Origin of the sequence: Acinetobacter sp. NEB 394, from assembly GCF_013374795.1 — a bacterium.
In the GTDB taxonomy this organism is placed as follows: Bacteria; Pseudomonadota; Gammaproteobacteria; order Pseudomonadales; family Moraxellaceae; genus Acinetobacter; species Acinetobacter johnsonii.
In genome coordinates this window covers 2,998,163-3,055,554 of record NZ_CP055277.1, presented here as the reverse complement: position 1 = coordinate 3,055,554, position 57,392 = coordinate 2,998,163, and the positions used below count along the sequence as shown (strand labels likewise).

The 57,392-nt window shown below is 41.6% G+C and carries 54 protein-coding genes and 3 pseudogenes (2 of these 57 running past the window's edge); 25 read left to right on the top strand and 32 right to left on the bottom strand.

What is annotated here, in order from left to right:
* The 5 genes from HUK62_RS14795 to HUK62_RS14775 form a co-directional block, all read right to left on the bottom strand.
* On the bottom strand, positions 1-15 hold the 5' end (the start) of the coding sequence (locus HUK62_RS14795; RefSeq protein WP_228723706.1) for a hypothetical protein. The gene continues 633 nt to the left of window position 1, outside the view; 15 of the gene's 648 nt are visible here — the first part of the coding sequence; it begins with the start codon at positions 13-15; its stop codon lies beyond the left edge, outside the window.
* Positions 16-97: 82 nt separating this feature from the next.
* Positions 98-448, bottom strand: a complete 351-nt coding sequence (locus tag HUK62_RS14790; protein WP_176538241.1) for a roadblock/LC7 domain-containing protein — start codon at positions 446-448, stop codon at positions 98-100.
* A 394-nt stretch (positions 449-842) separates the two neighbouring features.
* Positions 843-1,502, bottom strand: a complete 660-nt coding sequence (locus tag HUK62_RS14785) for a hypothetical protein (RefSeq protein ID WP_176538240.1) — start codon at positions 1,500-1,502, stop codon at positions 843-845.
* Positions 1,503-1,519: 17 nt separating this feature from the next.
* The gene (locus HUK62_RS14780) at positions 1,520-1,951 is read right to left on the bottom strand and encodes a ClpXP protease specificity-enhancing factor (protein ID WP_176538239.1); all 432 of its coding nucleotides are present in this window, start codon (positions 1,949-1,951) and stop codon (positions 1,520-1,522) included.
* Between the two features lie 8 nt (positions 1,952-1,959).
* Positions 1,960-2,613 carry a glutathione S-transferase N-terminal domain-containing protein gene (locus HUK62_RS14775; protein WP_004695093.1) on the bottom strand — a complete coding sequence of 218 codons (654 nt, stop codon included), beginning with the start codon at positions 2,611-2,613 and terminating at the stop codon, positions 1,960-1,962.
* A 171-nt stretch (positions 2,614-2,784) separates the two neighbouring features.
* Here HUK62_RS14775 and HUK62_RS14770 point away from each other — a divergent pair, with 171 nt between their 5' ends.
* A complete protein-coding gene (locus tag HUK62_RS14770) occupies positions 2,785-3,171 on the top strand; it encodes a hypothetical protein (protein ID WP_342755704.1) in 387 nt (128 codons plus the stop codon).
* Between the two features lie 123 nt (positions 3,172-3,294).
* Here HUK62_RS14770 and rpsI read toward each other — a convergent pair whose 3' ends face one another.
* Both rpsI and rplM read right to left on the bottom strand, forming a co-directional pair.
* Positions 3,295-3,681, bottom strand: a complete 387-nt coding sequence (rpsI, locus tag HUK62_RS14765; RefSeq protein ID WP_004695095.1) for a 30S ribosomal protein S9 — start codon at positions 3,679-3,681, stop codon at positions 3,295-3,297.
* 12 nt (positions 3,682-3,693) lie between these two features.
* Complete coding sequence (gene rplM, locus HUK62_RS14760; protein WP_004695096.1) at positions 3,694-4,122, bottom strand: 50S ribosomal protein L13; 429 nt, start codon at positions 4,120-4,122, stop codon at positions 3,694-3,696.
* Positions 4,123-4,613: 491 nt separating this feature from the next.
* On the opposite strand from rplM, the gene pdxA reads away from it, so the two are divergent.
* From pdxA to HUK62_RS14745, 3 genes are read left to right on the top strand one after another with little or no spacing between them, the layout of a single operon-like run.
* Positions 4,614-5,582, top strand: coding sequence for a 4-hydroxythreonine-4-phosphate dehydrogenase PdxA (gene pdxA, locus HUK62_RS14755; RefSeq protein ID WP_176538237.1), 969 nt, complete (start codon positions 4,614-4,616; stop codon positions 5,580-5,582).
* A 32-nt stretch (positions 5,583-5,614) separates the two neighbouring features.
* A complete protein-coding gene (rsmA, locus tag HUK62_RS14750; protein ID WP_004695098.1) occupies positions 5,615-6,427 on the top strand; it encodes a 16S rRNA (adenine(1518)-N(6)/adenine(1519)-N(6))-dimethyltransferase RsmA in 813 nt (270 codons plus the stop codon).
* A 1-nt stretch (position 6,428) separates the two neighbouring features.
* Positions 6,429-7,277, top strand: a complete 849-nt coding sequence (locus tag HUK62_RS14745; RefSeq protein WP_176538236.1) for a symmetrical bis(5'-nucleosyl)-tetraphosphatase — start codon at positions 6,429-6,431, stop codon at positions 7,275-7,277.
* 43 nt (positions 7,278-7,320) lie between these two features.
* Here HUK62_RS14745 and HUK62_RS14740 read toward each other — a convergent pair whose 3' ends face one another.
* From HUK62_RS14740 to hflX, 5 genes are all read right to left on the bottom strand, one after another.
* Positions 7,321-7,770, bottom strand: a complete 450-nt coding sequence (locus HUK62_RS14740) for a DUF2147 domain-containing protein (protein ID WP_004695101.1) — start codon at positions 7,768-7,770, stop codon at positions 7,321-7,323.
* 278 nt (positions 7,771-8,048) lie between these two features.
* Positions 8,049-8,492 carry a DUF2147 domain-containing protein gene (locus HUK62_RS14735; protein WP_010327459.1) on the bottom strand — a complete coding sequence of 148 codons (444 nt, stop codon included), beginning with the start codon at positions 8,490-8,492 and terminating at the stop codon, positions 8,049-8,051.
* A gap of 87 nt (positions 8,493-8,579) precedes the next feature.
* A complete protein-coding gene (locus HUK62_RS14730; protein ID WP_004695104.1) occupies positions 8,580-9,254 on the bottom strand; it encodes an LrgB family protein in 675 nt (224 codons plus the stop codon).
* A 10-nt stretch (positions 9,255-9,264) separates the two neighbouring features.
* Entirely contained in the window at positions 9,265-9,636 is a 372-nt protein-coding gene (locus tag HUK62_RS14725; protein ID WP_004695106.1) for a hypothetical protein, read from the bottom strand.
* A gap of 34 nt (positions 9,637-9,670) precedes the next feature.
* On the bottom strand, positions 9,671-11,011 hold the full coding sequence (hflX, locus tag HUK62_RS14720) for a ribosome rescue GTPase HflX (protein ID WP_176538505.1): 1,341 nt from the start codon (positions 11,009-11,011) through the stop codon (positions 9,671-9,673).
* Between the two features lie 387 nt (positions 11,012-11,398).
* Between hflX and HUK62_RS14715 the strand changes: the two genes are divergently transcribed.
* Positions 11,399-12,223, top strand: coding sequence for a lysophospholipid acyltransferase family protein (locus HUK62_RS14715; RefSeq protein WP_026056514.1), 825 nt, complete (start codon positions 11,399-11,401; stop codon positions 12,221-12,223).
* Positions 12,224-12,227: 4 nt separating this feature from the next.
* On the opposite strand, the gene HUK62_RS14710 is transcribed toward HUK62_RS14715, so the two are convergent.
* A complete protein-coding gene (locus HUK62_RS14710) occupies positions 12,228-13,856 on the bottom strand; it encodes a phospholipase D family protein (protein WP_176538235.1) in 1,629 nt (542 codons plus the stop codon).
* A gap of 101 nt (positions 13,857-13,957) precedes the next feature.
* Between HUK62_RS14710 and HUK62_RS14705 the strand changes: the two genes are divergently transcribed.
* Positions 13,958-14,968 carry a metallophosphoesterase gene (locus tag HUK62_RS14705; RefSeq protein WP_078389021.1) on the top strand — a complete coding sequence of 337 codons (1,011 nt, stop codon included), beginning with the start codon at positions 13,958-13,960 and terminating at the stop codon, positions 14,966-14,968.
* 7 nt (positions 14,969-14,975) lie between these two features.
* Here HUK62_RS14705 and HUK62_RS14700 read toward each other — a convergent pair whose 3' ends face one another.
* From HUK62_RS14700 to HUK62_RS14690, 3 genes are all read right to left on the bottom strand, one after another.
* Complete coding sequence (locus HUK62_RS14700; protein WP_176538234.1) at positions 14,976-15,398, bottom strand: hypothetical protein; 423 nt, start codon at positions 15,396-15,398, stop codon at positions 14,976-14,978.
* A 141-nt stretch (positions 15,399-15,539) separates the two neighbouring features.
* Positions 15,540-16,853 (bottom strand): MFS transporter, encoded by a 1,314-nt coding sequence (locus HUK62_RS14695; protein ID WP_094148217.1) that lies wholly within the window; start codon positions 16,851-16,853, stop codon positions 15,540-15,542.
* A gap of 143 nt (positions 16,854-16,996) precedes the next feature.
* On the bottom strand, positions 16,997-17,638 hold the full coding sequence (locus HUK62_RS14690) for a hemolysin III family protein (protein ID WP_058870232.1): 642 nt from the start codon (positions 17,636-17,638) through the stop codon (positions 16,997-16,999).
* A gap of 106 nt (positions 17,639-17,744) precedes the next feature.
* On the opposite strand from HUK62_RS14690, the gene HUK62_RS14685 reads away from it, so the two are divergent.
* Positions 17,745-18,959: an SAM-dependent methyltransferase gene (locus HUK62_RS14685; protein WP_176538233.1), complete on the top strand. Its 1,215-nt coding sequence runs from the start codon at positions 17,745-17,747 to the stop codon at positions 18,957-18,959.
* Between the two features lie 59 nt (positions 18,960-19,018).
* Positions 19,019-19,453: a GNAT family N-acetyltransferase gene (locus HUK62_RS14680; protein ID WP_176538232.1), complete on the top strand. Its 435-nt coding sequence runs from the start codon at positions 19,019-19,021 to the stop codon at positions 19,451-19,453.
* A 32-nt stretch (positions 19,454-19,485) separates the two neighbouring features.
* On the opposite strand, the gene HUK62_RS14675 is transcribed toward HUK62_RS14680, so the two are convergent.
* The 4 genes from HUK62_RS14675 to HUK62_RS14660 form a co-directional block, all read right to left on the bottom strand.
* Entirely contained in the window at positions 19,486-19,827 is a 342-nt protein-coding gene (locus HUK62_RS14675) for a hypothetical protein (RefSeq protein ID WP_005400239.1), read from the bottom strand.
* 188 nt (positions 19,828-20,015) lie between these two features.
* Positions 20,016-22,148, bottom strand: coding sequence for a 3-hydroxyacyl-CoA dehydrogenase NAD-binding domain-containing protein (locus tag HUK62_RS14670; RefSeq protein WP_176538231.1), 2,133 nt, complete (start codon positions 22,146-22,148; stop codon positions 20,016-20,018).
* A gap of 345 nt (positions 22,149-22,493) precedes the next feature.
* Complete coding sequence (locus tag HUK62_RS14665; RefSeq protein ID WP_176538230.1) at positions 22,494-23,699, bottom strand: acetyl-CoA C-acetyltransferase; 1,206 nt, start codon at positions 23,697-23,699, stop codon at positions 22,494-22,496.
* A gap of 191 nt (positions 23,700-23,890) precedes the next feature.
* A complete protein-coding gene (locus tag HUK62_RS14660) occupies positions 23,891-24,901 on the bottom strand; it encodes an AraC family transcriptional regulator (RefSeq protein WP_086208841.1) in 1,011 nt (336 codons plus the stop codon).
* A 209-nt stretch (positions 24,902-25,110) separates the two neighbouring features.
* Between HUK62_RS14660 and HUK62_RS14655 the strand changes: the two genes are divergently transcribed.
* From HUK62_RS14655 to HUK62_RS14630, 6 genes and pseudogenes are all read left to right on the top strand, one after another.
* Positions 25,111-26,229: a CaiB/BaiF CoA-transferase family protein gene (locus HUK62_RS14655; RefSeq protein WP_176538229.1), complete on the top strand. Its 1,119-nt coding sequence runs from the start codon at positions 25,111-25,113 to the stop codon at positions 26,227-26,229.
* 119 nt (positions 26,230-26,348) lie between these two features.
* Positions 26,349-27,623, top strand: a pseudogene (locus tag HUK62_RS14650) (carbohydrate porin).
* A gap of 184 nt (positions 27,624-27,807) precedes the next feature.
* Complete coding sequence (locus HUK62_RS14645; protein WP_176538228.1) at positions 27,808-30,210, top strand: glucose/quinate/shikimate family membrane-bound PQQ-dependent dehydrogenase; 2,403 nt, start codon at positions 27,808-27,810, stop codon at positions 30,208-30,210.
* Between the two features lie 380 nt (positions 30,211-30,590).
* Positions 30,591-32,234 carry a nitrite/sulfite reductase gene (locus HUK62_RS14640; RefSeq protein ID WP_004695142.1) on the top strand — a complete coding sequence of 548 codons (1,644 nt, stop codon included), beginning with the start codon at positions 30,591-30,593 and terminating at the stop codon, positions 32,232-32,234.
* Positions 32,227-32,712 (top strand): DUF934 domain-containing protein, encoded by a 486-nt coding sequence (locus tag HUK62_RS14635; protein ID WP_176538227.1) that lies wholly within the window; start codon positions 32,227-32,229, stop codon positions 32,710-32,712. The genes HUK62_RS14640 and HUK62_RS14635 overlap by 8 nt, the downstream gene beginning before the upstream one ends.
* 103 nt (positions 32,713-32,815) lie before the next feature.
* On the top strand, positions 32,816-33,169 hold the full coding sequence (locus HUK62_RS14630; protein ID WP_010327442.1) for an SMR family transporter: 354 nt from the start codon (positions 32,816-32,818) through the stop codon (positions 33,167-33,169).
* A 13-nt stretch (positions 33,170-33,182) separates the two neighbouring features.
* Here HUK62_RS14630 and HUK62_RS14625 read toward each other — a convergent pair whose 3' ends face one another.
* The 3 genes from HUK62_RS14625 to HUK62_RS14615 form a co-directional block, all read right to left on the bottom strand.
* Complete coding sequence (locus HUK62_RS14625) at positions 33,183-33,635, bottom strand: VOC family protein (protein ID WP_176538226.1); 453 nt, start codon at positions 33,633-33,635, stop codon at positions 33,183-33,185.
* Between the two features lie 183 nt (positions 33,636-33,818).
* Positions 33,819-34,994, bottom strand: coding sequence for an acetyl-CoA C-acyltransferase (locus tag HUK62_RS14620; protein ID WP_176538225.1), 1,176 nt, complete (start codon positions 34,992-34,994; stop codon positions 33,819-33,821).
* A 100-nt stretch (positions 34,995-35,094) separates the two neighbouring features.
* Positions 35,095-35,619, bottom strand: a complete 525-nt coding sequence (locus tag HUK62_RS14615; protein WP_176538224.1) for a GspH/FimT family protein — start codon at positions 35,617-35,619, stop codon at positions 35,095-35,097.
* Between the two features lie 373 nt (positions 35,620-35,992).
* Between HUK62_RS14615 and omp38 the strand changes: the two genes are divergently transcribed.
* On the top strand, positions 35,993-37,021 hold the full coding sequence (gene omp38 / locus HUK62_RS14610) for an outer membrane protein Omp38 (protein ID WP_176538223.1): 1,029 nt from the start codon (positions 35,993-35,995) through the stop codon (positions 37,019-37,021).
* A 693-nt stretch (positions 37,022-37,714) separates the two neighbouring features.
* Here omp38 and HUK62_RS14605 read toward each other — a convergent pair.
* From HUK62_RS14605 to HUK62_RS14595, 3 genes are all read right to left on the bottom strand, one after another.
* Entirely contained in the window at positions 37,715-39,178 is a 1,464-nt protein-coding gene (locus HUK62_RS14605) for an amino acid permease (RefSeq protein WP_176538222.1), read from the bottom strand.
* A gap of 9 nt (positions 39,179-39,187) precedes the next feature.
* A complete protein-coding gene (locus tag HUK62_RS14600; protein WP_004695165.1) occupies positions 39,188-40,213 on the bottom strand; it encodes a class I SAM-dependent methyltransferase in 1,026 nt (341 codons plus the stop codon).
* 67 nt (positions 40,214-40,280) lie between these two features.
* On the bottom strand, positions 40,281-41,651 hold the full coding sequence (locus tag HUK62_RS14595; protein WP_176538221.1) for a uracil-xanthine permease family protein: 1,371 nt from the start codon (positions 41,649-41,651) through the stop codon (positions 40,281-40,283).
* Between the two features lie 171 nt (positions 41,652-41,822).
* Between HUK62_RS14595 and typA the strand changes: the two genes are divergently transcribed.
* The 3 genes from typA (at position 41,823) to HUK62_RS14580 (ending at position 44,759) form a co-directional block, all read left to right on the top strand.
* Complete coding sequence (gene typA, locus HUK62_RS14590) at positions 41,823-43,661, top strand: translational GTPase TypA (RefSeq protein ID WP_005400256.1); 1,839 nt, start codon at positions 41,823-41,825, stop codon at positions 43,659-43,661.
* Positions 43,662-43,862: 201 nt separating this feature from the next.
* The gene (gene mscL, locus HUK62_RS14585) at positions 43,863-44,297 is read left to right on the top strand and encodes a large conductance mechanosensitive channel protein MscL (protein WP_004983115.1); all 435 of its coding nucleotides are present in this window, start codon (positions 43,863-43,865) and stop codon (positions 44,295-44,297) included.
* A gap of 126 nt (positions 44,298-44,423) precedes the next feature.
* Entirely contained in the window at positions 44,424-44,759 is a 336-nt protein-coding gene (locus HUK62_RS14580; protein WP_176538220.1) for a gamma-glutamylcyclotransferase family protein, read from the top strand.
* Position 44,760: 1 nt separating this feature from the next.
* On the opposite strand, the gene HUK62_RS14575 is transcribed toward HUK62_RS14580, so the two are convergent.
* Genes HUK62_RS14575 through mutM form a run of 3 tightly spaced genes read right to left on the bottom strand, consistent with a single transcriptional unit; the run spans position 44,761 to position 46,327 of the window.
* A complete protein-coding gene (locus HUK62_RS14575; RefSeq protein WP_176538219.1) occupies positions 44,761-45,189 on the bottom strand; it encodes a hypothetical protein in 429 nt (142 codons plus the stop codon).
* Entirely contained in the window at positions 45,186-45,476 is a 291-nt protein-coding gene (locus HUK62_RS14570; protein ID WP_176538218.1) for a peptidylprolyl isomerase, read from the bottom strand. The genes HUK62_RS14575 and HUK62_RS14570 overlap by 4 nt, the downstream gene beginning before the upstream one ends.
* The gene (mutM, locus tag HUK62_RS14565) at positions 45,473-46,327 is read right to left on the bottom strand and encodes a bifunctional DNA-formamidopyrimidine glycosylase/DNA-(apurinic or apyrimidinic site) lyase (RefSeq protein WP_176538217.1); all 855 of its coding nucleotides are present in this window, start codon (positions 46,325-46,327) and stop codon (positions 45,473-45,475) included. The genes HUK62_RS14570 and mutM overlap by 4 nt, the downstream gene beginning before the upstream one ends.
* A 353-nt stretch (positions 46,328-46,680) precedes the next feature.
* On the opposite strand from mutM, the pseudogene HUK62_RS14560 reads away from it, so the two are divergent.
* Positions 46,681-47,826: pseudogene (locus HUK62_RS14560) on the top strand (carbohydrate porin); the annotation flags it as partial.
* A gap of 28 nt (positions 47,827-47,854) precedes the next feature.
* Here the strand turns inward: HUK62_RS14560 and HUK62_RS14555 are convergent.
* Entirely contained in the window at positions 47,855-48,556 is a 702-nt protein-coding gene (locus tag HUK62_RS14555; protein WP_005005861.1) for an IS1 family transposase, read from the bottom strand.
* A gap of 60 nt (positions 48,557-48,616) precedes the next feature.
* Between HUK62_RS14555 and HUK62_RS14550 the strand changes: the two are divergent.
* The 3 genes and pseudogenes from HUK62_RS14550 to HUK62_RS14540 all read left to right on the top strand — a co-directional run.
* Positions 48,617-48,757, top strand: a pseudogene (locus HUK62_RS14550) (carbohydrate porin); the annotation flags it as partial.
* A gap of 108 nt (positions 48,758-48,865) precedes the next feature.
* Positions 48,866-49,981, top strand: a complete 1,116-nt coding sequence (locus tag HUK62_RS14545; RefSeq protein WP_176538216.1) for an NADH:flavin oxidoreductase/NADH oxidase — start codon at positions 48,866-48,868, stop codon at positions 49,979-49,981.
* A gap of 109 nt (positions 49,982-50,090) precedes the next feature.
* Positions 50,091-51,014: an AEC family transporter gene (locus HUK62_RS14540; RefSeq protein ID WP_078426446.1), complete on the top strand. Its 924-nt coding sequence runs from the start codon at positions 50,091-50,093 to the stop codon at positions 51,012-51,014.
* 40 nt (positions 51,015-51,054) lie between these two features.
* Here the strand turns inward: HUK62_RS14540 and HUK62_RS14535 are convergent, their stop codons facing one another.
* The gene (locus HUK62_RS14535; RefSeq protein ID WP_010327429.1) at positions 51,055-51,864 is read right to left on the bottom strand and encodes a tetratricopeptide repeat protein; all 810 of its coding nucleotides are present in this window, start codon (positions 51,862-51,864) and stop codon (positions 51,055-51,057) included.
* Between the two features lie 293 nt (positions 51,865-52,157).
* Between HUK62_RS14535 and HUK62_RS14530 the strand changes: the two genes are divergently transcribed.
* Together HUK62_RS14530 and HUK62_RS14525 are read left to right on the top strand one after the other, a co-directional pair.
* The gene (locus tag HUK62_RS14530) at positions 52,158-52,403 is read left to right on the top strand and encodes a hypothetical protein (protein WP_004695190.1); all 246 of its coding nucleotides are present in this window, start codon (positions 52,158-52,160) and stop codon (positions 52,401-52,403) included.
* A 338-nt stretch (positions 52,404-52,741) separates the two neighbouring features.
* Positions 52,742-53,932 (top strand): PQQ-dependent sugar dehydrogenase, encoded by a 1,191-nt coding sequence (locus HUK62_RS14525; protein ID WP_176538215.1) that lies wholly within the window; start codon positions 52,742-52,744, stop codon positions 53,930-53,932.
* Between the two features lie 74 nt (positions 53,933-54,006).
* Here HUK62_RS14525 and HUK62_RS14520 read toward each other — a convergent pair whose 3' ends face one another.
* Positions 54,007-54,729: a folate-binding Fe/S cluster repair protein gene (locus tag HUK62_RS14520; RefSeq protein ID WP_176538214.1), complete on the bottom strand. Its 723-nt coding sequence runs from the start codon at positions 54,727-54,729 to the stop codon at positions 54,007-54,009.
* A 261-nt stretch (positions 54,730-54,990) separates the two neighbouring features.
* Here HUK62_RS14520 and acnD point away from each other — a divergent pair, with 261 nt between their 5' ends.
* On the top strand, positions 54,991-57,392 hold the 5' portion of the coding sequence (gene acnD, locus HUK62_RS14515) for a Fe/S-dependent 2-methylisocitrate dehydratase AcnD (RefSeq protein WP_176538213.1). It continues 205 nt past the right edge of the window; the window shows 2,402 of its 2,607 coding nt (coding positions 1-2,402); it begins with the start codon at positions 54,991-54,993; its stop codon lies off the right edge, out of view.

Below are 57,392 nucleotides of genomic sequence, written 5' to 3'. Positions count from 1 at the left end.
ATATTGCTTATTCATAGTGTTTCTTTAATTTAATTAGGTTGAAGAGGACAACGCATACAACCCCTTTCCCAAAAGGATGAGAAAGGGGCAATTCAAATTAAGAAAAATCTAGGCCTTTTTCATATCCTTTGAGTTCATGGCGAGCCATGGCAAGATTTGCTTTAGAGCGTTCAAGGACAAGATATAGGAAAATTTTGTCATTGCCTTCTAAAAGGTGATACTGCTTACCCAGTGTAATTAAAATATCTTCAATTGAGTCATTTAAGTTTAATGCTTGTGCAACACGTCGTTTTGAGCGAACGACTTCAGTATTACCTGCCGCCGCGAGTTCTAAATCGATGCTTCCACCGCCTTGAGTTGCTAGGGCTAAACCGCTTTCCCCATCGACCAATGCTGCTGCATAGAATCCATCGATATTTGCTAATGCTTCCAATGACACTTTAGCCATAGTTTTTCTCTTCAATTTTATGAGTTTTAAAATCCTTTTAACTTGTTGTTTCACAATTCGATTTAATTATATGGACGGCGTGAAAAAATTATCAATATAAATAAATGTAATAAAAAAAGGATGAATAAATGTACAATTAAACCCGAGGCTTTTAGTCAGTTTTTGCTAGAGATTTTGTGATTAGGTTTGCGGATTTTAGATAGGAGTGTGAAAAAGTTTATTGTTATTTGAAAAGTGTTTAATTTATTTGCTGTTGTAACAAAATGTAACTTTTACCATTTGGACAAATAAAAGCAAAAAAGAAATCGATTTTTTTGATTTTTAACGATGAAATATATAATTATTTTTCATTAAAAAATAAAGGGATGCGCAAAATGAGTGCATCCCTTGGGAATTAGACAAACATTTGACTTGCTGCGCAATAAAGTCCCCATAAAATAACAATAGCCACAGCAGGCTCAATCAGTTTTGCCCATGTTGGCGTTGGATTTTGCTCTATTACCTGTGTGTGTAGCTGATCTGAGTGGTCTGTTGTGTGTTGATTAACCATTTGATTAAACTCCTTCATTGTATCTTCTAATGATAGCTCTTCTTCAGGCTTTGGTTTAGAGCCAATCAGTTCTGTTAGCTCACTTGTTGTCCAAACCCAGTCATCAGCCATACCTGAGAGGTGCTCAATTTGACCGACAAGCAGCTCACGAATTCCATGTTCACCAAAGTTCCCCGTGACATTAAGTTGTTTGAGTTCAGCAAGCTGCAGGCTCAACATGCTGGTTAGGCTGTGCTCTAAGTCTGCCTTCGCTAACTGTGATTCATTTTGCGGAGACGTGGTGAGATGCCTTGCAAGTTCTTGAATATAGAGGTGATCTTGAGTTTGAATCTCTTGATAGAGCTTGGTGCCATCTTGACGCATCAAGGTGATGAGTTTTCCAAGGGAGAGGGTGTTGGCCTCAGAAAGATATTGAAGTCGCTCCTCATCTGAATATTGACTCAGAAGCTCAGGCTTTTGAATTTTAATCTGCTCTGCAAAATATTGTACTAAATCAAAAGCCATATAATTACTCCATTTTATTAATCTAATAACCTTAAACTTGGTTTTTTCTTAGCGGGTTCAGTTTTTTCTTCATTGTCTGATTTTAAAGCATTTTGCTCGCTTTGGGTATGATTGTCATACTCACTTGGATCGAAGAACAAACCCTGTCCATTTTCACGGGCATAAATGCCAATCACAGCATTAAGTGGGACATAAATATCACGAGATACTCCACCAAAACGTGCAGAGAAGGTAATCGCATCGTTGCTCATATGTATCGCATGTACGGCATGAGGGACGATGTTTAAGACAATTTGGCCATCTTGAATAAACTGTTCAGGAACGAGAGTATTGGGCTGGGTTGCATCGACCAATAAATGTGGTGTCAGCTGGTTATCACAAATCCATTCATAAATGGCGCGGGCTAAATATGGACGAGTCGGCGTAAGGTTTAATTCTTGATCAGACATAATGTTCTCTACGGCTGTTTAAATTCAGATTGATAATGGTTTTTCTCCTGCAAAGTTAAAGACTTTAAAAATGCAGGACGACTAAAAATACGTTGACAATATAAATAGATTGGGCGGCATTGCTGTTTGGGTAAATGTACGCCCATGCTGTTTAAGCGTAGAAAGATAGGCGCAAGCATGCAATCTAAAATGCTAAAGCTTTCCGACATGAAATAGGGGAAATGCTGGAACAATGGTGTTAAGGAAATAAGGGTGTCTTTCAGTTTTTTTTGTGCTTTCAGTTTTGCTTGTTCATCGAGTGTATCTGGATGACGCAGCATCATATCAGCAAGCTTTAACCAATCTTGTTCAAAGCGCCAAATATACTGACGCTGTTCCGCACGAGGCATAGGTGCGTCGGCATAGAGCTTGTTTTGACGATAACGATCGTCTAAATACTCAGAGATGATATTGGCATTAAATAGTTTTAAATCATTTTCAATCAACATCGGCAGCTGATTATAAGGGTTTAAGCTGGCGAGATCTTCATCATCAGCATCACTTAAAACCAAATGGTATTTGATTTGCTTCTCTGCAAGTACATAACGAATCCAATGGGAGCGAAAATCATCTGCATGGCTATACAGCGTAATTCCTTGAAGCGGAGTAGTTTCGACAGACATATTTCAAGAAACTAGGTGAAGTGAATCGGTTAGAATACTAAAAATAGCCAATAAAATCATCTTAACTTTAATATGCTTATACAATCGAACAACTTGGAATAAATCAAAAAGAAGGATAGAAGCATGCAGCTTAGGCTCAGAATCACCCAATCGATTGCAGTTATTATATTAATGACTTCCATCTCAAGTAGTTATGCTCAAAATCAAGATGCAGCCGAACAGGTAGATGTAGCACAGCAGACTGCTGAATATGCAGCTTGTATTGCCGATGAAGCCTGTGATGTCGCTACTTCTGTATCTGAGGATGAGATGTATGGCGGCATTCAGCAAGAATATACAGTAAAAGGCTGTAAGGTCACTGTTTATAATGATGGGCCTGTGAAAATGGTCGATGAGAAAACCGATGAGCCGTGTAATGCACCACTTCCCAAAGATCATCAATTCTCTAAATCTAAAGAAGTACATACATATCAAGAAAATGATTGCATCGTTACCGAACAGATTAGTATGGATGGTGCTGCTGATGCGACAATGGACTGCTCAAAGAGAGGTCGGTAAAATAACATCTAAAACTAGAATTTAATCGATCTATTTGAACGTAAGTAAATAATTTTGAAGAAAAATATAGTATAAAAAAACCTCGGAAAATTCCGAGGTTTTTTGTCCGATTCGGTAAACGAATTAACGTTTAGAGAATTGAGGACGTTTACGAGCTTTACGTAAACCAAGTTTCTTACGTTCAACTTCACGAGCATCACGAGTAACGAAACCAGCTTGACGAAGAGCAGGTTTAAGTGTTTCGTCAGAAGCGATCAACGCACGAGTAATACCGTGACGGATAGCGCCAGCTTGACCACCGATACCACCACCAGCAACAGTGATGTAAAGGTCATACTTTTCAGTAACTTCAAGAAGCTCTAAAGGTTGACGAACAACCATACGAGCAGTTTCACGACCGAAGTATTGCTCTAGAGTACGGTTGTTAATTACGAGTTTGCCTGTACCAGCTGACAAGAAAACACGTGCAGTTGCGGTCTTACGGCGACCTGTACCATAATTAGTAGCCATGTGCTGTATCCCTTAGATGTCCAAAACTTGTGGCTGTTGAGCAGCGTGTGGATGCTCTGTACCTGCATACACTTTCATTTTCTTGATCATTGCATAACCAAGAGGACCTTTTGGTAACATACCTTTAACAGCTTTTTCTAAAACTGCTTCAGGTTTGTGAGCGATTAACTTTTCAAAGTTAGTCTCACGGATACCACCAGGGAAGCCAGTGTGGCGATAGTATTTTTTATCAAGCGCTTTTTTACCAGTCACTTGAATTTCTTCAGCATTGATTACAACGATATAATCGCCAGTGTCAACGTGAGGAGTATAAGAAGTCTTGTGCTTACCACGTAGACGACGAGCGATTTCAGTCGCAAGGCGACCTAAAGTTTTGCCAGAAGCATCAACAACGTACCAGTCGTGTTGAACTTCAGCAGGCTTAGCGCTGAGAGTTTTCATTAAACCACTACCTATTATAGTTGGTTTGGACTATGGAATCTGTCCAAACAAAAGGAGACGCGATTCTAAACGAATACGTTAAGAATCACAAATGAAAATATAAAATTTCAAGAGCCGTATTTTAAGGTATTTCCCAGCATAAAGGAAGAGATCAAAGTTTATTCTTTTTAAAAAATCACAAAAGAGTTCAAACTTTAAAAAATGAGGAAACAGCGATATTGAACTTTATGACTTCACTGAATGAAATGCGGGATCATCATCATAGAAGCATTTTAATATAACGGATAGTACAGGAGTTACGACTCGCAATTTCTTTGCTCATGTTTTATATGTTTGAGGCTTTATTTTTTCTTTTAAAGTCGATGGAATGTGAAAACAGGATAAGTGAGAATTTGAATATAAAAGAATAGGTTCAAGTCGAGTACAGAGAATGCGGAGATCTTGGGTGAGACGTTGTATAATAGTCAAAACGCATTTTCTTTGAGTTACTTATGCTTCCTTTATATGTCACCAGTGGTGAACCTGCTGGGATTGGTCCAGATATTTGTTTAAGCCTTGCTGCTCGTATAGATGAACGTCCGATCGTGGTTCTTGGAGATCTCAATTTATTGCGTTCGCGTGCAGAATGCTTAGGTATTTCTGTTGAGTTGATTGAGTATTCAGGTCAAGAGAATTCATCACCAGATGGTCAGCTTTATGTGGAGCATGTTGCTTTAAATCAGGTTGTTGTACCCGGAGAACTGAATCCTCAAAATTCGGCTTATGTTTTAGAGCAGCTACGACGTTCGGCCAATTATGCTCTGTCCAGTAAAAGTGTAGGTGTTGCAACTGCACCTGTACAAAAGTCAGTTATCAATGATGCTGGGATTCATTTTAGTGGGCATACCGAATACTACCAAGAGTTTGCTGGTGTTGAACGTGTGGTGATGATGCTCGCAACCAAGACCTTGCGTGTCGCGCTGGCGACTACACATTTGCCCTTAAGAGCTGTACCTGATGCGATTAGCAAAGAGCGACTGCATCAAGTGATTGATATTTTAATTCAGGACTTAAAAAGCAAATTCAAAAAAGAGCATCCCCACATTTTAGTGTGTGGCTTAAACCCACATGCAGGGGAGGATGGCTATTTGGGGATGGAAGAAATTGAGGTGATTAACCCCGTGCTGGAAAGCTACCGTGCTCAAGGCATAAATATGAGCCTGAGCCTACCTGCCGACACCTTATTTACCCCTGAAAACTTAAAAGATGCCGATGCTGTTTTGGCGATGTATCACGATCAGGGCTTACCTGTGTTAAAATCGCAAGGGTTTGGTGAAGCCATTAATATTACTTTGGGCTTGCCGTTTATTCGTACCTCAGTCGATCATGGCACAGCTCTCTCCCTCGCAGGCACAGGTCTTGCGAAAAGCTCAAGCTTACAGGTCGCTGTTGATTTAGCGTTAGAATTAGCTCGTCACTAATGTTCAGTGATTAACTCACGTTGGAAAATTTTATGTATCAAATTAATGCCTTAAACCCTAAAGATGAAGGGCACCATACGCGGAAGCGTTTTGGGCAAAACTTCTTACATGACCAACGTGTGATTGCCAAGATTGTACGTTCAGTTGCACCACGCTCAGGTGATAACATTGTGGAAATTGGGCCGGGTTTGGCAGCCTTAACCTCTCCGTTGATTGGAGAGTGTGACGCACTTACGGTTGTCGAATTAGACCGTGATTTGGCGGCAGGTTTGCCAGGGCGTGTGCCACATCCTGAACGTTTAACCATTATTGAAACCGATGCACTGAAGTACGACTTCACCAACTTATTTGAAGATGGTCGTCCTTTACGTGTTGTGGGTAATTTGCCGTATAACATTTCGACGCCACTTTTGTTTCACCTCTTGGAGTTTGGTGACAAAGTTAAAGACATGCACTTTATGCTACAAAAAGAAGTGGTTGACCGTATTACGGCTTCTCCAAATAGCAAAGAGTATGGTCGTTTGTCGGTGATGATTCAGTATTTCTGTAAACCTACGTTCTTGTTTGAAGTACCACCAGGTTCATTTAACCCACCACCAAAAGTGACGTCTGCGGTGTTCCGTTTAGAGCCGTATGCGGTTAAGCCGATTGTGGCAAAAAATGAAAAAGCCTTGGCTCGTTTGGTCTCGCACGTCTTTACTCAGCGTCGTAAAACTTTGCGTAATAGCTTAAAAGGCATGTTGGTTGAAGATGGTTTTGAACAAGCAGGTGTTGATCCGATGGCGCGTCCAGAGACTTTAACACTGGCTCAATTTGTGGCATTAGCAGATCAAATGGTGGCTTAAGGTGACAGGTGCAGAGATTCGATACAATTATGTCATTGGTGATGTGCAGGGTTGTTTTGAAGCACTAAAAGCCTTGTTAAAGACCATACAGTTTGATCCTGACCAAGATTTTATTTGGTTTGCAGGGGATTTGGTTGCTCGTGGTGAAAACTCATTAGGTGCTTTACGCTTTATTAAAAAATTAGTAGAGCGTAATGCGGCTGCAACAGTTTTAGGCAATCATGATTTAACTTTGCTGGCGGCTGCACGTGGCATTAAAGCAATTAAAGACAAAGATAACATTCGTGATGTGATTGATGCGATTGATAGTGATGATTTGATTGATTGGCTACGTAAACAACCTTTGTGTGTGTTCCCAAACGCAAAGACGATTCTGACGCATGCAGGCATTCCAACCAATTGGACAGCAGAACAAACTGCTGCTTTAGCCGCAGAAGTTGAGGCGGTCATTGCAGCGGATGATTTTGATGTTGTCGATGCCTTTTTAAAAGAAATGTATGGCAAAGAGCCCACCTTATGGTCGGATGAACTGACGGGGCATGCGCGTTTACGTTGTATCGTAAATTATTTGACTCGTATGCGTTTAACCGATAGTGCTGGGCGTTTGGAGTTTAGTTTTAAAGACTCACTCAGTGACCCAATGCCAGAAGGGTTCAAACCATGGTTTGAATTCGCTTCACAAGCGGCACAAACCCATAAAGTTGTGTTTGGTCACTGGGCCGCTTTACAAGGTAAAACCATTTCAGACTCGATTCAAAATGTAGATGGCGGTTGTGTTTGGGGGCATCAATTAATGGCTTACCGTTTAGAAGATGAGACCTTATTTGCCGTTGATAATCCAGTTCAATAGCACATGCATTAAAAAAGCCACGAAGTTCGTGGCTTTTTTATTCTTAGTCGATTCTTAACCAGGTTTGGTTACGACCTAAAGCAGAAACACCGATGTATGCACGTAGAGAAAGACGCTTTCCTGTGGCATTCAGTTTCATTTTCGCATCATAAAGTTTGCCAGACAAAGGATCAATCACACGACCTTTTTCATAGTTATTGGTGCCGTCGACATGCTTTAAGCCTTTAATAATGTCCATACCCAAAATTGGTTTGTTGGTATATGGCGTAGGGCAATTCACGCAAGTTTCTTTTGGTGTATAACCTGGGCGTGGTGTAATTTTTACAATTTTTCCAGTGTAAGTATTATTTGACTCTTTACGAATTTCGATAATGGCTTTTGGTGAGCCTGACTTATCATCAATTTGTTGCCATGTCCCTGTTAAGTCCTGTGCAAATGCTCCCCCGCAAAGCATGGACAATGTTAATCCCGCGATAAAAAACTTACTTTTCATATAAGGTTCTCTATAGTTTCACAAAAAGATATCCAAGACACAGAAAAATAAACAGTTTGCACAAGGCAAACTGTTTTGTGTTTAGATATGAGTTAGGCAGTTGCCTTTAAAAATTGAAAAATCATACATGCTTAGCTGAAACTCTTTTATTCATTGAATTTGAAACAATCAGACTAAGTTTGATGCAATGTATGAGTGACTCAGTGGTGGTCTACAAATCTAAAATGAATCGATCAAGTGATTGCGTAGACCAAGTCTGTTCAGTAATAGAACCTAGATTATTCTCGAATCCACGTTTGACTACGACCTAGAGCAGATATACCCACGTATCCTCGCAAGGTTAAGCGTTTGCCATTCGAACTGAGTTTTGCTTTACAGCTATAAATATTACCAGACAGTGGATCAATGATTTTTCCACCCGTGTAATTGGTATCACCGCTGTGTTTCAAACCTTTCATCACATCCATGCCTAAAATGGGCTTATTGGTATACGGCGCAGGGCAATTAATACAAGTTTCTTTTGGTGTATAACCCGGACGAGGTGTCACTTTCACGATCTTAGCGGTATAGGTCCCATTTGATTCTTGGCGAATATCAAGGATGGCTTTTGACGACCCAGTTTTGTCATCAATATTTTTCCAAGTGCCGCTAATATCTTCAGCGAAAGCTGTACTACCCATAACGGTTGTAGCGAATGCGATTGCAAGTGTCAATTTGCTCATGAACAAAATCCTTTTATCATTTAATCAACAACAAACTCATCTTAAGTCGATTTTTTAAACAATACAATTTTTTATGTGAGGAACATATCACATTTTTTGCAAGTATAGAATAAACAACGGTAACCAGATTGCTGTAAACACTGCATTGACAGCCATTCCAAAGGCTGCGTAACGTCCAGCAATACTTCCCCGTTGCCATGCTTGAGCTGTACCGATGGCATGGGCTGCAAGACCTAGCGCTAGGCCCGATGCCCGCTCGTCATTAATGTGTTTGAGGATCAGTGGCGAAAATGCAGCACCAATCACACCAGATAAAATCACGATTAAAATTGCCAGACTCACAGGGGCTTGCAGCAGTGTTGCAATGTTAATCGCAATTGGCGTTGTGACTGCGCGTGTGGCAAATGCCATAATGGTAGGGTCAGACAAATGCAGTAAATAAGCCAGTCCCATCGGTAGTCCAACCGCACTGATACTGGCAAAGACCAAAATGCCCACAACTGCTTTGAGGGGGAGATCGTCATAGCGCATGGCAGCCAATGGAATAGCTAATGCGACCGTGACATAACCGAGCAGATGGTTAAACACTGGATTTACCTGTGCCATATATTGCTCATACGGAATGTTTAACAACAAGAGCAGGGCAATCACAAAGCACATGCCAAAAACAATCACGGGAATTTGTGGCAGTTTTTTGTTGAGTGGCTTTGCCAGTAAATAGGCAACGAGGGTTAGGAAAAAACCGAAAATAATGGGAATCATGTGCACACTCCTAAAGCCATTTCTTAGACATTTTTGCGTAAACCCACAGTGGAATTAGTGTGCTGACAAACAGCACCACCAAGAACATTGGGATTTCACTGCCTAAATGCGTCATCATCAGCAGGGAGCCTGCACTGATAGGTAGAAAAGCAAAGGCACTTTCTTTCATGATTTTATTGTTGGTATCGACCAAACGTGCTGGAATTTTATGAAATTTTCTCCAACCCAAAAGGACGATTAATAAACTAATCAGTCCAATTAAATTGCCCAGTTCAGGATGTCCAAAACGTCCAGTGATCCACACAGCCGCTTCACGAAAGATGATGATCAGGGCAACCGTGCCGATCCATGCTTTCCAATCAACAGTTTTTATCCATTCCATTTTGTTCTGTCATTAACATTTTACTTATCACGTTTTAACCGATTTGGTTTTTGATTTCAAATTCTTCGAGTTCACGATGAAATTGTTTTGCTTTCAAACCTAAAATTTCATCAATCGGTAAATGTGCTTGTTTAATCAATTGTTCAAGTTTATGTGGTGCAATATACACTTGTAGGTGTAGGTTGCCCTCATCATCATAATTTTCAGATTGAATCACATTTAGGGCGTACAGTTGATTACGTAATTTGCCATAGGCAGGTTTGAGTAAGACGTCAAAGTTTTGAATTTGCCCCATCAAACACTCTTGTACCGCTTGGCGTAGTAGATCAAATCCTTCGCCTGTATGTGCTGAGACATAGACACGCTCAGGTACATTGGGTTCAGCATAAATGATTTTGGCTTGTTCGCCACTTTGATCGATCTTGTTATACACCCGTAGAATTGGAATATCTGCGCCAATTTCTTTGAGCACTTTTTCAACGGCTTCAATTTGTTCCATATGGTCTGGACTGCTCGAGTCAATCACATGCAACAGCAAGCTGGCTTCTAATGTTTCCTCTAGCGTCGCTTTAAACGATTCCACTAAAGCATGCGCAAGATTACGCACAAAACCAACCGTGTCTGCTAGGACCAGCGGGCCAATACCGTCCCATTCCAAACGTCTTAAGGTTGGATCTAAGGTTGCAAATAATTGATCTGCGGCATAAACATCAGATTTGGCAAGGGTGTTAAACAGGGTCGATTTGCCCGCATTGGTATAACCAACCAAAGAAACGGTTGGAATCGCGGCTTTTTGACGTGCAGCACGCCCTTGGATACGGGTCTGACGGACTTTTTCTAATTTATCTTTAAGTTGTCCAACCCGGACACGAAGTAAACGACGGTCAGTTTCGAGTTGGGTTTCACCTGGACCACGGAGTCCAATCCCGCCTTTTTGGCTATCGAGGCTAATGCCTGTACCGACCAGTCGAGAAGACAAGTGATCCAATTGAGCCAATTCGACTTGAAGTTTCCCTTCATGGGTACGGGCACGTTGTGCAAAGATATCTAGAATAAGGCGTGTACGGTCAATGACGCGGCACTTAATAATGCGACTCAGATTACGTTCCTGACTGGGCGTCAGGGCATGGTCTATAATCACCAGCGTGGCTTCAAGTTCCTCAACGCGAGCGGCAATTTCTTCTGCTTTGCCTGAACCAATGAAATATTTAGCATCGGGTTTGAATCTTTGAGCGTGAACATGCTCCAGAATTTCTGCACCTGCCGACTTAGCAAGCAAGCGAAATTCTTCTGCATCAAGGTCTTCCAGAATATGGATGGCAACACTGACTAAAATGGTTTTTTCGCCACCTTGCTTCTGCTCAAAATATTCCACTAAATTCGATCTCACATTGAAAACTCTAGTGTAGATGAATTTGTTGAGATTGAGCGAAATAGTTATACCGTTGCCTTACATTGAGCGAAATAAGTGAACCAAAAGCAGCAAGGTGCCAAAGTATAAAATACTGAGCCCTATAATAAATTTCAGTGCCTGAACAGGATTTAACGGTGGAGCTGGAGGATTCATTTGAGCGTTCATGTACACACCATGTTTTAGTATTTCGATTGATTTATTTTAATTAATTTGTTTAAACGATTAAAATTGAAAATAATCATCTAGTCCTTCGGTTTTTATGATCAATGCAAGTTGCTCAAGATCAGTATAGAATGAGCCGAAATCAATGATTAAATGTTGAATGAAGCTGTGCCAAGTGAACCGTCTATGCAATCGAATACTGAAATAAAAACAACATCAATAAAAGGTGTCTCTAAGCTTTTTCTGTATGGTAAAAAGCTGGCTTCAGGGCTTGGCGCCGTGTCCGAAGGTTTTTATTTGGTCTATCGACATGGCTTGTATAAAGACATTAATAATCCACAAAATACCCGTTACGTGCAGTATTTCTGTCGTCGACTGTGCAAGGTTTTTAACATTGATGTTCATGTCCACGGGGATATTCCACGTAAGCCTGCACTTTGGGTCAGCAATCATATTTCATGGTTAGATGTAGCGGTTTTAGGCTCAGGCGCACGAGTTTTCTTTTTGGCCAAGGCTGAAATTGAAAAATGGCCTGTGTTTGGCAAATTGGCAAAAAGTGGTGGAACCTTGTTTATTCAACGTGGTTCAGGCGATTCCATCAAAATTCGAGAGCAAATTACAGCATTTTTAAAACAAGATATTCCTGTGTTGTTTTTCCCGGAAGCGACCACGACCGATGGTTCTAAAGTGAAAAAGGTTCATGGGCGTATATTAGGCGCAGCAATTGAGGCCCAGCGTGATGTGCAAATTTGTTTGATTTGCTATGTGAATCAACAGGGCGGACTTGACCAAGTCTCTCCGTTTATCGGTAACATTAGTTTTGCCGAGCATGTTAAAAAAGTACTAGAAATGCCACAAGTCACGGCACATTTAGTTGCGCTCCCGGCCATTTGTACCGCAGGACATACGGTTGAGAGTTTAACTGCATTGGTCCAACAAAAAATGGTGCAAGGTTTGGCTGATTTACATCAGAAAGTTTTGAAGTCCCAGCCCAACATGCAACAAGCTTGAAGGCTTACATAAAGCCTTCAATCGGGAGCCAAGAGACGACTTTGAGACCAGCACGTTTGAACCAATTCATTTTGGGTTCAGTGGTATAGGTTTTGGTAGAGCCATCAGCTTGTTTGATTTGCCAGTTAATGTTTTTGTTTGCATCTAGGACCAGCTTATAGGCATATTTACTGAGGTTTTGGTCCATGGTGTAGTGTACCGCTTTGGCCAGCGGTGGACTGTTCAGTAAAACCCCAATTTCTGTATTTAAGTTGGCAGAGCGGGGATCAAAATTAAATGAACCAATAAAAACCTGTTTCTCATCAATGGCCATGAGTTTGGCATGCAGACTCGAGCGGCTTAATCCTTTGATGCTGACTTTGGCTTTTTTCGAAATTTCTTCATTGTTTTCGTTTAGGGCTTCGGCCGCAGGCGTGGCTAAAAACTCATAGAGCTGAACACCGCTTTCCAGCAAGTCTTCACGATATTTTCCATAGAAAGCATGTACCAATGGCACATCATTGGCTTTAAATGAGTTGGTCAGTACGCGAACTTGAATGTCACTTTGAGCTAGATTTGCCAACTGTTTTTTGCCTTTACGTTCAGGCACAAAATAGGCCGAAATAATGTCGATGCTTTCCATTGGCTTTTCTAAATGGGTTTGCAACTGGAAGTTTAAATGTTCTTCTTTTTTCGCACGAGACTTAGTTTTGCTTGGTGAGTCTTTCACCACTTCGGCTTTGACCCAATCGAACTGGATACTATCATTTAGCCAGTGTTCAAAGGCCTGCGAACGATTGGCCAGATCCAAATAATTTTGTACGGTCACTTCCTGATAGTGCTGCTCTAACTGGGTTTTTAAACCTTCATAACGCAAGCTGTAATGGTTGGCGTTGACAATTTGACGCACTGGAAAGGCATAATCGTCATTCCAGTATTCATCGAAGGAATGCACAATTTCATCTGAGGCAGAGCCGACCAACATCACATCAACATCGGAAAACTGATAACTGTCGCTGACGTTATAATATTGATTGCTCATGTTGCGCCCACCAATCAACGAAATTTGATTATCGGCAATGAAGCTTTTGTTGTGCATACGACGGTTGATGCGTTTTAGATTTAAGACCATATCCATCGCACGATAGTGACGGAAGCGGTAGGGGTTATACAGTTTGATGTCGATATTAGTGTGTTGATCGAGCGCCAAATAAATGCCTTCCATTTTCTTGGCATTGTTATCATCGATTAGTAAACGAACTTTCACCCCGCGATCAGCGGCTTTCAAAATAGAATAAAGCGCTAAAGAACCAATACGATCGTTATCCCAAATATAGTATTGTAGATCTAAGGTCTTTTCTGCCTTATCAATGAGATGGATACGCGCGGCCAATGCTTCGAGTGGATTATAGAGAACATGGAAACCTGTAAGGCCTGGATTTTGTTCACGTAAAGGCAGTACGATTTTGCCTAAACTGGTTTGATCGGTTGGCAAATCAAAGGCATAGACGGGCGTCTGTGGGATTTGTTTGGGTAAGGTATTACACGCTGGGACAGTCAAAACCATACAGCTCAGCAACAACAGTTTGGCACCTTGCTGAGTCGAAGATGAGCGGAATAAAGTTTGTTTCGCTAAGCCGTGAGGTTTTTCCATCGTCATAAAGTCTATAAATTTGGTTTGAGTATAATTCTGAGCTGTGAAAAGATAAACAGAAGATTATGTGTTCTTGATGAACAATTTGTGAGTAAAAGTCTATGATGAATATACACTCCGTCGTGTTCTATTTTTATATTGCGATGGCCTTGCTTGCGGGGTGGGCGGTGTATCAGGCATGGATCAGTCAAACCAATACGGAGACTATTCATCCGTTTAAAGCCTTTGTGCATTTGTTAGCTTTTTATCTCTCTTATTTACTCATTCCTTTGTTTTTCTTTAGCTTGTATGCTGGTTTTCAGGGCTATTATTCATGGCATGAAGCTATTTTTGTGTTTTTGGTCAGTGGTGTGCTGTGTTATGCACGTTTCATTGAACCACATTTTGTACATGTCAAAACCACTCAATATCAAATCCAAGAAGATTATAAATTACTCAAACCCGTTCGTATTGCGTTAATTGCGGATTTACATATTGGTCTATTTTCAGGGCATGAGCGACAGCTGAAAACCATCGTCAAACGACTGAATGAACAAAAACCTGATTTGGTGGTGGTTGCAGGGGACTGGACTTATGAACCTGAAAATACACTGGCAGAAGAATTAGAGGTGTTGCAAGAAATTAATGCCCCAGTCTATTCGGTCAATGGTAATCATGATGAGCAATATCCAGGTCCGCCGATTCAAAATTTGTTAAGACATGCTTTGAAGGTGAATAATGTGATTGATATTGAAGGTCAGATTGTTGAATTTGAAGAGTTTCGTCTGATTGGAGTCGGGGATTTGTGGGCCGGCAAGGCGGATATGCGTTTTATGCCGCATTTACCGCAGGATAAACCGTGGGTCATCCTATCGCACAATCCAGACACGATCGATATGGTACCCGCTTTACCTAGTCGTCCTTTAATGCTTTCAGGTCATACGCATGGTGGTCAAGTTGAGCTGCCATGGCTCACAGACTATGTAATGAAAAAAGTGTCTATATTAGGACACAAAAAAGGCTTGTACCGACATGAACATGCGGATGTGTTTGTTACGGTTGGAACAGGCATGGTGGGTGTGCCGTTTCGTTTTCGCGTACCACCGACGATCGATATTATTGAACTAATTTAAGTTGGGTTTAGAACCAATAAAAAATAAAGCTTAAAACTAAAATGACCACAGCCAAGATAATCCAAAGGTTGTGGTTTTTTGTATGGAGCGTTTGTAGGTCTTGCATAGTATCGAGGTTATCCACTGCGTTGCTATACGAGCTTTGTGGCTGTTGTTGTGTAAAGCTCAGTCCTTCAGACACAAGGGAGCTGTGGTGTCTTAATTCAGCGGTTGATATGCGTTGTTGTTGATGTCGTTTATGGCGATACATGCTTTTTAGTGCAGCATCATGCCGCTTTGTGAGTTCAGTCACGATCTCTTGTGCATCATCGTATTGAAAAGCGGTATGCGTGGCGATGTATTGAATGGCTTGAATAATTTTATTTTCTTCAACTAATACGATGACATCAAGGAGTTGTTCATTGGTGAGTTGTTGTATTTTTTCATCCATTTTTCGATCCTATTCATCTGTATCTCTCTCTATTTTTGAAGTAAAACGACAGATTTTAAATATGGTTTTTGTAGCGTTTGTTAAAGCATTGGTATAAAAAAACCAGCATCATTGTGCTGGTTTTAGACATCAAATTCAGGGTTAAATTTGATTATTTACATCATCATTTTTGGTTTCACGAATCATTAAGAACGCACATAAAGACAGAAGCGATGCCGCTGTGAGGTAGTAACCTACTGCGTGTAAACCATAGGTGGTTGCAAGCTTGGTGGCAATGAGAGGTGCAAATGAAGCCCCAAAGATCCCCGCAAGGTTAAAGGTTAGTGCTGAACCTGTATAACGAACGGATATTGGAAAAATTTCAGAGAGCACAGTACCAATTGGTCCATAGGTTAAACCCATGATGGATAAACCAATACACAGGAACAAGAACACAACAAGGGTATTGCCTGATTCCAACATGCTTGAGAATACTAAACCAAATAATGCCGCAGCAATACAGACTGCAATAGAGGTGGTTTTACGACCAAATTTTTCCGCAAAAACCGCCGACAAGGGGATGAATGCAGCAAAGCAGAGGGTTGCGACCAGTTGAAGTTGTAAGAACTGTTCACGGGTGTAACCGAGCTGTTTGGTACCCCATTGTAAAGCGAATACGGTTGTGAGGTAGAACACCACAAAAGTGCAGATGGCTGCAATGGTACCTAAAATCAACATGCCCCAGTGCTTGGTGATCACTTCTTTAAATGGAATGTTAACTTCTTTTTGCTTGTCTAAAACTTTCTGGAATGCAGGAGTTTCATGTAGTTGTAAACGAATCCATAGGCCTACAATCACCAGTAATGCACTCGAGATAAAGGGAATACGCCAGCCCCAAGTCATGAACGCTTCTTCAGTCATAAAATGACCCAGCGTTAAGAATGAACCCGTTGCCAAGATAAAGCCAATCGGCGCGCCCAGTTGGGGGAACATGCCATACCAAGCACGTTTACCTTCAGGTGCATTTTCCGTGGCAAGCAATACAGCACCCGACCATTCACCACCTAAGCCGAGTCCTTGACCTAAACGACACAGCGCAAGCAGTAATGGCGCGGCAATTCCAATTTGTGCATAGGTGGGTAATAAGCCGATACACACGGTTGAAAGTCCCATGGTCAGCAAAGCTGCAACCAAGGTCGCCTTTCGGCCGATACGATCACCTAAATGTCCAAAGAGTGCAGCGCCAATCGGGCGTGCAATAAAGGCAATCGCGAAGGTTGCCAAAGACTGAATGGTTGCAGTCATTGGATCGGTACTTGCTGGAAAGAACAGGTACGGAAAAATAATGACAGCTGCAGTGGCATAAATATAAAAATCGAAGAATTCGATAGTTGTACCTACCAGACTGGCTGTAAGTACGCGGAATTTTGAGTTTACAGGCTGCTGTTCAGCAACAGCAGTATTTAATGACGCCATGGTAGACCTTACACTTAAAAAATAGTCGAACTGAGTTTTAAAAGCGTCATTTTTTTAAAAAAGGCGTAATATTTTAAAAAAATACGAATGTTCCTCGGGCAGACTACGGAATTAGGGTTGCTAAAAAATGTAGTGTGCGCGGGTTATATCACGTAAAGATAGATGGACAGGAAATGTGATCCTGCACCAATCAATACAAAAATATGCCAGATAGCGTGCGTATATCTTACCTTTTTTAGCGCATAAAACAATGCACCGATGGTATAGGAAAGTCCACCAATGATTAAAAAAGTCAAAGCAGGTTTAGATAAAAAGCGTTGCATATCATCCATTACCAGCACAGCCAGCCATCCCATGAGCAGATAAGCAATCAGTGAAATTTTTTCAAAGCGATGAATGAAAACTAACTTGAATAGTGTACCAATGATTGCAATCACCCAAAGTGCAATGAGTAGGTAATGAGCTTTTTGTGTGGGCAGTGCGATAGACAAAAATGGAGTGTAGGTTCCCGCAATCAGATAATAAATGGCAGTGTGATCTAATTTTTTATACCAGCCGCGACGCTCTGGAGATTCGGCAAAATGATACAAGCTTGATGCTGCGAACAATAAAAATAGGCTCAAAGCATAGACCCACAGCCCGATCCACTGCGCTGTTTCTAAGTAAGATCCTTTGATAATCAATAAAATACCTGCTATGAGTGCAAGAGCTGCACCAATAGCATGGCTAATGAAATTGATTCTTTCTTCAGCAGGATCGTAGTTGACAACAGGGTGAGTGCTCATAAGTCGTGTGCATTTTCATAAAATATACAACTGTATCGTAATTCAAATTTGCATTTAGCGTAAGACGCTTTAAAATTTAATCGCAATTCTTTTTTTGGTTTCTATTATGACCGTTTCGGTATCGTCCTCTGCACAAGAGCAGCAATTCCTTCAAGCCTTTCAGCAAGCGCTTGAATCTCAAAGTTTTGATCGGATGATTCTGAGTCAATATCAGGGTGAACTTGAGCAACTCGAGAAGATGACTTTTCGAGTCGTCATGTTGCAAGGACAGCCTGTATTGAGCTGTTTATATCGCCATAAAACCCAAGATGTCACCAAAAATTATTCATTAGACACAGCACTTGATACGGTAACTGCACTTTTGGCGCAGTGTAAACAAGCCAATCTGCTGACAACTGAACAAGAGTGGCAACTGAAGAAGAACAAGAAGAAAGCCATGCTGACGCAAAGTAAAAATAAAACGGTAACCAAAGCTGTTGAGCAGCAAGGTCATGACCGTGTCAAACAGCGTTTTGTCGATCAAGACAGTTATTTCTTACAGCCGCTTGGTATTACCGATGTAAAAGCGCACATCATTCCCAGTATGGCGCGTAAGTGGAAACAGATTAATAAGTTTGTCGAAATCTTCTCAGGAGCACTAAGTCATATTCAACTGCCTGAACAACTGCGCGTGGTCGATTTTGGTTCAGGAAAAGGCTATTTAACTTTTGCTTTGTATGATTATTTGCTAAAGCAAGATCTGAACCCTTTTGTGACTGGGGTTGAGCTAAACAGCAAGATGGTGGAATTCTGTCAGGAGGTTGCGAATAAGTCAGATTTTCAGCAACTTGATTTTTTTCAGGGTGATGTTCGGACGTACCAACCTGAACGTCTCGATGTGATGATTGCGCTGCATGCATGTGATGTCGCGACTGACTTTGCGATCCATACGGGTATTCGTTTAAATGCTGAAATGATCATGTGCGCGCCGTGTTGTCATAAAGAATTACGTCCACAACTGAAAGCTCCGCTCGTGTTGCAACCCATGTTGCAGTTTGGCATTCATGCGGGACAGCAAGCTGAAATGCTGACCGATACTATTCGTGCCTTATTACTCAAAGCCTATGGCTATGAAACCAAAGTGTTTGAGTTTGTAGCACTTGAGCATACCAGCAAGAATAAAATGATTTTGGCAACCAAGCGTAAGGACTATCAAGCGCCCGATGTTGCTGTATTGGCACAAATTCAAGCCTTGAAAGAGATGTATGGTATTCAAAAGCATTCACTGGAATTGCTGTTGAATAATCAATGGGATCAGCAAGATGTAGGCTGTAAATGCTGATCTGAACATCACTTTTTAGTGCAATGACCAATATAGAGATGATTTATAGGGAAACGAAAATGCCAAGCTTGAGAATTACGCACGGAACATGGGAAGAGTTACAACAGGCTGCGAAAATGATTCGTGAGCAGGTCTTTATTCAAGAGCAAAACATTGCTGCTGAAGATGAATGGGATGAGCAAGATGAAATCGCAGTTCATTTTGTGGTCTATGAACAAGATCAAGCCATCGCCACCGCACGACTTTTGCAAAATCATAGTATTGGTCGTGTTGCAGTTTTGAAGTCACATCGTGGTTTGGGCGTGGGCAAAGTTCTGATGCAGGCGGTGATTGCATATGCCCAACAGCAACTGCGTCCATTTTTAGTCTTGTCCTCTCAAATGCATGCGCAAGCGTTTTATCAGGCTTTTGGCTTTATGCAAGAGGGTGAGGAGTATTTAGATTGTGGCATTCCGCATATTCATATGCGTTTATCATCCATAAAAAAGCCCTGATCTTTCAGGGCTTTTTTATTAGTCACAGCATATTAGTGACCATGTTCAGTTGACATTTTGGCATGTTCATCGGCACTCATGTCGTGCTCATCAGCGGTTGCATGTTCTGTGGTATCTTCAGAAGCTGCTTGAGCTCTTGCTTCGCGCGCATCTTTATCCGCTTGTGCTTTGGCCATCGCTTCTTCAGACATTGCAGGCGCATTTTTAAAAGCATGTTGCTGAGAGTTTTGCTGCGTTTGCTGACTTGGCATATAGTCAGGCTCATTGGTAATCGCAAGGTAGAAGATACCTAAGAAAATTCCACTTAAAATGAAAGCAATAATCAGTGCTTTCCAACCCCATGGTGATTTTTCAGGAGAAGTATTGTCAGTCATGTGCAACAGCCCAATTGAATAAAAATAAATCTAAAACTATGTAACTTTATAACACAAAAAACTGCATCGGGCTTGAAAAGAATGCACTAAAATAAGTCAAAATTAGATGCTGAATCAGCAGGTTAATTTTGTTGTGTCCTGAGAACATAAAAAAGGGATCTGCCGATCCCTTTTTTAAGGTGGAAGTTTTAGCGAATCTGACCCGATGGCACCGATTCAACCAAACGTTGCGGTGCTTTGAAACGCTCACCATATTTCGCTTCAAGTTGATTGGCACGTTGTACAGCTTTGTCTAAACCATATTGATTTAAAAACTGAATCGCTCCACCTGTCCACGGCGCAAAACCAATCCCAAAGATCGAACCGATATTGGCGTCAATTATAGACTCAAGAACATTTTCTTCATAACAACGTAAAGTATCTAGTGATTGTACAAACAGGAAGCGGTCTATCATTTCTTGTTCAGAAATATCTACATCTTGCTTCCAATGGTTCAAACCCTCCCAAAGATGTTTTTTACCACCTTCCGGGTAATCATAGAAACCTGCACCAGCAGCTTTACCTTTACGGTCAAAAGTATGAATCATGGTTTGAATCACATCATCTGCACCTGAACGAGGTAAATCTTTACCTTCAGCCTGAAGCGCCTTACGTGTTTCATTGGCAACATGTTCAGAAAGTGTTAATGCAACTTCATCTTGAATGGCCAATGGGCCAACGGGCATACCTGCTTTGAGTGCTGCCATTTCAATACGAGCTGGATGTACACCTTCATGCAGTAAACGTAAGCCTTCTTGAACAAAAGTACCAAATACACGACTGGTGAAGAAGCCACGGCTATCATTCACAACAATCGGAATTTTGCCAATTTGCTGTACATAATCATATGCTTTTGCCAAAGTTTCAGCAGAGGTATTTTTACCTTTAATGATTTCAACCAATTGCATTTTATCGACTGGACTAAAGAAATGCAGACCAATGAAGTTCGCTTGATCTTTCGATGCATTTGCCAAACCTGTAATCGGTAATGTTGAAGTATTTGAAGCCATCACACCGCCATCAACAAGGAATGCTTCAGCTTCTTGAGTGACTTTCGCTTTGAGCTCTTGATTTTCAAATACCGCTTCAATGATTAAATCACAGCCTTTTAAATCTTCCGCAGATGCTTTTGCAGTAATCAAGCTTAAAACCTGATCACGTTTTTCAGCCGTCATACGACCTTGGGAGACCTTTTTATCCAGTAATTTTTGGCTATAGGCTTTACCTTTTTCTGCATTTTCAACAGAAACATCTTTTAGTACAACGGGAATGCCTTTGATTGCTGTTGAATAAGCAATACCCGCACCCATCATACCAGCACCAAGGACACCCACTTTGCTTGCTTGCCACTTTGCAACATCTTTAGGGCGACTTGCACCTGCTTTAATCGCATTCATTCCATGCCAGAATGTACCGATCATATTTTTTGAAATTTGACCTGTTGCAAGATAAGTAAAATAACGTGATTCAATAGTCAGCGCTGTATCTACATCGACTTGCGCACCTTCAACCGCAGCCGCCATGATTGCTTCAGGTGCAGGATAGCAACCTTTGGTTTTATCACGTAACATCGCTGGAGCAATCGCCAGCATTTGTGCAACCGTAGGTGTTTTAGGATCACCACCCGGAATTTTATAGCCTTTAACATCAAAAGGTTGTTGCGACTTTGGATGCTCTTTTACCCAAGTGATGGCTTTATCCATCAACTCTTCGGGTGTTTCCGCAATGTCTTGAATTAAACCGAGAGATTTTGCTTTATCTACACCAAACTGCTTGCCTTCCATTAAGAATGGAAAAGCATTTTGTAGACCTAAAAGGCGTACCATACGCACGATACCACCACCACCCGGCAGTAGACCTAAAGTCACTTCAGGTAAACCAAACTTCGTTTTAGGATCATTCAATGCAATACGTGCATGACAACCTAAAGCGATTTCCCAACCACCACCTAAAGCTGTACCATTCAATGCTGCAACGACAGGAACACCTAGAGTTTCGATATAGCGAAACTCTGCTTTCATTTTCTGAATCATTTCAAAAAATGGAGTGGCATCTTCCAAACGAGCTTGAATCAACTCATCCAAATCGCCGCCTGCAAAGAAAGTTTTTTTCGCTGAACGAAAAATAATACCTGTAATAGAAGTTTCAGATTTCAGTTTAGAAACAATATTTTCCAAAGCTACACGAAAATCTGCATTCATAGTGTTTGCTGATTGATTCGGAGAATCTAAAGTCAGAATAATAATGCCGTCGTCATTTTTAAGATATTGAATTGCGCTCATAAAGTTTTTATCCAAATGATTTTTTGAACTTGAAATGTATACTTCTGCATAGTTGTATGAATTTTCAGCATCGCAGAGTCATTCCAAATTTATTTTAATTTCGGGTTTAACCTTCGGTTCGACCTACTTTTGTTTCGGCAAAAGTAGGCAAAACCATTGTCATACGCAAAACCTGAGGTACGGCAAAGATTAATAATCTTTGCCGTACCGCAAGGCGAAAGCTATGCTTGAGCATGAACTACGCACTTTGTTTGTCTTGCGCTACACCAAAGCTTTAGCCGCTTTGGCTTGCTCAGGTTGCGTATGACTGATTTGTGTATCAAATGCTCAATAAAATTTAGGTGGTTATACCAACTCAATAATGGTCGCAATACCCATGCCACCACCCACACATAATGTTGCCAAGCCACGCTTTTTACCTTGACGCTCTAACTCATCCAGTAAAGTTCCAAGAATCATCGCACCTGTCGCACCCAGTGGATGTCCCATCGCAATTGCACCACCATTCACATTAACTTTCTCAGCAGGAACTTGTAACTCCATCATAAAACGCATCACCACTGATGCAAATGCTTCATTGACTTCAAATAGATCAATATCATCAATCGTTAAACCAGCTTTTGCCAATGCTTTACGAGCAGCAGGTGCAGGCCCTGTCAGCATAATGGTTGGATCTGAACCCACCAATGCGGTCGCCAATACTTTAGCACGTGGTTTTAAACCTTGTTCTTTGACCGCTTTCTCGGAAGCAAGTAATACAAGTGCCGCACCATCGACAATACCCGATGAGTTTCCTGCATGATGCACATGGTTAATTTTTTGTGCTTCTGGATATTGTTGTAATGCAATAGCATCAAAACCCATTGCACCCATCATTTCAAAACTTGGATTGAGTTTTGCTAAACCATCTGCTGTTGTTGACGGTTTGATAAATTCATCTTGATCTAAAATGGTCACGCCGGCTTTGTCTTTAATAGCAACCACTGATTGATTGAAATAACCCGCAGCTTGCGCAGCTGCTGCTTTGCGTTGCGAATTTGCTGCAAATGCGTCGACATCTGAACGTGTATAACCATCCAATGTTGCAATTAAATCTGCGCCAATCCCTTGCGGAACAAAGTGTGATTTTAAATTTGTTTCAGGGTCTAATGCCCATGGCCCACCATCTGAACCCATTGCAATACGTGACATCGACTCGACACCACCTGCAACAACTACGTCTTCCCAGCCTGAACGTACTTTTTGCGCAGCCATGTTGACCGCTTCTAAGCCTGATGCACAAAAACGGTTAATTTGCACACCGGCAACATCATTGTCCCAACCTGCCGCAATTGCAGCAGTTTTTGCAATATCACCGCCTTGGTCTGCAATTGGAGTAACACACCCCAAGACAATATCGTCTACTTTAGAGGTATCTAAGTGATGACGATCTTTGAGTTCATTCAATAATGTTGTAAGTAAAGTAATCGGCTTCACTTCATGCAATGAACCATCTTTCTTTCCTTTTCCGCGTGGTGTGCGAATGGCGTCAATAATATAAGCCTCGCTCATAGCTGTTCCTTTTTATGACTTTTAAGTTGTTATGTATTTCGAGTGTACAAATTAATGGCTGTGTTGCAATGACTAGAACGGGTCAGGTCAGATGAGTCTTTTTGCCAATAGACTGAAGAGTTGAGCATAAAAAAACCCAAGATCGAAATCTTGGGTTTAGCAATGTGCCGAACCGTCGTTAAACTAGAAAATTAGTGATAGCCGTGTAGTTGGCGATATAAACCAGGTGTGACCCCAGTCCACTTTTTAAATGCACGGTGGAAGGTACTGGTTTCACTAAAGCCCACTTGTTGTGCCACATCTTCTAAAGTCAAACCTGGGTTCAATAGTAGGTGGATCGCGGCATCACGACGTAATGCATCTTTCACGCCTTGGTAACTTTTACCTTCAGCAGCTAAGCGGCGACGCAACGTTTGAGGAGATAAATACAACATGGAAGCCACATCGTTCAGGGTTGGCATTTCCTCACCAATTTGACTCTTCAACACATCACGAATACGTGAAGTGAGGGAGTTGGTGTTTTTAAATTTCACTAACAACTGTGCAGGAGCGGCTTTTAAGAACTCTTCTAACGTTTCTTCATTCTGACGAATTGGTAAGTCCAAATAATCTGCGGCAAAAGTGATTTCTGTACGCGGCATATCGAACTGCATCACAGGTGCAAAGAATAAGGCATCATATTCATCTGCATGTGCAGGACGTTCATAGCCAAAATGTACACGTTCAAGTGGTAAACGACGTTCAATCAACCAAGATGCGAGACCATGCCAAATCATCAACATACTTTCAGTGATAAAGTGATCTGGATCCATTGATTTTGGAATCTGAGGAACGAGACGTGCTTCGTGCTTGTCGCGCTCTAATGTCACCGACCATTCATCACCAAACAGTTTATAAAACTGTGAAGACAGTTCTAAAGCATCACCTAAGGTTTTGGCATGAATAATCAGCTGACACATGATGGCAAACGTACCTAAACGGCGTGGTTGCTTATCGAAGCCAACATGTTCGTCTTGGGTCACCATCCATAACATTTTAACGAAGCGAGTATATTGTTCTGGAGAAATACGGGCTTTAGGTTGACGCAGTAGTTCTGCCTCAATCCCTACGTGAGAAAGTAATGTTTCGACATCCATGCCGAGACGTTTTACGCCAGTTAAAGCCGCATTGACGAAATGGATACTAATGGTATCGCGGCTCATATTTAATCCTTCAGTCTCTTTTATATTCACTTGCGTTTGACCTAAATGACGCTAAAAAAAGTATTTTAGGCAATTTACACTAAAGTTTTTTGCCTTTTTACATGTTAAATTGCCGAAATGATCAAGGTAAATGGCTGAACATGACATTGTTTTGTTGCTTTTATATTTCTAAAATAGCTAAAAAATCAACATAAAAAGAGAAAATAAACATGGATATGGCATTGAAAGGATTGAAAGTTCTCGATTTTTCTACACTTTTACCTGGACCTTTTGCAACAATGTACTTAGCAGACTTAGGTGCAGAAGTGATCCACATCGAGTCTCCAACCCGCCCCGATCTGATCCGTTTAATGCCACCTTATGCCAATGGACAGGCCACAGCACATAGTTATCTCAACCGAAATAAGCATGCAGTGGCATTGGATTTGAAAGATCCTGCCAATATTGAACTGATCAAATCGAAAATTTCAGACTATGACATTGTGATTGAACAATTCCGTCCAGGTGTGATGCAAAGATTGGGACTCGACTATCAGACCTTATCTGAAATTAATCCACGCTTGATCTATTGTTCCATTACGGGTTATGGGCAAACAGGGGGGTATCAAAATAAAGCAGGACACGATATCAACTATGTAGCTTTGTCAGGGATCGCGGGACATAGCGGACGACAGCACAGTGGGCCACCACCAATGGGGATTCAAATTGCGGATATTGCAGGCGGCTCTTTGCATAGCGTGATTGGAATTTTAGCCGCAGTAATTGAAAGACAGCGTAGTGGTTTGGGGCAGTATATTGATATTTCTATGACCGACTGTGTGGTGGGGCTCAGTAGCATGGCCGCAGCTGCGAGCTTAGCAGGACAGGAAAAACAAGGGCCCGAGCAAAGCTATCTCAATGGTGCGACTTTTTATGACTATTATGAAACCCAAGATGGACGTTATTTATCGATTGGGAGTTTAGAGCCACAGTTTTTACATGGGCTGGCCCAGATTTTAGAGTTGCCGATTGTGGCTGAAAAAGGAGCCTCACTGGCAACCGAAGACCGTCAGGTGGTGAAACAAGCAATAAAAGACAAAATTAAAACTCAAGATTTTGCCACGTGGAACGCAATTTTTCAGCAGCAAGATGTCTGCGTTGAGCCTGTATTAAAGTTGGATGAAGCACTCGATTCGCAGTTAGCAAAAGATCGTGCATGGGTGGTTTCTGTACCTTTACAAGAGGGGAGTACAAAAAGCGAACAACAATTAGCTTGTCCAATTAAGTTTTCACGTTCAAAAATAAGATATGAATTTATAGGCAAACCAGTCGGTTTCGATTCTTTATAAATATCATATAACGATAATTTGGATATATTTAAAACAACAAAACGTCATAAAATGGGTTTTTATACAAATAAAGCGTATCATATCGATTAGTTGTAATTTTGTAAGAAAGGTCACCAATTATGAATAAATGTAAAAGAAGTTGGTGTTTTAATTTCGGTCTCTTAGTACTTAGTTGCTGCTTTCAAAGTGTGTATGCTGCAAATGCCTTTGAGGCAGAAAGCCCTTGGATGCTGGGTGACTGGAATGGTCAGCGCAGTGCATTGCAGCAAAAAGGCTACGACTTTAGCTTTGGCTATACGGGTGAAATGGCAACGTTGCTCGATGCCTCACATTCTTCAAGTCATGGTACCGAATATGCAGACCAGTTTGCATTCGGTACGCACTTTGATTTAGACAAGATTTTGGGTTGGCAGGATACTGAGGCTCAAATCACCATTACCGAACGCAATGGGCGTTCACTTTCTCAAACATCCGATGCTTTAGATGGGCATTTAAGTTCCACTCAAGAAGTGTGGGGACGTGGACAGACGTGGCGTTTAACCGATTTGTGGATTAAGAAAAAGTTCATGGATCAAAAGTTAGACATCAAAGTCGGTCGCTTTGGTGAAGGCGAAGACTTCAATAGTTTCGACGGTGATTTCCAAAACCTTGCGCTCTGTGGCTCTCAAGTTGGTAACTGGGTCGGTGACCAGTGGTACAACTGGCCTGTCAGCTAATGGGCTGCGCGAGTCAAATATAACCTTCGGCCAGACCTGTATGCACAAGTTGGGGTGTATGAATATAACCCTGAAAACTTAGAACGTGGCAAAGGCTGGAACTTAAGTACCGACGGTTCGCAGGGGGCCATTATTCCTGCTGAAGTGGTGTGGTCTCCTCAGTTCGGGGCTGAAAAATTACCCAGCGAATATCGTGCGGGTTATTACTATAGTTCAGCAGATGCCACAAATATTCAAAACCCGCAGCAAACTTCACATAAACAAGGGGGCTGGGTGGTTGCCAAGCAGCAACTCACAGCACATCACGGTGATGCCGCGCGCGGTTTAACAGGTTTTGTGAATCTCACGCTAAATGATTCAGATACCAATAAGGTTCGTGACATGCAGAACATTGGTTTGGTCTATAAAGGCGCTTTTGATGCCCGCCCTCAAGATGAAATCGCGATTGGCCTAGCCCGTATTAATATCAATGATGATGTCAATGACGCGAATATTGTCAATAACAGCGTCAAAGCCCGTTTACAAAGTGAAGAGTATGATGCCGAGATTTACTACGGTATTCATGCAGTCAACTGGTTAACTATTCGTCCCAATATCCAATATATCCGCCATGTAGGCGCATATAAAAATGGTGAAAATGCATGGGTCGGCGGAATTAAATTCCAGACCGCATTTTAGTTTCTAGATCGATAAGTATTTGTCCAGCAAGGTCGATAAATACTTTTTACGGTTGCTCAAAGCATAAAACTGTTCGAAATAAGTCGTTTGGACAGATACTTAAAATCTAAAAACTGTCTAGGTGTTCATATCGATATTAAAGCGATATGAGCTTTTAACAGAATCTAAGAAAAAGGTGGTCAATATGAGTACTCCGTCTTCAGGTTCAGGGCTTAAAACTTTTACAGCTGTGATTGCTGTAATCTTTGGTTTAGTCCTGCTGATAGGAGGGATTTATCTTGCAGTGCTTGGTGGGTCTTGGTACTACATCATTGCAGGTTTACTCTTCATCGTGACTGCAGTTCTACTGCAAAAATTAAAAAGTACGGCATTAATCGTTTATGCGTTGTTGGTCTTGGGTACAGTGGTTTGGGGCTTATGGGAAGTGGGTTCAGACTTCTTTGCCTTGGCGCCACGCTTAGATATCCTTGGTTTATTTGGTTTATGGCTACTCATTCCAGCGGTCACACGCGGCTTTGACAATGCTAAAGGTGCAAAAATTGCTTTAACAGGTTCACTGGCAATTACCATTGCAGTGATGATCTATGCTGTATTTAATGACCCTCAAGAAATTCGAGGTGAACTGAGCAGTAAGCAGCCTGCAACCGCGCAGTCCATTCCAGGTGTTGCTGATGGCGACTGGCCTGCATATGGCCGTACTCAATCTGGCTTGCGCTATTCTCCTTTAACACAAATTAATTCTGAGAATGTTAAGGATTTAAAAGTCGCTTGGACCTATAACACAGGCGACTTTAAAACAGAAAATGACTCTGGTGAAACCACCAATCAGGTCACCCCAATTAAAGTTGGGGACAATATGTATATCTGTACCACGCACCAAAAACTTGTTGCACTTGACCCTGCTACAGGTAAGGCGAAATGGACTTTTGATCCGAAACTTAAAGCGGACAATACTTTTCAGCACTTAACCTGTCGTGGTGTGTCTTATTATGATGCGAACAATACGGCTGGTTTTGAAGCCAGCTTGCAGCATAAAAAATCATCGTCTGAGCTATGTCCACGTAAAGTAATCCTACCTGTGAATGATGGCCGTTTAGTTGCCATCAACGCTGATACTGGTGAGCGTTGTACTGACTTTGGTAAAAATGGTGAAGTCGATTTACAAAAAGACATGCCGTTCCCTTATCCAGGCGGTTATATCCCAACGTCGCCACCTGTAGTCACAGGCACGACTATTATTATTGCGGGTTCAACCACAGATAACTATTCAACTGAAGAACCTTCAGGTGTGATTCGTGGTTATGATGTAAATACAGGCGCATTGTTGTGGGTCTTTGACACAGGTGCCGAAGATCCGAACGCGATTCCAGCTCCGGGTCAAAAGTATGTTCAAAACTCACCGAATGCATGGGCACCATTAGCCTATGATGCAGCTTTGGATATGGTTTACATTCCAACGGGTGTGGGCACGCCAGATATTTGGGGCGGTAACCGTACTGAGTTGCATGAGCGTTATGCCAATTCAATGCTGGCACTGAATGCCTCAACAGGTAAGTTGGTGTGGAATTTCCAAACCACGCATCATGATTTGTGGGATATGGATGTACCATCACAACCGACATTGACGGACATTAAAGACAAGTCGGGCAAAATGGTTCCTGCCATTTACGTGTTAACGAAAACAGGCAATGCCTTTGTTCTAGACCGTCGTACTGGTGCAGCCATTGTTCCAATTACGGAAAAACCTGTACCACAAACGGTGAAACGTGGGCCACAAACCAAAGGTGAGCGTTACTCTGCGACACAACCTTTCTCTGACTTTGATCTTGCGCCAAAAGAAAAATTGACGGATAAGCAAATGTGGGGCGCAACCATGTTTGACCAGTTGATGTGCCGTGTGTCTTTCCACAAACTGAATTATGACGGTATTTATACCCCACCTTCAGAAAATGGAACTTTGGTTTTTCCAGGCAACTTGGGTGTATTTGAATGGGGCGGTATGTCCGTTAACCCTGATCGTCAAATTGCGGTGATGAACCCAATTGGTTTGCCGTTTGTGTCTAAGCTTATTCCAGCCGATCCAAACCGTCCGAAAACAGCCAAAGGTGCAGGCACCGAAGCGGGTGTACAACCGATGTATGGCGTGCCTTACGGTGTAGAAATCAGTGCGTTCTTGTCTCCATTTGGTTTGCCATGTAAACAGCCTGCTTGGGGCTTTGTGGCGGGTGTGGATTTAAATACTCATGAAGTTGCATGGAAACGTCGTATTGGCACGATCCGTGACAGCTTACCAGGAATTCAATTACCACCATTTAAAATGGGGGTTCCTATGCTTGGTGGTTCAATCTCAACTGCGGGGAATGTGATGTTTGTCGGTGGTACGCAGGATAATTATATCCGTGCCATCAACGTGACCAATGGTGATGAACTTTGGAAAGGTCGTCTACCAGCGGGCGGTCAAGCAACACCAATGACCTATGAAGCCAATGGCAAACAGTATGTGGTCATTATGGCGGGTGGTCATGGTTCATTTGGCACCAAGATGGGTGATGCTTTGGTGGCGTATGCCTTACCAGATACAAAATAATCTGCTGTAGTCATTTAAACTTTCAAATAGTCTGATTCGTCAGGCTATTTTTATGTGCAGTCGGTTTAAAAGAGCAAAGTAAGGACGAGGAAAGAATAGAAAAATTGAGATCTACCCAGAAAGCCGGGTTTAAAATTTACGCGGTAGCAATGCATTGGTTGGTGTGTATATCATAGGCTGAAAGGGGTTAGCTGAATAATGTATAAGTATCTAATAAAAAATACTTTAATCAGAAAAAACCTTTAGGATTAGGGACAAACAGTACATCTACTTATCCTTATCAATAAAACAGCTATGAAATATGTAAAAAACGCATTTTGTTGATAGTTTAAATCTCGTTATGCTGTCAGCCGTTATAATGAAACTACTAGCTGTACGCCATGTATTTATATACTGATTTCGATCAGCAACTGATCAATGAACGTGTTGCACAGTTCCGTGACCAAACGGAACGTTATTTAGCTGGAAAACTCACTGAAGATGAGTACCGCCCATTACGTCTTCAAAACGGTCTCTATGTACAACGCTATGCGCCAATGTTACGTATTGCTGTGCCTTATGGCTTAATGAACTCAACGCAATTGCGTAAAGTTGCAGAACTTGCAACTGAGTTTGACCGTGGTTATGCACACGTTTCAACGCGTCAGAATATTCAGTTTAACTGGCCTGCGCTAGAAAATGTTCCAGACATGCTTCAAGAGCTAGCTTCTGTACAAATGCATGCGATCCAAACTTCAGGTAACTGTATTCGTAACACGACTACAGACCAATATGCAGGTGTGGTTGCTGGTGAAGTGGCTGACCCACGTCCAACGTGTGAATTGATCCGTCAATGGTCAACCTTCCACCCAGAGTTTGCTTTCTTGCCACGTAAGTTCAAGATTGCTGTATCAGCACTTGAAGAAACTGATCGTGCAGCGACCTCATTCCATGATATTGGGGTGTATATCGTTAAAAATGAAGCGGGCGAAATTGGCTATAAAATTAAAGTCGGTGGTGGCTTAGGTCGTACCCCTGTGATTGGTAGTTTCATTCGTGACTTCTTGCCACGTGAAGACCTGATTGCTTACTTAGAAGCCGTACTGCGTGTTTATAACTTACACGGTCGTCGTGATAACAAATACAAAGCACGTATTAAAATTTTGGTGAAAGCGTTGACGCCTCAAGTCTTTGCTGAAAAAGTCGAAGCTGAGTTTGCGCACACCATTAAAACTTTAAAAATTCAGCCTGAAATTTTGCAGAAATTAGACGAAGAATTTATACCGTTTGATTATCAAGATTATGCAGATGAAGATTTTTCTGAACAGTTTGCTGCACATCCGAAATTCAAACAGTGGTTCAATATCAATACCAATGCGCATAAAGTGAAGGGCTACCGTATTGTAACGATTTCGTTGAAACGTACGGGTATTGCACCGGGTGACGTGACCACGGAAGAGATGAATTTGATTGCAGACCTTGCAGACAAATACACCTTTGGTGAACTGCGGACCACGCATGAGCAAAATATTTCTTTGGTGGATGTTCCGCAAAAAGATTTGTTTGAACTGTGGACTATTCTTGAGAAAAACAATCTAGCACGTGCGCACATCGGTTTCTTAACCGACATTATTTGCTGCCCAGGCGGTGACTTCTGTTCACTGGCAAATGCGAAATCGATTCCTATTTCAGAAGCGATTTCACGCCGTTTTGATGATTTAGATACCATTTATAACCTTGGCAAACTGGATCTGAATATCTCAGGTTGTATGAATGCCTGTGGTCATCACCATGTGGGCAACATTGGTATTTTAGGTGTGGACAAAAAAGGCGCTGAATTCTACCAAATCACTTTGGGTGGTAATGCCGATCATGATGCTTCAATTGGTGACATCTTAGGCCCATCATTTGCAGCTGAAGTTGTGCCAGATATCGTTGAAGAAATTTTAAATACCTATCTTGACCTTCGTGCTGAGGGTGAAGAATTCATCGATACTTATCGCCGTGTGGGCATTCAACCCTTTAAGGAGCGTGCATATGCTTAATACAGCACTACAAGTCCTCTCTAAAGATGGCTCGATTGCAGACAATACTTATCAGGTGATTGGTGAAGATGGTGTTTTACCGCAAGGTGATGTGGTTTTAACGGTTGAGCAGTTAGATCAATTGGCTCAAGTTTCAGGTAAAAAAGCACTCCTTGTTACAGTCGATGCTTCTCCTGAAACGCATGAGTTCCCTTTAGATCAGTTAGATGCCATCTTTATTGATTTTGCGGGCTTTAACGATGGTCGTGGCTATTCATTTGCAGCGCTCTTACGTCGCCAAGGTTTTCAAGGTGAACTACGTGCAACAGGTGATGTGTTTAAAGATGTCTTGAATTACATGAAACGTTCAGGCTTTGATACCTTTGTTATTAAGGAAGGTAAAGACATTCTTGAGGCTGCAGCGGGTTTAAATGATTTTAGAAATCCATATCAAGCATCAACAGCCGTTGCACACGCCAGTTATCAAACGGGCGCTTAAATTTTCAAGTGAATAAAAAGCTGGACTTCGGTTCAGCTTTTTTGTATTTATATGCAGCATTTTTGATGAACAAATTGAAGCAAAAGAAGCAGGTAAATTGGACATGATGGCACTTTTTGCAAAAATTAATCCCGGTGTCATTTGGTTACTTATTGCTATTGCTACAGATGTGCTTTCGACTTTTTATTCCGCCAAAGGTAATGGCTTGGTCAATAAATTGGATCAAGGCATTGCACTGGTGCTTTATATGATTTCTTTTGCGTGTGCCGCCTATGCCTTGAAATTTATGCAAGCGGGAATTTTATATGTGCTGTGGTCTGGCATTGGTGTCATCGCCACAGCACTTCTTGCTAAAGCATTTTTAGGACAGAGCATCGATTTGGCTGGATGGCTCGGTATCGGTTTTATTACCGTGGGGCTTACCATTATTGCGCAATTCTCAAATATTGATGTTTAAAAAGAAGACGCTTTTATCCTTCTTCTAATTGGCAATTCACCATCCACTTCACTCCAAATTGATCGGTAAATGCACCATAGAGTGCGCCCCAGAAGGTTTTCTCCAGAGGCATCTCTATTTTTCCATTGACTGAAAGTGCATCAAATAAGCGTTTTGCATCGGCTTGTTCATGGGCATCCAAGTTAATCGAAATATAATGGTTGTTGCCTACAGTAAAGACAGTATTGCTTTGGGCGCAAAACTGATCATTGGTATCCGAAGCCATCAGAATCGTGCTGGCATTGATGGGAAGCGAAACATGGATGATTTTTTTTTGATCAACGTCGGAAAGGGTGACTGAACTTTCATCTGGAGGTAAGTCTCCATAACGCATAAACGTTGCAAACTCTCCACCAAAGACAGACTTGTAAAAATTAAAAGCGGCTTCAGTTTGACCATCAAAGTTGAGGTAGTGATTCAGTTGCATTGTCTTATCCTTGTTGTTTTTTTCGTCGTTATTTTAACAAGTCGTTGAGATCGACCCTAATACAATCTTGTAATAAAAAATCCCTCGCAGTCGAGGGATTTTCATAAATATCGCTTTTATATCAGCTAATCATCCAATCTTTTATTGTATAAAATATGTCAATAAAAGAAAGTTGCTTGAATCTTAAAGTAATTCAATCGCTACAGCAGTCGCTTCACCACCGCCGATGCAGAGTGCCGCAATCCCTTTTTTACCACCTGTACGTTTAAGCGCATGAATTAAAGTCAGGATAATACGTGAACCAGTTGAGCCGACAGGGTGACCCAATGCGCAAGCTCCACCATTGATGTTCACTTTTGCTGGATCAAGTTTGAAGTCGTCGATTGGACACATAGTTACCATCGCAAAAGCTTCATTGATTTCCCAAAGGTCTACGTCCTGTGCATTCCAACCTGTTTTCTTAAGTACTTTTTCAATTGCACCGACTGGTGCAATGGTGAACTCTGATGGATGTTGTGAGTTCGATGCATAAGCAACAATTTTCGCTAATGGTGCTAAACCTTTGTTCGATGCATTTTCTGCTGAAGTTAAAACCAGTGCGGATGCACCATCTGAGATTGAGCTGGCATTTGCCGCAGTGATGGTGCCGTCTTTAGCAAAAGCAGGGCGAAGGCTTGGAATTTTTGCAATGTTGGCATTGAACGGTTGTTCATCTTTATCTACAACCACATCACCTTTACGTGTGGATACTGTCACAGGCACAATTTCATCGGCAAAGTAACCTTCGTTGACCGCTGTTTGTGCACGTTCCAAAGAGCGAATCGCGAAGGCATCCATTTGCTCACGCGTATAGCCACGAGTATTGGCCATATCTTGTGCGAAAGAACCCATCAAACGACCTGTTTCTGCATCTTCTAAGCCATCAAGGAACATGTGGTCTTTAACATCGCCATGCCCCATACGGTAGCCCGCGCGTGCTTTGGTTAAAATATAAGGGGCATTGGTCATCGACTCCATGCCACCTGCAACCACGATATTTGCTGAACCTGCTTTGATCATATCCGCAGCTTGCATTACTGCTTTCATGCCAGAACCACAGAGTTTATTGATGGTCACGGCACCTGTTGAATCAGGTAAACCTGCTTGGCGCATAGCTTGACGTGCTGGACCTTGCTTTAATCCTGCAGGTAGAACACAGCCTATGATTACTTCTTCTACATCGTTTGCGTGTAGGCCAGCACGAGCAATCGCTTCTTTAATCGTCACAGCACCGAGTTCAGGCGCGGTTACACTGGCTAAACTGCCTTGAAAACCGCCCATTGCCGTACGAGCACCATTCACAATTACGATGTCTGTCATTTTCTACTCCGAATTATTTATACGTTTTGTTGGAAACTTAAGCAGTATATGCAAATTTGCTAGCGAGAAAAGCTGAAAACGTGATTATGGACTCATGGGTCTAGTTACAAGTATTGATGAGTTCTGTTCGGATCTGCCCCATTTTGCTCATGACCAGTTTAAAGTGATCCTGACTTTGTATAGAGCAGTAATAGAAGGTTCCATTTGAGCCAAGGGGGAGGCCATTTTCAGCTTTAAAGCTTAATGATGGAAGGTTGAGTGCACCACGCCAATCAAGATTGCCATATTTGAGCTGCTGTTGTTCTGTCCGAATAATCGTTTCACTGGTATCTACTCGTCGGTTTTTATTATTATCGATAAATACAATAAAACCTGTGTTCCATTGATGATTTTGGCATTGAACAAGGTCTTGACTCGGACAAATGGTGATATTTTGACGTTGCAGGTTAGCCATGTTTTTGGCTGCCTGAATACTATTTCTTAATGTATTCAGTGTTTTGCTTCGCTCTTGTGAGGCCATATACTGATGAAAGTGAGGAAGTGCGATTGTACAAATGATCAGAATAATGCTAATGGTGATCATGAGTTCAAATAATGTGAACCCTTTTTTATTTATAAAAAACATATGGTTATCCAGTTTTATTGTTGTGGGCTATTTTTAATTTATTAAAGCTTTGTTTATCAAACAAATTTTATACATAATTAGTAGTACTCAACTTGTTTAAAAAACTGTTAAAATGCAAGACAAGTGAAAATAAGCTATTCGCAAGTAAAAATTGAGTAAAAAATTACCGAATTACAACAGAATTTGTAAGTAATTTTGTCAATAATTTACTTGATTAAAGTTATCAAGCACTTGGAAAAAAAATAAAGTGTTTGTATGATTCATTGCGAATAGCTTAAAAATAAAACTGGGGTATAAAAAAGCCTATCTCAGAATGGTTAAATAATTTTAAGCTTAGCTTGAAAAACAATTGTTATCTCTGGAGGATAAATCCATGAAAATGAGTCGTATTGCATTAGCAATGCTCGTAGCTGCTCCTTTAGCTGCTGCAAACGCGGGCGTAACTATTACTCCATTAATGCTTGGTTATACTTGGCAGGACACGCAGCACAACAACGGTGCTAAAAATCACTTGATGGATTCTACTGATGGTGAGCTACAAGATGATTTATTCGTTGGTGCAGCACTTGGTGTAGAACTTACGCCATGGTTGGGTTTTGAAGCTGAATACAACCAAGTAAAAGGTGATGTTGATGGTACTGGTCTTTCTGGGGCTGAATACAAACAAACTCAAATCAACGGTAACTTCTATGCTACTTCTGATTTGATCACTAAAAACTACGACAGCAAAATCAAGCCATACGTACTTTTAGGTGCTGGTCACTACAAGTATAAAGGTGAAGGTTCAATTTCAGGTGGTGAAGATGACGAAGGCACTTTAGGTAATGCTGGTTTTGGTGCTTTCTGGCGCTTAAACGATGCTTTATCTCTACGTACTGAAGCTCGTGCTACTTACAACATCGATGAAGATTTCTGGAACTACACAGCACTTGCTGGTCTTAATGTAGTTCTTGGTGGTCACTTGAAACCTGCTGCTCCAGTAGTAGAAGTTGCTCCAGTTGAGCCAGTTGCTCCAGTTCAACCACAAGAGTTAACTGAAGACCTTAACATGGAACTTCGTGTGTTCTTTGATACAAACAAATCAAACATCAAAGACCAATACAAGCCAGAAATCGCTAAAGTTGCTGAGAAGTTAGTTGAATATCCAAACGCTACTGCTCGCATCGAAGGTCACACAGACAACACTGGTCCACGTGCATTGAACGAACGTTTATCTTTAGCCCGTGCTAACTCTGTTAAATCGTCTCTAGTAAACGAATACAACGTTGACCCAGCTCGTTTGTCTACTCAAGGTTTCGCTTGGGACCAACCGATTGCTGACAACAACACTAAAGAAGGCCGTGCTATGAACCGTCGTGTATTCGCGACAATTTCTGGCAGCCGTACAGTTCAAGCTCAATAATCTGAGTTTTAACTAAAAAACGACTCTTCGGAGTCGTTTTTTTATGTCTAAAATAATGAAATTTATGTTAACTCACATCGTTGAAAATAAACTCGAGCTCAATCCAAGAGCCCTTAAGGGTTACGGTGGTCATAGTTAGTTACGTATAGGATATTAAATACAGTTAGAAGTATTTAATTTTAGAGGATGAATATAAGAAGAATGAAAATTGGATTTTAGTCACTCATGCTTCACGACATCGATCATAACTTTTGCCTTTAGAATGAATGGATATTTCTAAGGGTTTAGTTTTATAAAGATTTGTTTACCAATGAGATAACATTTCTAGCTTGGGATAATTTGAAGTTACTTTATTGTCTGTCTAAAAATTGGATCGAGATCAGTGCTCAATAATCCGTAACATTTAGTAGTTATGGCTGTGTGAATTGAGAGGCTAAATCAAATATGCCTTTTTACTGTCTCAATATGTTAATTGTTCATCGCAAAAGTGAACCGATATTGATGGAAGAATATTAACTAATTTTAGGCTAGATCCGAATCATAGGTATCGATTTTATGTGATTTTAATAATTGAACTGTCTTATTGAAAATTGCTTTATTAATTGATGCTTTACGGTTTGAGTAAATGAATAAACGATGAAATGATGACAATAAAAAAACAGCCCGAAGGCTGTCTTTTATTGTAAATGGATTTTATTCGCGATCAGGATTCATTGGACTGACATCCATTTCTTGGTATGAAACCAGTTTGGTTTTGTATTTCCATTTATAGCCTAGCCAAATCGCCAAGAATAAGAAAATACCGATATAGGTCGATAAAACGGAGAGCCATTCGCCATCAAGTACCGCTTGGTAGTTTTGACCTAAAACAACAATCGCACACAGAATAAAGGCAAACCACGGTGCAAAGGGGAAGAATTTCGCACGATAAGCTAAGTCTTCAACCTTATGACCTTGGGCAACATAGCCTTTACGGAAACGATAGTGTGAAACAGCAATCCCTAACCAAACAATAAAGCCACACATACCTGACATGTTGAGCAGCCAATTAAAGACCTGTTCTTCGCCAATGAAAGTGGTTAAGAAGCAAAGTGCAGCAATTGCTGTTGTCGCATAAAGCGCATTCATGGGTACGCCGCGAGGGTCTAATTTGGCAAACACTTTAGGTGCACTGCCATTTTGAGCCATATTGAACAGCATACGCGTCGATGAATACATCCCTGAATTACCTGCCGATAGAATTGCGGTTAAAATTACGGCATTCATTACGCTGGCAGCAAAGGCAAATCCAGCTTTTTCATAGAGGAGGGTAAATGGCGAGAGTGCAATATTCTCTGATGAAGCTGCTTGTAATAGAAGTGGATCATCATATGAAATGAGTGTGCCGATAATGAAAATACACACCACATAAAACAGTAAAATGCGCCAAAAAATCTGTTTGATGGCAATCGGAATCGTCTTTTGTGGATCTTTCGATTCACCTGCAGCAACACCGACCATTTCGGTACCTTGGAACGAAAACCCTGCAATCATCGCCACACCAATCAGTGCAGATAAGCCACCAACGAAGGGTGCTTCACCTTTGCTCCAGTTGGCAAAAGTTGCGACACCAGGCGTCATCATGATTTTACCAATCATGAAAATACCAATGATGATAAATACAATGATGGCAAGGACTTTTACCAATGAGAAGAAGAATTCACTTTCACCAAAGCCTTTGACTGTGAGTGCATTGATCCCAAAGACAACAGCTAAGAAGAGAGCACTCCAGTAGAAACCGGGCAGGTCGGGAAACCAGAATTTCATGATGAATTGAACTGCAACCAATTCAAATGCAACCGTAATGGCCCAGTTATACCAATAGTTCCAGCCAAGGGCGAAACCAAAACCGCCTTCAACATACTTGGTGCCATAGGTGAAAAATGCACCCGATGTTGGGTTGTGTGTTGCCAACTCACCCAGACTGGTCATGAGAAAGTAAATCATCACACCAATTAAGCAGTAGGCCAATAACGCCCCGCCAGGGCCAGCATTTGCAATGGTTGCACCTGAGGCAAGGAATAAACCTGTACCAATTGAGCCACCAATGGCGATCATATTCAGATGGCGAGCTCCAAGCTTCCGCTTGAGTTGAGCTGGTTGAGTCGTTTCGCTCATCATTGTTCCTTAAGATTTCTTTTGTGTGCTGGCAAACAGCACTTTAAAGCCTTGTTGATCGGCTTTGGTTGTACATTGGCCAAAACTTTGCTCAATGAGTAATGGATAATTCAGAAAGCGGTTGGCAACAATCCACAACTCGCCATCCGATTTAAGATGGCGACGGGATGTTTTGCATAAATTTTCGCTGGCATTGTAATCTGTATGAATGCCTTGATGGAATGGGGGATTACTGACGATTGCGTGTAAAAACAGAGGAGCATCCTCAATTCCGTGTACCGCCTTAATCTCAAGTTGTTCTGGTAAAAGGTTATTTTTCTCAAAAGTCATTTTTGTTGAAGCCAATGCAAAGGCATCGACATCCAGTGCAAAAATGCGATTTTTCGGATTTAACTTGGCCAAATAAGCACTGATCACGCCTGCACCACAGCCAAAGTCTGCAATTTTTCCAGAAGTGACCTGTGAAAGGTGAGGCAATAACACTGCTGTGCCCACGTCTAGACGATTTTGACTAAATACACCCGGTAATGCACAAATCTGTAATTCACCTTTCGGGGTTGGCACTGTATAGAGTTGAGCCCAATCGGCCAAAGGTTTTGCGGTTACGGTTTTTTCGGTGATTAACTGCCACATTTGACAATGTCGAGCGCTGTCTAATTTGAGGGTTTTACCAAAAGGTTGCAGCTGTTTAGAGGCGCGTTCTACACCGCCTTTCTTTTCACCAACTAAAAAGATCGATGCGCCTACGGCCAAGCGACTCACCAGTTGGTGTAGGACATAATTGAGTAGTTCTTTTGACTTTGGAACAAATACGATGGCTTGATCAAAAGCGACATCAGGCAAATCTGTACCAAAATGCACATCACTTTGTTGGTTTTGGAAATATTGTAATTCGTTAAAATTCCATGTCCAAAAATGTGGCTCTACAGCAGCAATCAGCTGTGTGTTTAATTCGTCACACGGTGCATTGACCAGTAAAACTGAACCAGAGAGAAATTCCTGCTGGCGAAGAACAACTTCACTTCGTGGATCCATTTTATATACTCCATTGTAAAAACGATGCCCAGACAGTGCTGGGCAAAGTGCATACTGAAATGAACAATTATTTCTTCGTTTCAGGAAGAATAATATTTAATAACAAGGCTGCAATACCACCTGTCGCAACACCCGAGCTAAAGATGTTACGGAATAATTCTGGTAAATGTTCCAAAATTTGTGGAACTTGTGCAACACCCAAGCCGAGTGCCAATGAAATGGCAATAATCAGTAGTGCGCGGCGGTCAAGATGAATACCTGACAGAATGTTAATTCCAGAAGCTGCTACAGCTCCAAACATCACCATTACAGCGCCACCTAAAACAGCTTGAGGGACCGCCTGAATCACACCTGCAACAGCAGGGAGTAAACCTAGAATCACTAATAATGCGGCAATCCAGATGCCGACATAACGGCTCGCAACGCCAGTAAGTTGAATTACACCATTGTTTTGCGCAAAGACTGAACTAGGAAAGGTGTTGAAAATACCAGCAAGGAAAGAGTTTGCACCATTCACCAAGACACCGCCTTTAATACGTTCCATCCAAGTGGCACCATCCACAGGCTGGTTGGAAAGTTTTGAAGTCGCGGTGATATCACCAATTGCTTCTAAAGACGTCACTAAATAGATGAAGGCCATTGGAATAAACAAACTCCAAGAGAAGTCTAAACCAAAGTGCATTGGGGTTGGAATTTGAACCAAAGGTGCATCCTGAAGACCTGAAAAGTCGAGATGCCCCATAAAGCCTGCAAGAGTGTAGCCTGCAATTAAGGCAATTAAGATAGCAGAACTTTTTACCCATGTAATACGAATGCGGTTCAATATAATGATCAGTGCCAATACTGTACACGACATGATTAAGTTGTCTGCATTGGCAAAGGTATTGTTTGACATGGCTTGATAGCCACCACCCATGCTGATCAGACCTTCTTTAATGAGAGTCAAACCAATCAATAACACCACAATGCCTGTTACCAATGGGGTAATGAGCATTTTCACCCACGGCAGAATACGTGACACTCCCATTTCAATAAATGAACCTGCGATTACCACACCAAAAATTGCAGCCATGACGGATTCTACAGGAGTACCAGCAGCAACCATGGCAGAGCCAATTCCAATAATCGGGCCGATAAAGTTAAAACTGGTGCCCTGAACAATCAATAAACCTGCACCAAAAGGTCCAACTTTTTTACATTGTAAGAAGGTTGCAATCCCTGAAATGACCAAAGACATGGATAAAATCATGTTGGTGTCTTCTTTCGACACACCAAGCGCTAGGCAGATAAGTAAGCCCGGAGTAACAATTGGGACAATAATTGCAAGGAGATGTTGAAAGGCAGCAAGAAAAGCAATGATTGGGCGAGGGCGGTCGTTTAAACCATAGACCAAATCGAGTTGATCTGTTTGATTGGGAGAGAGATTTTGATCAGACATATGTCAAAGGGTGTTAGCAAGGTGGCGCTATTCTAATCGCTTTACACAGCTTTACAAAATTAATTACACACCACTTATCAAAAAAAATGAGTCTGTCAATAAACTGTCACTACTAAATTCTATTATTTTTCTGTATAATTTGCCCTCAAACTTTAGGCGTATCGAATTTACATGTCAGATATCAAAACTCTCCGCAACATTGCCATCATTGCGCACGTTGACCACGGTAAAACCACTCTAGTAGACAAACTTTTACAGCAATCAGGTGCACTTGGCGATCGTGCAGGCGAGATTGAGCGTGTCATGGATTCAGGCGCGATTGAAAGTGAACGTGGTATTACCATTCTTGCAAAAAACACTGCAATCAAATGGTTAGATTCACGTACCAATACAGAATACCGTATTAACATCGTCGACACCCCAGGGCACGCGGACTTCGGTGGTGAAGTTGAACGTGTAATGTCGATGGTTGACTGTGTACTTCTTCTTGTTGACTCTCAAGAAGGCCCAATGCCACAAACTCGTTTCGTAACGCAAAAAGCGTTCGCACGTGGTTTGAAGCCAATCGTAATTATCAACAAAGTCGACAAGCCAAGCGCGCGTCCAGATTGGGTTATTGACCAAGTATTTGATTTGTTTGATAACCTTGGTGGTTCTGACGAACAGTTAGACTTCCCAGTTGTTTACGCTTCAGGTCTTCGTGGTGTTGCTGGTCCATCTCCAGAAGAACTTGCTGAAGATATGACTCCATTGTTCCAAACCATCGTAGACATTGTTGAGCCACCAGCAGTTGATGTTGATGGTCCATTCCAAATGCAGATTTCTTCACTTGACTATAACAGCTTCGTAGGTGTTATCGGTGTTGGTCGTATTCAACGTGGTTCAGTTGGTCTGAACACTCAAGTTACTGTAATTGATAAAGAAGGTAAGACTCGTAACGGTCGTATCTTAAAAATCATGGGTTACCACGGTTTAGAACGTGTTGATGTTGATTCTGCTCAAGCAGGCGATATCGTATGTATCACAGGTATTGATGAGCTTCATATCTCTGACACAATTTGTGATCCGAAAAATGTTGAAGCTTTACCACCATTGTCTGTAGATGAACCTACAGTAACGATGACTTTCCAAGTAAACAACTCACCGTTTGCTGGTAAAGAAGGTAAATTCGTAACTTCACGTAACATTCGTGAGCGTTTAGACCGCGAATTGATTCATAACGTAGCGTTACGTGTTGAAGATACTGACAGTCCAGACCGTTTCAAAGTATCTGGTCGTGGTGAACTTCACCTTTCAGTTCTGATTGAAAACATGCGTCGTGAAGGCTTCGAGATGGGCGTATCCCGTCCACAAGTAATATTGAAAGAAGTTGATGGCGAAAAGCAAGAGCCATACGAAAACGTAACATTTGACGTTGAAGAACAGCACCAAGGTTCTGTAATGGAACAAATGGGTCATCGTAAAGGCGAAATGACGAATATGGAAGTTGACGGTAAAGGCCGTATCCGTATTGAAGCAACTGTTCCTTCACGTGGCTTAATTGGTTTCCGTTCAGAATTCTTGACCATGACTTCTGGTACAGGGATCATGACATCAAGCTTCTCGCATTACGGTCCAATGAAACAAGGTACTGTTGCGAAACGTCAAAACGGTGTGTTGATTTCTATGGTTCAAGGTACTTGCCTTGGCTATGCATTGTTCACATTGCAGGACCGTGGTCGTCTATTTGCTAAACCTCAGTTAGAAGTTTACGAAGGTATGATCATTGGTATTAACTCTCGTTCAGATGACATGACAGTTAACCCAACTAAAGCAAAACAGTTAACAAACGTACGTGCTTCTGGTACTGATGATGCGTTGACTCTTGTTCCTGCTGTTGAATATACGCTTGAACAAGCGCTTGAATTCATTGAAGATGATGAATTAGTTGAAGTAACACCTAAGTCAATCCGTATCCGTAAGCGTTACTTGACTGAAAACGAACGTAAACGTAACCGTTCTGGTAAATAAGTTTTAAAAATGATGTTGCCCCATGCGGGGCCGCGACATTTAAAAATGCCATCAATTTATTGATGGCATTTTTTTGTTTAAAATTAGCAAACCAATATATAAAAGCAGATGATTTCCGAGTAAATTACGTGGAAATGAAGCTATAAAATTAATGTATACTTCGTCACATAAATTAAAGTCAAAAAATAACTGGAGATTTAGATGAGTATTGTTCAAGAGTTCCGCGAATTTGCGGTAAAAGGCAACATGATTGATTTGGCTGTCGGTGTGATCATCGGTGGTGCATTTGGTAAAATTGTCGATTCATTGGTAAAAGACATCATCATGCCATTGATCACGGTTGTGACTGGTGGTGGTGTGGATTTCACACAGAAATTCTTTGTTTTAGGGGACAACCCAAATAATTTACAGTCTTTAGATGAGTTGACCAAAGCTGGGGTGAACGTCCTGACTTATGGTAACTTCCTTACGATTTTAATTAACTTCATCATTTTGGCATGGGTGGTGTTCTTAATGGTGAAAATGATTAATCGTATGCGCCGTAAACAAGAAGAAGCAGCGCCAGAACCAGCAGCAACGCCAGAAGATATCGCGTTGCTACGTGAAATTCGTGATGAATTGAAAAAACGTCAGTAATCGAACGGTTAAAATAAAACGGCACATCAAGTGCCGTTTTTTATGTCTGAGACTTATCGAAAGACTGGTTTTTGTACAATTTTGACTTTATGATGCGCGCTGATTGAATAGCTGTGGTGATGCCGAATGAACCAATTATTTGTCTATGGGACACTTCGTCCCAATCATGAAAATGCCCATCTTTTAGAGCGTATAGGTGGAACATGGCAAAAAGGCTATGTGCATGGCGTGGTACATATTTTGGATTGGGGACCCGACAAAGGCTTATTCGCCATTGTTTTAGATCCGCAAGCAGCAGCAGTTGAAGGATATTTTTTTAGCAGTGAAAAATTAACCGAACATTGGGATGCGTTGGATGAGTTTGAAGGGATACAGTACCAACGGGTAAAGGTGCAGGGAGTGTTAGCCTCTGGTGAACTTGTTGATGCGTGGACTTATGAGATGAAACTAAAGCAACGATGAACTAGTTTACTTTAGGAACTTTATAAGGCTCAAGAATTTCTCTAAATTTTTTGGTAATTTTAGTTTGGAAATATGTCCCTTTTTCCAACCATGTCTTATCTGCAATATTATTTTCTACTTGTACTAATATATAGTCATGAGGGTAAATATATAAATCACCTTGTTCAAAAAAGGCAATATAGATATTCTTTGCCCAATATTTTCGTGCAAAGGAAATACTGCCCTTTAGCTGAATTTTAAAATCTGAAATACCATCAATATGAACAGCAATACAATCTGCGCCATTCCAGTCGTCATTAAGCCAAAGACAGTTGTAGCCATAATCTGCTAGTATCGCTGCCATTTTATGGAAATTATATGTTTCTTGTGCTTTTGAATTGAGTGTTGGATATTCAATTTTTGTAAGCTTAATACCATCTTGTTTAATCATCTTAAGCCATCCATACGGAATTTAATTTCTACTAAATGAAAACCAAATTGGCTCTTGATGGGGCCATGTAGTACTTTTTCAGCAGCACTAAAGACCAATTTATCAATCACAGGCACCAGTTGACCTTTTTTGACTTCACCCAGTTCACCACCACGTTTAGCTGAATTACAGGTGGAATATTGCTTGGCAATTTTGGCGAAATCGGCACCATCGTGGATTTTCTTTTTCAGTTGTTCAGCGAGGTCTTTGTCTTTGACCAAAATATGACGAACAATAGCAGTTTTCATTTGGTTTTTCCTCGAGCTGTGGCTTTGGGCTTAGGTTGCACTTTTTTCAGCGGTTGGCATTCGGGACAAAACACAGAAGCACGCTGTCCCAGTTTGATGTTTTCCAGCGTGGTTTCGCAGTTCACACACATTTCACCTGCTCGACCATAAGCCAACAAGGTTTGTTGGAAATAGCCATTTTCTCCCATGGCGTTTGAATAGTCTCTTAAGGTCGAGCCCCCCAAGTTAATGGCCTGCTGCAAAATGCGTTTAATTTCGATCACCAATTGTTCAATTTGGCCGTGCGTTAAACTAGATGCCACTTGCGCAGGGTGTATGCCCAAATTAAACAAACTTTCTGTGGCATAGATATTTCCAACACCAACCACCACATGATTATCCATGATTGCAACTTTTGTGCCGACCTGTTTGTTTCTTAACTTTTGACTTAAATATTCAGCGTTAAAATCAGCACTCAGTGGTTCAGGCCCAAGGGTATCGATTAACTTGGTTTGCGAATATTCATCCAGCCATAAAATACAGCCGAAGCGGCGCGGGTCATGATAGCGTAGCTCGACATCTTCAAAACGAATAATCAAATGATCGTGTTTACGCAGCGTTTCACCCACTTCACAAATACGGAAACTCCCTGACATGCCCAAATGCCAAAGCATCGTGTCTTGTTCAAAAATGGCCAAAATGTATTTAGAACGGCGTTGGAGTTGAATTAAACGCTGACCCACCAGTTTGTTGAGATCTGCGGGAATCGGCCAGCGCAGGCTCGACTGGCGAACTTCAACACTAAGCACCTGTTGATCTAATAACGGCGCTAAACTGGCTTTGGTGGTTTCAACTTCGGGTAATTCTGGCATGGCAACATGAGCTGATAAAACTTGAGGCTAATATTGCGGTGTACACGTAAGATTGCAAGTGATTTCAGCGAGAGGTTTGGCTTTAGCACATTTTTAGAAAGCTAAACTGCGGGATTGCTTGCTGTGATCAGGAATTATCCTCTTTAAATTGCGTTCTCGAATCGTGTGAAAACTGCCATGAATCACCCAAATAAAATCTTCTATTTATAACTGTGGGTGATATTGATAACTTTTTTTTGACTTAATGATAAAAATTTTGCTGAGATCTTTGTTTAAAAATTATGTACTTTTCATTAAATTTTTCATTTAAATGAAATGAATTGTTCTTCATTTTAGTTTGGGGCTTAGGTTTTATGCGACAGTTTTCTTTCTCTTTATTTGCAACAGCAATGTGTGCCTGGGCGACAGTGAGTCATGCGGAGCAGATGTTAGATGTACAGGGTCAGTATTTGTTTGGTGACTGGCAGGGAAAACGAACTGAATTGGCGCAAAAAGGCATTAAGTTTGAAGCTAATGCTTTAACAGATACCAACTATTTGGCGGATGGCGGTCGCAATGCAGGTGCAAGCCCAAGTACCGCTTCGCAGTTTTGGTTAGGTACACAATTTGATTTAGAAAAGCTAGCCGGCTGGGAAGGGGTCACCATTCGTTTTGTTGCGACTGCGCGTCAAGGACAAAGTACCTCAATTCGAGATTTGCAAGATCCTTCTGCACCGCAATTAGCCAATGTGCAAGCCACCTATGGCCGTGGAAACCAAGACAGCCGTTTGTCAGAGCTTTCGATTGAAAAGCGTTTTAAAGAACAAGGGCTCAGTGTCAAAGTTGGGCGACTGGGTTTGGGTTCTGATTTTGATGTGATGGCGTGTGATTTTGTTAGTAATGCCTTTTGTGCCGCACAAATGGGGAAATGGCAGGGCAATATCTGGATGAATACGCCGGTTTCACAATGGGGCGGTCGCATTAAATATCAACTGACCTCTGAAGTGATAACGCAAATTGGTGTTTACGAATTCAATCCAGATAATGGCAATGGCAAAGCCGAGGGACAAGGTTGGAGTCTAGACACAGAACATGCCGATGGTGTGACTATTCCAGTAGAAGTGATTTGGGCACCGAAAGCACTGTTCAATGGTTTGGCGGGGAGCTATCGGGTTGGTGGGATATATAACACCGCAGATGATCCAAATAACCAATATGATGTGGCTTATGGCAAAGGTGTGGTTGGCGAAGACCGGACATTTGCAGGATGGCTTGCCATCGAACAGCAACTGACTTCAACGGGTGCAGGGCGCCAAGGTTTGCATAGTTTTGCCAACTTTACATGGCATGACCGCATTACTAATAAAGTAGATAACTCACAACAAGTGGGGCTGAAATATATTGGGGTATTTGAACAGCATCCGACGGATATTCTAGGTTTGGGTGTGAATCGAGTACACCTAAATGATCGATTCACTGCGGGTAAAGCACAGTATGATGCGAGCGCGGAATACAATATTGGGTGGTGTTTTAAAAAGTATGCTGACATTAAATGAAGCCATTATTGATGTAAAAGAAGGTTAAGTCGAAGGCTTTAAAATGGTTTTCAAGCTTTTTGGAGAAATTGCAACTTCTTCTAAAACCACGCCTTATTCGATGCCTTATTTTGCAATTATTACCTTCAATTCCTACAGTAAACAACTTACCAATACTTTGCTTGCAGTTTTTAAAAGCAGTGATGAAACTGTCCCAATGATCACTTGCAATTCGGGTGTAGTGAATACCTAATTGTTTAAGCTTTGTCTTCAACCTTTGGACTGTAGCTAAATCTCTCTTACCCCAAACATAAGCAACAATCTCACCTGTTTCTCGATGGTAGGCGTAAATAAGCCATTGTTTATTATTTTTATTTCCAACAAAAGTCCAGAATTCATCTACTTCGAGAGATTCATAATGACTTTGTTTAGGCTGAATTTGATAGGCCGATTCAGTTAAAGTCCGTAAGACTTTACCGATACTAATGCGCTCAACTTCAGCGATATCTCGTATACCGCTGCCTCTGACCATTAACTGTAATATTTTACGAGTAATGCCAGAATTACATCCTAGATAGCTCAGAGCATGGTCACCAATAAACTGACGTTTGCAGTCTTTGCATTGGTAGTTTTGTTTCCCATCTACTTTGATGCCATTTTTCTTTATACTGTCACTGAGGCAGGTTGGACATTTGATTTCTAGAGTTATTTGCATTTCTCTATTTTATCAAAATTCAACCTGCTTTTTTTTAGCATACTTTTTGATACACCACCCAATATTGAACTGAACTATAGCTATAACGCTACGCCGTGGTTAATGTTACGTCCCAACATTCAGTATGTGGTCAACTCAGGTTCAAGCCATGTGGTGGATAATGCACTGGTCTTGGGGCTTGGAAGCCGCATTATTTTCTAAATAGATAGCCATAAAAGTGCAAAGGTTTGACAGCAGATTTGCACTTTTAGCGTTGAATGCAAGGCACTTTATTTGTTATAGATCATAGTGAGTACAGGGAGAGCTGTGATGCCATTATTATTTCAACCCATTCAATTTGGGGATCTAAACTTAACAAATAAAATCGTGATTGCGCCGATGTGCCAATATTCAGCCAATGATGCAGGTGAGTTGAGCTATTGGCATGAGCAACAATGGGCCAATTATGCTTTGTCAGGTGCGGGCTTATGTATTGTTGAAGCGACAGCCGTACAAGCGGTAGGACGGATCAGCTTTGCGGATTTAGGACTGTGGAATGATTTGCAACGTGCACAAATGAAAGCTTTGCTCAGAAAAGTCAAAACACTCTCTCCAATGCCTTTTGCCATCCAACTGGCACATGCAGGGCGTAAAGCATCGACCGACCGACCTTGGTCGGGAAAAGGTCAGATTAAACCGAATGAACCCCATGGTTGGCAAACGGTGTCTGCCAGTGATGTGCCCTTTAAGCCCGAAGAGCACGCACCCCATGCTTTGAGTGTGGCGGAGATGCAAGACATCATCGATGACTTTGCCAGTGCAGCAGTACGGGCAGTAGATGCAGGTTTTGAGCTGATCGAGCTACATGCAGCGCATGGCTATTTGTTGCATCAGTTTATGTCACCCCTGTCGAACCGACGTACCGATGAATATGGTGGAAGTTTTGAAAACCGCATTCGATTTACCTTAGAAGTGTTTCAAGCCATTAAACAAGCTGTTCCTGAAAACTATCCCGTGGGTATACGTTTATCTGCGACCGACTGGATGGAGTCGACTGCAACAGAAAGTTGGGATATTGATTCAACGGTTGGGCTATCGAAAGCGTTAGAGCAACTCGGTGCGGCTTATATTCATGTTTCAAGTGGTGGCTTGCATGTGGAACAAGACATTCAGATTAAGCCCAAGTATCAAGTGCCTTTTGCCCATGCAGTGAAACAAGCGGTGAAAATTCCAGTCATTGCGGTGGGCTTGATTACAGAAGCTAAGCAGGCTGAACATATTTTAGAAGCGCAAGAAGCAGATGCAATTGGTCTGGCGCGTGCCATGTTGTATGACCCACGATGGCCGTGGCATGCCGCTGCAGAATTGGGTGGGAAAGTCTCTATTGCACCGCAGTATTTACGGTGTCAGCCACATGGGATCAAAGATTTGTTTTCTGCGTTCTAATCGCATAAGCATTTTGCTTCGCCATTGGGCTTTAAAAATATTTCAACTGAGTAAAGGTGTATCCTAGGATAGGTCTTTACTTACATCATCTGGAAAAGGAACAGCTTGAATGATTTTTTCGGTAATTTTTCCAGTATTTTTCCTACTCTTCCTTGGTTTTGCCTCTGTCAAAATCCAATTGCTCGCTAAAGAGCAAATGACCGCGATCAGTGCTTTTGTCATCAAAATTGCATTACCTGCTTTATTGTTGCATGCCTTAGCATCAAAAGATCTGCATGAAATTTGGTATCCGTCATATTTTTATGTTTATGCCGCTGTGACCTTTGGCTTATTTATTACGGCTTTTATTTTAGGTCAAAAGCTGTTTAAGAATCACTTTACCCACGCCGCAGTTTTTTCACTGGGAGCATCCATGTCCAATACGGGGTTATTGGGAGCAGCGATTTTGACGCTGCTAATGGGAAGTGAAGCGATGATTTATATTTCATTGGTGGTGATCATTGAAAGTGTATTTCTTGTACCGCTGATGCTCACTCTGGCGGAAATAGGGCGACAAAGACAAGCCAATTTAGCCTCCATTTTAAAAACCACATTTCTCACGCTACTTAAAAATCCACTGTTTTTGTCGGTGATGATTGGTATGGGTTGTGCGATTTTCGAACTTCAAATTCCACATTTAATCGACCAAGTATTTGCGATGTTAGGTCAGACCGCTGCACCTTTAGCGCTCTTTATTATTGGTGGGGGAATGGTCGGGCTAACCATTCAATCGTTTAACTTACAAACCGTTTATCTGGTGGTGTCCAAAAATATTTGTATGCCACTCTTGGTTTATTTAGGGCTGACCTATTTGACTGAATTGGACCCAAAGATGATTTATGCAGGGACCTTGATTGCGGCTTTGCCGATGCCGTCTTTGTTTGGAATTTTTGGGCAAGTGTATGGTTTGAATGAAAAAGCACTCACTCCACTGATGATTAGCACGCTATTGAGTTTTGTGGTGGTCAGTGTCTTGATTGGTATTTGGTGGTAAAAAAATACTCTCCGAGGAGAGTATTTTTTGAAGAAGCGATTTATTTTTTGACTGCTGCTGTTGCAGCAGGGGCTTTGGCTTGATCGGCAATCATTTTATCAACCATCGCCAAAGACTCTTTGGCCTGTGGCACATTTTCCTTGGCTAAAGCGGTGAAAATTTTCTTCGCTTCAGGCAAGTTCTGCGGAATGATATTGCCATTAGCAAACATATTGCCTACGGCCATCAGGGCAGGAATATAGCCTTTTTTGGCTAAGTCTTGAATGCTGTTGAGGCCTTTTTGAATCGGCGCTTCTTGTTTGTTTTTAAAGCCTGTGCTGATGTCGTACAGAGCTTGTGCATGAATGGCTTGATAGTTGCCTTTTTTCACCAAAGGCTCAAGTTTCTTAAGGGCTAACTTTTCAGACTCTGGTTTATTTTCAGAAAATAACAGCACGGCATATTCAACGGTTGCATCATCAAAGCCTAGTTTAGATGCGGCTTCAAAGTGTTGTTTGGCTTTGTTAATGTCTTGAGGCAAGCCTAAAGTACCAGTGACATAGTTTTTCGCAAGCACATAATGCGCAACAGGGTAGCCTTTGTTTGCAGCATCTTGATAGAGCTGAATGGCTTTCTTCTCATTCTTCGCTGTGCCTTGGCCAGTCTGAGTCAAATAAGCCAAGTTATACATGGCTTGTGGGTTGCCAGACTTTGCCAGTTTTTCTAAAGCCTGATATGCCCCCGCCATATTGTTGGCTTTAACCATTTCCTCAATCTTGGCAAATTCGGGGTTGATGGTATCTTGAGTGGAGGCTGCAAGTGCAAGCTGGCTAGAGAGTGCAATTAAGCTTGCAAGTACGATTTTCTTCATGTTTTATAAACCTTTTTCTTACACATAAGTCCATCTATGTGTGTATTTGTTTTTAGTCATTTCACATCATAAGTTGAATTGTGTGAATGTAAATATCTGAATTGTGTCTTGGTCTTACAAATTTCCGTTGATTGTGTTGATCGGTATATATTTTTCCAATACAAACCGCGTGCTGTAGGGTGGAAAGGACCGAAACGTGTTATTGCTATTTGCAGCTGATGGCTTCGGGTTTTATTAGGATTCTGGCTTAGATTCTGTTTAAATAGCGCTGAAAAATGAGAAACGAGTTCATCATGTTTATTAAGTCAATTAAGCGAAATTATTTAAAAGTTTTGGCCGACGAGTCGATTCCAGATGGCGAAAAAATTGATGCCTTATTGATGAAATTGGGTGGTGAGTTTTTAGTGAGCAAAGATGACCGCGTGTATATCTTTGAAAAAGACGGTGTGACCGCAAAATTTGATGCTAAACATGCACGAGATTTTTCATTTAAAGACTATCTCTGCAAAGACATGAATAAGCTGTTTCATGATTTTTGATATTTAATATTCATTGAAAATGAGTGAACTATTAAATAAGGCTCTAAAAATAGTTTAAGTCCTTGGATGAGCCTTTTACCCAAGTACTGATGCTTGCTATAGAGTTAAAGCAATATTTTTTATGTTCTGTTTATAGCCACAGAACGAGTGTGAATGGCTTAACCCACTGTAAAGACACTTGCAGTGGTTAGGCTAAAAGATAATATAAAATAATAGTTTGTATATGAAGAGCCTATACGATTTTCTAGCAAAAGCGTTTGACTATGCACTCATCATTCAAGTTATATCCTATAAAAAAGAAGATTACTTTTCATAAGATGAATCGAGACGTATCTAAAATGATAAAAATATTCTCAATCTTATTCATATGTTTAGTTGGCTCAATGGTAGTTTTAGCTGGGCAGCCAAATCTTGTGCCTCATCAAATCAACTTGAAAAATGGGAAGCGCTTTTCTCTCAATCTTCCAGAAAATTACGACATTATTCCTGCGGCTGAGGGCTTAAAACGTGTTCGTTTTTTTAGCAAAGCACCTGACGGTAGAATGTTTGTCACAGATATGCACGATTTGACCGACAATAAAAAAGGCATCGTTTATATTTTGGATGAATGGAATGCTGAAACAGGAAAATTCGGCAAACTAATTCCTTATATGGCGGGTTTGAAGAATCCAAATTCAGTCCAGTTTTATACAGACTCTTCTGGACAAGATTGGCTATATTTGGCTGAAACGCATCAGCTCACCCGACGGAAATTTACCCAAGGTGAAATGAAACCCACGGACAAAACCGAAGTTTTAGCGACTTTTCCTGATTATGGTTTAAGTTATAAATATGGTGGCTGGCATCTAACACGAACCATTGCCGTGGGTGGAAACGGGAAAATTTATGTTTCAGTCGGCTCAAGTTGTAATGCTTGCGTTGAAAAAGAAAAAGTTCGAGCGACAGTTTTAGAAATGAATCCCGATGGTTCGGAACAAAAGATTTATGCCACAGGCTTACGCAATGCTGTCGGTTTGAAATGGGTGGGTAAATTCTTATTTGCCACCAATCAAGGTGCGGATCATTTGGGTAAACATAAACCTGATGAAACTTTTTATGCACTCAAACGTGATGCAGATTATGGTTGGCCATCTTGCTATTCGTCGAATGGTAAAATTTTTGCAGACCCAAAATTTAAACGTCCAACAGGATGTAAAAATGTACCATCTCCTTATGCCTATTTCCCATCGCATTCATCTGCACTTGGCTTTGATTATTTTGATGATCCAAATACGGATGACACCATTAAAAATTCTTTTTTAGTGGCTCTGCATGGTTCTACGGATGCCACGATTGGTCATGGCTATAAAATTGTGATTATGCGTAAAGGGCAAAAACTTGAAACCTTTATGGATGGTTTTTTAGTGGGGAATAAGGTGAATGGTCGACCTGCGGATATTTACCGTATAGATGCAAATTCCTTTTATCTTTCAGATGATAAGGGCGGTGTGGTTTATTATGTGAGGAAGAAAGATCCCTCATCGCTCTAAGTTAAACAAAAGCCTCTAAAACTAAGAATAAGTTTTAGAGGCTAATTTATCACAACATTCTAAAATTTATAGACTTATTGTGGGCGAGCCACATCACCATTTAAGCGTTCTGGTAAGTCTAAAACTGTCACATCTAGTTCGCTCAAAGAGTCAGGACGTGCCACTACCAGTGCGACATAACCGCCATCAATCGCAGCGCTATTCACCACTTGAATACCTTTATTCAACTGTTCAGCTTGTGCAGGCACACTGCCTGTACCCTGAATTAAATGCAACCACGCTTTTGGTTTGGCTTTAAACCATAAACGCGCAATTACTTCCTGACCCAAGTAACACCCTTTGTCATAGTGCACGCCTTCACGTTGGTGTAAACGTAGCTCTTGAGGTTGAAACACATGCTCAATGGCTTGGTCGATAAACGCTTCACCATGTGTAATGGCTTGCACTTGCCATGCTGCAATATCGGTAGGCTCAGCAGAGAAGGTGGTACGGTCTTGCGTAAAGGTTGGAAAAACTGAACCCATAGGTTCAAGTTTCATTTTAGAGAAAGCACCAAACTTTTTAATGTGTTTAGCAAAGTCTTCCGACTGGTCTTGAGTGGTGACAATTTCAAAATGTTCTGGGTTACGTTTTGTCAGCCACAAACCAAAGTGGATACGGCCTTTCAAGTCACAAATGGCGGTGTATTGCGTTGTATTTTCAGCCAAAGCTTCAACGTTGACCGTCACTTGACCTTGTAAAAATTTGAGTGCATCTACACCAATTAAAGTGAAAGAGGAGAAAGCTAGATCGCTCATGAATTGCTCGCCTACCTTAAAATCTAATACTAAAGAATTAGGGCTATTTTCCGCTATTTTTCAGAAAAAATCATATTTAGAGTAAATATTTAAAAGTTAATGTAACTAAATATTTCAAAACCCCCTATTTTTATATCTAAGCTTATGAAATATAAACGATTTGGGAAATGGGTTTTCGACAGTGTAGTATGCCTAGCAGACAAAGATGAATTGTCTCGTAAAGACAGTGAAGAAAAATGAAACACCAAAGGCAGGAACGCTATGAACAATAATCACCGCAAACCACTGCAGGGCACCCAGCTAGAATACTTTGATGTGCGAGAAGCCGTTGAACAGATTCAGCCAGGCGCTTATGCAAAACTTCCATACACTTCAAAGGTATTGGCTGAACAGTTAGTGCGTCGTTGTGATCCTGCCATTTTGGAGCAGTCACTAAAAGAACTGATTTTCTCAAAACAAGATCACGATTTCCCTTGGTATCCTGCGCGTGTGGTGTGTCATGACATTCTGGGGCAAACTGCACTGGTTGACCTTGCAGGTTTACGTGATGCCATTGCAGATCAAGGCGGTGACCCGTCTAAAGTCAATCCAGTTGTGCCGACTCAGTTGATTGTCGATCACTCTCTTGCTGTGGAATACGGTGGTTTTGATCCAGATGCCTTTGAGAAAAATCGCGCCATTGAAGACCGCCGTAACGAAGACCGTTTTCACTTCATCGAATGGACCAAGACCGCTTTTGAGAATGTTGATGTGATCCCAGCAGGGAACGGCATCATGCACCAAATCAACTTGGAGAAAATGTCTCCAGTGGTGCAAAACCGTGAAGGTGTGGCATTCCCAGATACGTGCGTCGGTACAGACTCACACACGCCACATACCGATGCGCTCGGTGTGATTTCGATTGGTGTCGGAGGACTCGAAGCTGAAAATGTGATGCTTGGTCGTGCATCTTGGATGCGTCTTCCAGACATTATCGGGGTTGAATTTGTTGGGCAACGCCAAGCGGGGATTACTGCAACCGATATCGTTTTAGCATTGACTGAATTCCTACGTAAAGAACGTGTCGTTGGTGCGTACCTTGAGTTCTTTGGTGAAGGTGCGGACAGCATGTCAGTTGGGGATCGTGCCACGATTTCCAACATGACACCTGAATATGGCGCAACTGCGGCAATGTTCTATATTGACCAAAACACGATTGATTATTTAACCCTGACAGGTCGTGAAGCTGAGCAAGTTGCACTGGTTGAAAACTATGCCAAAGAAATTGGTCTTTGGGCATCGGAGATGAAACAAGCAGAATATCCGCGTGTACTGCGTTTTGATTTATCGACTGTAACGCGTAATATTGCAGGGCCATCGAATCCACATGCACGTGTATCAACCAGCGACTTAAAAGCCAAAGGCATTGCAGGTGTGGTTGAACAGCGTACGGATGGTTTAATGCCTGACGGTGCTGTGATTATTGCCGCAATTACTTCTTGTACCAATACATCAAACCCACGCAATACGGTTGCAGCAGGTCTATTGGCACGTAAAGCCAATGAATTGGGCTTAACCCGTAAACCTTGGGTGAAATCTTCTTTTGCACCGGGTTCTAAAGCTGCTGCTTTATATCTTGAAGAAGCAGGCGTATTGGATGACTTAGAAAAACTCGGTTTTGGTATCGTGGCCTATGCATGTACGACATGTAACGGTATGTCAGGTGCTTTAGATCCTAAACTACAACAAGAAATTATTGACCGTGACTTATATGCAACAGCGGTGCTTTCGGGTAACCGTAACTTCGATGGGCGTATCCATCCTTATGCAAAACAAGCGTTCTTGGCTTCTCCTCCGCTGGTTGTTGCGTATGCGATTGCAGGAACCATTCGTTTTGACATCGAAAAAGATGCATTAGGAAACGACAAAGACGGTAACCCAATTTACCTGAAAGACATTTGGCCATCAGATGCAGAAATTGATGCATTAGTAAAAGAAGCGGTAAAACCTGAACAGTTCCGTAAAGTGTACATTCCAATGTTTGACTTGGGTGTAACGGAAAAAGCGGCAAGTCCTTTATATGACTGGCGTCCTCAAAGTACTTATATCCGCCGTCCTCCGTATTGGGAAGGGGCTTTAGCTGCACCTCGTACACTGGCAAATATGCGTCCGCTAGCAATCTTGCCTGATAACATCACTACAGATCATTTATCACCATCGAATGCAATTATGATGGATTCGGCAGCAGGTGAGTACCTACATAAAATGGGCGTACCTGAAGAAGACTTTAACTCGTATGCAACGCACCGTGGCGACCATTTGACGGCACAACGTGCAACGTTTGCGAATCCGAAATTGTTTAATGAAATGGTGGTTCGTGCGGACGGTACGATCAAGCAAGGTTCGAAAGCACGTGTTGAGCCTGAAGGCGAAGTGATGCGTATGTGGGAAGCGATTGAAACTTATATGAATCGTAAGCAACCGTTGATCATCATTGCAGGTAAGGACTATGGTCAAGGTTCAAGCCGTGACTGGGCTGCCAAAGGTGTGCGTCTTGCAGGGGTTGAAGCGATTGTGGCGGAAGGTTTTGAGCGTATTCACCGTACTAACTTAGTGGGTATGGGCGTGTTACCGCTTGAGTTTAAAGCAGGAACTGATCGTAAAACTTTAGGTTTAGATGGTAC

What these genes read in the sequence shown, in the direction of transcription:
- HUK62_RS14790 (WP_176538241.1), bottom strand. Translation starts at nt 448, where the DNA reads ATGGCTAAAGTGTCATTGGAAGCATTAGCAAATATCGATGGATTCTAT.
- HUK62_RS14785 (WP_176538240.1), bottom strand. Translation starts at nt 1,502, where the DNA reads ATGGCTTTTGATTTAGTACAATATTTTGCAGAGCAGATTAAAATTCAA.
- HUK62_RS14780 (WP_176538239.1), bottom strand. Translation starts at nt 1,951, where the DNA reads ATGTCTGATCAAGAATTAAACCTTACGCCGACTCGTCCATATTTAGCC.
- HUK62_RS14775 (WP_004695093.1), bottom strand. Translation starts at nt 2,613, where the DNA reads ATGTCTGTCGAAACTACTCCGCTTCAAGGAATTACGCTGTATAGCCAT.
- HUK62_RS14770 (WP_342755704.1), top strand. Translation starts at nt 2,785, where the DNA reads ATGACTTCCATCTCAAGTAGTTATGCTCAAAATCAAGATGCAGCCGAA.
- rpsI (WP_004695095.1), bottom strand. Translation starts at nt 3,681, where the DNA reads ATGGCTACTAATTATGGTACAGGTCGCCGTAAGACCGCAACTGCACGT.
- rplM (WP_004695096.1), bottom strand. Translation starts at nt 4,122, where the DNA reads ATGAAAACTCTCAGCGCTAAGCCTGCTGAAGTTCAACACGACTGGTAC.
- pdxA (WP_176538237.1), top strand. Translation starts at nt 4,614, where the DNA reads ATGCTTCCTTTATATGTCACCAGTGGTGAACCTGCTGGGATTGGTCCA.
- rsmA (WP_004695098.1), top strand. Translation starts at nt 5,615, where the DNA reads ATGTATCAAATTAATGCCTTAAACCCTAAAGATGAAGGGCACCATACG.
- HUK62_RS14740 (WP_004695101.1), bottom strand. Translation starts at nt 7,770, where the DNA reads ATGAAAAGTAAGTTTTTTATCGCGGGATTAACATTGTCCATGCTTTGC.
- HUK62_RS14735 (WP_010327459.1), bottom strand. Translation starts at nt 8,492, where the DNA reads ATGAGCAAATTGACACTTGCAATCGCATTCGCTACAACCGTTATGGGT.
- HUK62_RS14730 (WP_004695104.1), bottom strand. Translation starts at nt 9,254, where the DNA reads ATGATTCCCATTATTTTCGGTTTTTTCCTAACCCTCGTTGCCTATTTA.
- HUK62_RS14725 (WP_004695106.1), bottom strand. Translation starts at nt 9,636, where the DNA reads ATGGAATGGATAAAAACTGTTGATTGGAAAGCATGGATCGGCACGGTT.
- HUK62_RS14715 (WP_026056514.1), top strand. Translation starts at nt 11,399, where the DNA reads ATGCAATCGAATACTGAAATAAAAACAACATCAATAAAAGGTGTCTCT.
- HUK62_RS14710 (WP_176538235.1), bottom strand. Translation starts at nt 13,856, where the DNA reads ATGGAAAAACCTCACGGCTTAGCGAAACAAACTTTATTCCGCTCATCT.
- HUK62_RS14705 (WP_078389021.1), top strand. Translation starts at nt 13,958, where the DNA reads ATGATGAATATACACTCCGTCGTGTTCTATTTTTATATTGCGATGGCC.
- HUK62_RS14700 (WP_176538234.1), bottom strand. Translation starts at nt 15,398, where the DNA reads ATGGATGAAAAAATACAACAACTCACCAATGAACAACTCCTTGATGTC.
- HUK62_RS14695 (WP_094148217.1), bottom strand. Translation starts at nt 16,853, where the DNA reads ATGGCGTCATTAAATACTGCTGTTGCTGAACAGCAGCCTGTAAACTCA.
- HUK62_RS14690 (WP_058870232.1), bottom strand. Translation starts at nt 17,638, where the DNA reads ATGAGCACTCACCCTGTTGTCAACTACGATCCTGCTGAAGAAAGAATC.
- HUK62_RS14685 (WP_176538233.1), top strand. Translation starts at nt 17,745, where the DNA reads ATGACCGTTTCGGTATCGTCCTCTGCACAAGAGCAGCAATTCCTTCAA.
- HUK62_RS14680 (WP_176538232.1), top strand. Translation starts at nt 19,019, where the DNA reads ATGCCAAGCTTGAGAATTACGCACGGAACATGGGAAGAGTTACAACAG.
- HUK62_RS14675 (WP_005400239.1), bottom strand. Translation starts at nt 19,827, where the DNA reads ATGACTGACAATACTTCTCCTGAAAAATCACCATGGGGTTGGAAAGCA.
- HUK62_RS14670 (WP_176538231.1), bottom strand. Translation starts at nt 22,148, where the DNA reads ATGAGCGCAATTCAATATCTTAAAAATGACGACGGCATTATTATTCTG.
- HUK62_RS14665 (WP_176538230.1), bottom strand. Translation starts at nt 23,699, where the DNA reads ATGAGCGAGGCTTATATTATTGACGCCATTCGCACACCACGCGGAAAA.
- HUK62_RS14660 (WP_086208841.1), bottom strand. Translation starts at nt 24,901, where the DNA reads ATGAGCCGCGATACCATTAGTATCCATTTCGTCAATGCGGCTTTAACT.
- HUK62_RS14655 (WP_176538229.1), top strand. Translation starts at nt 25,111, where the DNA reads ATGGATATGGCATTGAAAGGATTGAAAGTTCTCGATTTTTCTACACTT.
- HUK62_RS14645 (WP_176538228.1), top strand. Translation starts at nt 27,808, where the DNA reads ATGAGTACTCCGTCTTCAGGTTCAGGGCTTAAAACTTTTACAGCTGTG.
- HUK62_RS14640 (WP_004695142.1), top strand. Translation starts at nt 30,591, where the DNA reads ATGTATTTATATACTGATTTCGATCAGCAACTGATCAATGAACGTGTT.
- HUK62_RS14635 (WP_176538227.1), top strand. Translation starts at nt 32,227, where the DNA reads ATGCTTAATACAGCACTACAAGTCCTCTCTAAAGATGGCTCGATTGCA.
- HUK62_RS14630 (WP_010327442.1), top strand. Translation starts at nt 32,816, where the DNA reads ATGATGGCACTTTTTGCAAAAATTAATCCCGGTGTCATTTGGTTACTT.
- HUK62_RS14625 (WP_176538226.1), bottom strand. Translation starts at nt 33,635, where the DNA reads ATGCAACTGAATCACTACCTCAACTTTGATGGTCAAACTGAAGCCGCT.
- HUK62_RS14620 (WP_176538225.1), bottom strand. Translation starts at nt 34,994, where the DNA reads ATGACAGACATCGTAATTGTGAATGGTGCTCGTACGGCAATGGGCGGT.
- HUK62_RS14615 (WP_176538224.1), bottom strand. Translation starts at nt 35,619, where the DNA reads ATGTTTTTTATAAATAAAAAAGGGTTCACATTATTTGAACTCATGATC.
- omp38 (WP_176538223.1), top strand. Translation starts at nt 35,993, where the DNA reads ATGAAAATGAGTCGTATTGCATTAGCAATGCTCGTAGCTGCTCCTTTA.
- HUK62_RS14605 (WP_176538222.1), bottom strand. Translation starts at nt 39,178, where the DNA reads ATGAGCGAAACGACTCAACCAGCTCAACTCAAGCGGAAGCTTGGAGCT.
- HUK62_RS14600 (WP_004695165.1), bottom strand. Translation starts at nt 40,213, where the DNA reads ATGGATCCACGAAGTGAAGTTGTTCTTCGCCAGCAGGAATTTCTCTCT.
- HUK62_RS14595 (WP_176538221.1), bottom strand. Translation starts at nt 41,651, where the DNA reads ATGTCTGATCAAAATCTCTCTCCCAATCAAACAGATCAACTCGATTTG.
- typA (WP_005400256.1), top strand. Translation starts at nt 41,823, where the DNA reads ATGTCAGATATCAAAACTCTCCGCAACATTGCCATCATTGCGCACGTT.
- mscL (WP_004983115.1), top strand. Translation starts at nt 43,863, where the DNA reads ATGAGTATTGTTCAAGAGTTCCGCGAATTTGCGGTAAAAGGCAACATG.
- HUK62_RS14580 (WP_176538220.1), top strand. Translation starts at nt 44,424, where the DNA reads ATGAACCAATTATTTGTCTATGGGACACTTCGTCCCAATCATGAAAAT.
- HUK62_RS14575 (WP_176538219.1), bottom strand. Translation starts at nt 45,189, where the DNA reads ATGATTAAACAAGATGGTATTAAGCTTACAAAAATTGAATATCCAACA.
- HUK62_RS14570 (WP_176538218.1), bottom strand. Translation starts at nt 45,476, where the DNA reads ATGAAAACTGCTATTGTTCGTCATATTTTGGTCAAAGACAAAGACCTC.
- mutM (WP_176538217.1), bottom strand. Translation starts at nt 46,327, where the DNA reads ATGCCAGAATTACCCGAAGTTGAAACCACCAAAGCCAGTTTAGCGCCG.
- HUK62_RS14555 (WP_005005861.1), bottom strand. Translation starts at nt 48,556, where the DNA reads ATGCAAATAACTCTAGAAATCAAATGTCCAACCTGCCTCAGTGACAGT.
- HUK62_RS14545 (WP_176538216.1), top strand. Translation starts at nt 48,866, where the DNA reads ATGCCATTATTATTTCAACCCATTCAATTTGGGGATCTAAACTTAACA.
- HUK62_RS14540 (WP_078426446.1), top strand. Translation starts at nt 50,091, where the DNA reads ATGATTTTTTCGGTAATTTTTCCAGTATTTTTCCTACTCTTCCTTGGT.
- HUK62_RS14535 (WP_010327429.1), bottom strand. Translation starts at nt 51,864, where the DNA reads ATGAAGAAAATCGTACTTGCAAGCTTAATTGCACTCTCTAGCCAGCTT.
- HUK62_RS14530 (WP_004695190.1), top strand. Translation starts at nt 52,158, where the DNA reads ATGTTTATTAAGTCAATTAAGCGAAATTATTTAAAAGTTTTGGCCGAC.
- HUK62_RS14525 (WP_176538215.1), top strand. Translation starts at nt 52,742, where the DNA reads ATGATAAAAATATTCTCAATCTTATTCATATGTTTAGTTGGCTCAATG.
- HUK62_RS14520 (WP_176538214.1), bottom strand. Translation starts at nt 54,729, where the DNA reads ATGAGCGATCTAGCTTTCTCCTCTTTCACTTTAATTGGTGTAGATGCA.